This is a genomic window from Bowdeniella nasicola (assembly GCF_900107735.1).
GTDB classification, from domain to species: domain Bacteria; phylum Actinomycetota; class Actinomycetes; order Actinomycetales; family Actinomycetaceae; genus Bowdeniella; species Bowdeniella massiliensis.
Map to the genome: position 1 here is coordinate 55,587 of NZ_FNQV01000011.1, position 43,963 is coordinate 99,549.

The 43,963-nt window shown below is 66.4% G+C and carries 46 protein-coding genes and 5 tRNA genes (1 of these 51 running past the window's edge); 18 read left to right on the forward strand and 33 right to left on the reverse strand.

The window, feature by feature from the left end; genetic code table 11:
- The 6 genes in view from BLU67_RS09050 to BLU67_RS09075 are tightly spaced (at most 10 nt apart) and all read right to left on the reverse strand, a layout consistent with a single transcriptional unit that may run on beyond the window.
- Positions 1-453, reverse strand: the 5' portion of a protein-coding gene (locus BLU67_RS09050; RefSeq protein ID WP_176780763.1) for a YceD family protein. It extends 135 nt beyond the left edge of the window; 453 of the gene's 588 nt are visible here — the first part of the coding sequence; its start codon is at positions 451-453; its stop codon lies beyond the left edge, outside the window.
- Positions 443-961 carry a hypothetical protein gene (locus tag BLU67_RS09055; RefSeq protein WP_092565186.1) on the reverse strand — a complete coding sequence of 173 codons (519 nt, stop codon included), beginning with the start codon at positions 959-961 and terminating at the stop codon, positions 443-445. Before BLU67_RS09055 ends, BLU67_RS09050 begins: the two co-directional genes overlap by 11 nt.
- The gene (coaD, locus tag BLU67_RS09060; protein WP_092565188.1) at positions 961-1,449 is read right to left on the reverse strand and encodes a pantetheine-phosphate adenylyltransferase; all 489 of its coding nucleotides are present in this window, start codon (positions 1,447-1,449) and stop codon (positions 961-963) included. Before coaD ends, BLU67_RS09055 begins: the two co-directional genes overlap by 1 nt.
- Positions 1,450-1,459: 10 nt before the next feature.
- Complete coding sequence (gene rsmD / locus BLU67_RS09065; protein ID WP_092565190.1) at positions 1,460-2,023, reverse strand: 16S rRNA (guanine(966)-N(2))-methyltransferase RsmD; 564 nt, start codon at positions 2,021-2,023, stop codon at positions 1,460-1,462.
- On the reverse strand, positions 2,020-4,224 hold the full coding sequence (locus tag BLU67_RS09070; RefSeq protein WP_092565192.1) for an ATP-dependent DNA helicase RecG: 2,205 nt from the start codon (positions 4,222-4,224) through the stop codon (positions 2,020-2,022). Before BLU67_RS09070 ends, rsmD begins: the two co-directional genes overlap by 4 nt.
- A complete protein-coding gene (locus BLU67_RS09075) occupies positions 4,217-5,707 on the reverse strand; it encodes a DAK2 domain-containing protein (protein ID WP_092565194.1) in 1,491 nt (496 codons plus the stop codon). Before BLU67_RS09075 ends, BLU67_RS09070 begins: the two co-directional genes overlap by 8 nt.
- A gap of 188 nt (positions 5,708-5,895) precedes the next feature.
- On the opposite strand from BLU67_RS09075, the gene rpmB reads away from it, so the two are divergent.
- Entirely contained in the window at positions 5,896-6,090 is a 195-nt protein-coding gene (rpmB, locus tag BLU67_RS09080) for a 50S ribosomal protein L28 (protein WP_092565196.1), read from the forward strand.
- 58 nt (positions 6,091-6,148) lie between these two features.
- Here rpmB and BLU67_RS09085 read toward each other — a convergent pair whose 3' ends face one another.
- The 3 genes from BLU67_RS09085 to thiL form a co-directional block, all read right to left on the reverse strand.
- Positions 6,149-6,571: a VOC family protein gene (locus BLU67_RS09085; protein WP_092565198.1), complete on the reverse strand. Its 423-nt coding sequence runs from the start codon at positions 6,569-6,571 to the stop codon at positions 6,149-6,151.
- A complete protein-coding gene (locus tag BLU67_RS09090) occupies positions 6,568-6,999 on the reverse strand; it encodes a VOC family protein (RefSeq protein ID WP_092565200.1) in 432 nt (143 codons plus the stop codon). Before BLU67_RS09090 ends, BLU67_RS09085 begins: the two co-directional genes overlap by 4 nt.
- A gap of 84 nt (positions 7,000-7,083) precedes the next feature.
- Positions 7,084-8,127 carry a thiamine-phosphate kinase gene (gene thiL, locus BLU67_RS09095; protein ID WP_092565202.1) on the reverse strand — a complete coding sequence of 348 codons (1,044 nt, stop codon included), beginning with the start codon at positions 8,125-8,127 and terminating at the stop codon, positions 7,084-7,086.
- 22 nt (positions 8,128-8,149) lie between these two features.
- On the opposite strand from thiL, the gene BLU67_RS09100 reads away from it, so the two are divergent.
- Positions 8,150-8,707 (forward strand): DUF3515 family protein, encoded by a 558-nt coding sequence (locus BLU67_RS09100; RefSeq protein WP_176780764.1) that lies wholly within the window; start codon positions 8,150-8,152, stop codon positions 8,705-8,707.
- Here the strand turns inward: BLU67_RS09100 and BLU67_RS09105 are convergent.
- Positions 8,704-9,810 carry a D-alanine--D-alanine ligase family protein gene (locus BLU67_RS09105; RefSeq protein WP_092565204.1) on the reverse strand — a complete coding sequence of 369 codons (1,107 nt, stop codon included), beginning with the start codon at positions 9,808-9,810 and terminating at the stop codon, positions 8,704-8,706. The two genes, BLU67_RS09100 and BLU67_RS09105, sit on opposite strands and share 4 nt — an antisense overlap.
- A gap of 95 nt (positions 9,811-9,905) precedes the next feature.
- On the opposite strand from BLU67_RS09105, the gene BLU67_RS09110 reads away from it, so the two are divergent.
- The gene (locus BLU67_RS09110; protein WP_092565206.1) at positions 9,906-10,454 is read left to right on the forward strand and encodes a hypothetical protein; all 549 of its coding nucleotides are present in this window, start codon (positions 9,906-9,908) and stop codon (positions 10,452-10,454) included.
- Here the strand turns inward: BLU67_RS09110 and BLU67_RS09115 are convergent, their stop codons facing one another.
- The 5 genes from BLU67_RS09115 to leuC all read right to left on the reverse strand — a co-directional run bounded on the left by BLU67_RS09115 (position 10,455) and on the right by leuC (position 15,663).
- Complete coding sequence (locus BLU67_RS09115) at positions 10,455-11,480, reverse strand: NAD(P)H-dependent glycerol-3-phosphate dehydrogenase (protein ID WP_092565208.1); 1,026 nt, start codon at positions 11,478-11,480, stop codon at positions 10,455-10,457.
- Positions 11,481-11,484: 4 nt separating this feature from the next.
- On the reverse strand, positions 11,485-12,234 hold the full coding sequence (locus tag BLU67_RS09120; protein WP_092565210.1) for a lysophospholipid acyltransferase family protein: 750 nt from the start codon (positions 12,232-12,234) through the stop codon (positions 11,485-11,487).
- Positions 12,231-13,556, reverse strand: a complete 1,326-nt coding sequence (gene murA, locus BLU67_RS09125) for a UDP-N-acetylglucosamine 1-carboxyvinyltransferase (protein WP_092565212.1) — start codon at positions 13,554-13,556, stop codon at positions 12,231-12,233. The genes BLU67_RS09120 and murA overlap by 4 nt, the downstream gene beginning before the upstream one ends.
- Positions 13,557-13,631: 75 nt before the next feature.
- On the reverse strand, positions 13,632-14,252 hold the full coding sequence (leuD, locus tag BLU67_RS09130) for a 3-isopropylmalate dehydratase small subunit (RefSeq protein ID WP_092565214.1): 621 nt from the start codon (positions 14,250-14,252) through the stop codon (positions 13,632-13,634).
- 4 nt (positions 14,253-14,256) lie between these two features.
- Positions 14,257-15,663: a 3-isopropylmalate dehydratase large subunit gene (gene leuC / locus BLU67_RS09135; RefSeq protein WP_092565216.1), complete on the reverse strand. Its 1,407-nt coding sequence runs from the start codon at positions 15,661-15,663 to the stop codon at positions 14,257-14,259.
- Positions 15,664-15,734: 71 nt separating this feature from the next.
- On the opposite strand from leuC, the gene BLU67_RS09140 reads away from it, so the two are divergent.
- Entirely contained in the window at positions 15,735-16,454 is a 720-nt protein-coding gene (locus tag BLU67_RS09140; RefSeq protein ID WP_092565218.1) for an IclR family transcriptional regulator, read from the forward strand.
- On the opposite strand, the gene BLU67_RS09145 is transcribed toward BLU67_RS09140, so the two are convergent.
- Positions 16,451-17,554, reverse strand: a complete 1,104-nt coding sequence (locus BLU67_RS09145; protein WP_092565220.1) for a glycosyltransferase family 4 protein — start codon at positions 17,552-17,554, stop codon at positions 16,451-16,453. The genes BLU67_RS09140 and BLU67_RS09145 overlap by 4 nt on opposite strands.
- 120 nt (positions 17,555-17,674) lie before the next feature.
- Here BLU67_RS09145 and BLU67_RS12645 point away from each other — a divergent pair, with 120 nt between their 5' ends.
- The 4 genes from BLU67_RS12645 to BLU67_RS09160 are packed head-to-tail and all read left to right on the forward strand — an operon-like array spanning position 17,675 to position 19,587.
- Positions 17,675-17,986, forward strand: a complete 312-nt coding sequence (locus BLU67_RS12645; protein WP_315971785.1) for an ATP-binding cassette domain-containing protein — start codon at positions 17,675-17,677, stop codon at positions 17,984-17,986.
- Positions 17,913-18,533 (forward strand): ABC transporter ATP-binding protein, encoded by a 621-nt coding sequence (locus BLU67_RS09150; protein ID WP_315971786.1) that lies wholly within the window; start codon positions 17,913-17,915, stop codon positions 18,531-18,533. The genes BLU67_RS12645 and BLU67_RS09150 overlap by 74 nt, the downstream gene beginning before the upstream one ends.
- Complete coding sequence (locus BLU67_RS09155) at positions 18,530-19,366, forward strand: ABC transporter permease (RefSeq protein ID WP_092565222.1); 837 nt, start codon at positions 18,530-18,532, stop codon at positions 19,364-19,366. Before BLU67_RS09150 ends, BLU67_RS09155 begins: the two co-directional genes overlap by 4 nt.
- Complete coding sequence (locus BLU67_RS09160) at positions 19,363-19,587, forward strand: helix-turn-helix transcriptional regulator (protein ID WP_092565224.1); 225 nt, start codon at positions 19,363-19,365, stop codon at positions 19,585-19,587. Before BLU67_RS09155 ends, BLU67_RS09160 begins: the two co-directional genes overlap by 4 nt.
- 39 nt (positions 19,588-19,626) lie before the next feature.
- Here the strand turns inward: BLU67_RS09160 and BLU67_RS09165 are convergent.
- The 5 genes from BLU67_RS09165 to BLU67_RS09185 form a co-directional block, all read right to left on the reverse strand.
- Positions 19,627-19,702: transfer RNA gene (locus BLU67_RS09165), tRNA-Glu, on the reverse strand.
- 16 nt (positions 19,703-19,718) lie between these two features.
- Positions 19,719-19,794: transfer RNA gene (locus BLU67_RS09170), tRNA-Glu, on the reverse strand.
- A gap of 22 nt (positions 19,795-19,816) precedes the next feature.
- Positions 19,817-19,888, reverse strand: a tRNA-Gln gene (locus BLU67_RS09175).
- Between the two features lie 116 nt (positions 19,889-20,004).
- A complete protein-coding gene (gene gltX, locus BLU67_RS09180) occupies positions 20,005-21,516 on the reverse strand; it encodes a glutamate--tRNA ligase (protein ID WP_092565226.1) in 1,512 nt (503 codons plus the stop codon).
- A 12-nt stretch (positions 21,517-21,528) separates the two neighbouring features.
- Positions 21,529-24,021, reverse strand: coding sequence for an ATP-dependent helicase C-terminal domain-containing protein (locus tag BLU67_RS09185; protein WP_143027392.1), 2,493 nt, complete (start codon positions 24,019-24,021; stop codon positions 21,529-21,531).
- Between the two features lie 49 nt (positions 24,022-24,070).
- Here BLU67_RS09185 and BLU67_RS09190 point away from each other — a divergent pair, with 49 nt between their 5' ends.
- On the forward strand, positions 24,071-25,243 hold the full coding sequence (locus tag BLU67_RS09190) for a MalY/PatB family protein (RefSeq protein ID WP_222842446.1): 1,173 nt from the start codon (positions 24,071-24,073) through the stop codon (positions 25,241-25,243).
- Here BLU67_RS09190 and BLU67_RS09195 read toward each other — a convergent pair.
- On the reverse strand, positions 25,230-26,009 hold the full coding sequence (locus BLU67_RS09195) for a fumarylacetoacetate hydrolase family protein (protein WP_092565230.1): 780 nt from the start codon (positions 26,007-26,009) through the stop codon (positions 25,230-25,232). The two genes, BLU67_RS09190 and BLU67_RS09195, sit on opposite strands and share 14 nt — an antisense overlap.
- A gap of 35 nt (positions 26,010-26,044) precedes the next feature.
- Between BLU67_RS09195 and BLU67_RS09200 the strand changes: the two genes are divergently transcribed.
- Positions 26,045-28,684, forward strand: a complete 2,640-nt coding sequence (locus tag BLU67_RS09200) for a DEAD/DEAH box helicase (RefSeq protein WP_092565232.1) — start codon at positions 26,045-26,047, stop codon at positions 28,682-28,684.
- On the opposite strand, the gene BLU67_RS09205 is transcribed toward BLU67_RS09200, so the two are convergent.
- Entirely contained in the window at positions 28,681-29,325 is a 645-nt protein-coding gene (locus BLU67_RS09205; RefSeq protein ID WP_092565234.1) for a hypothetical protein, read from the reverse strand. The genes BLU67_RS09200 and BLU67_RS09205 overlap by 4 nt on opposite strands.
- A 104-nt stretch (positions 29,326-29,429) precedes the next feature.
- Between BLU67_RS09205 and BLU67_RS09210 the strand changes: the two genes are divergently transcribed.
- From BLU67_RS09210 to BLU67_RS09220, 3 genes are all read left to right on the forward strand, one after another.
- A tRNA-Lys gene (locus BLU67_RS09210) sits at positions 29,430-29,502 on the forward strand.
- A gap of 215 nt (positions 29,503-29,717) precedes the next feature.
- On the forward strand, positions 29,718-30,359 hold the full coding sequence (locus tag BLU67_RS09215; RefSeq protein ID WP_143027393.1) for a hypothetical protein: 642 nt from the start codon (positions 29,718-29,720) through the stop codon (positions 30,357-30,359).
- Positions 30,359-30,895 (forward strand): OmpA family protein, encoded by a 537-nt coding sequence (locus tag BLU67_RS09220; RefSeq protein ID WP_092565238.1) that lies wholly within the window; start codon positions 30,359-30,361, stop codon positions 30,893-30,895. Before BLU67_RS09215 ends, BLU67_RS09220 begins: the two co-directional genes overlap by 1 nt.
- A gap of 9 nt (positions 30,896-30,904) precedes the next feature.
- Here the strand turns inward: BLU67_RS09220 and BLU67_RS09225 are convergent, their stop codons facing one another.
- Both BLU67_RS09225 and BLU67_RS09230 read right to left on the reverse strand, forming a co-directional pair.
- Complete coding sequence (locus tag BLU67_RS09225) at positions 30,905-32,200, reverse strand: NAD(P)/FAD-dependent oxidoreductase (RefSeq protein ID WP_092565240.1); 1,296 nt, start codon at positions 32,198-32,200, stop codon at positions 30,905-30,907.
- 82 nt (positions 32,201-32,282) lie between these two features.
- The gene (locus BLU67_RS09230; RefSeq protein ID WP_176780765.1) at positions 32,283-33,020 is read right to left on the reverse strand and encodes a YggS family pyridoxal phosphate-dependent enzyme; all 738 of its coding nucleotides are present in this window, start codon (positions 33,018-33,020) and stop codon (positions 32,283-32,285) included.
- Positions 33,021-33,135: 115 nt separating this feature from the next.
- On the opposite strand from BLU67_RS09230, the gene BLU67_RS09235 reads away from it, so the two are divergent.
- The 4 genes from BLU67_RS09235 to BLU67_RS09250 all read left to right on the forward strand — a co-directional run bounded on the left by BLU67_RS09235 (position 33,136) and on the right by BLU67_RS09250 (position 34,835).
- Positions 33,136-33,612 (forward strand): peroxiredoxin, encoded by a 477-nt coding sequence (locus BLU67_RS09235; protein ID WP_092565244.1) that lies wholly within the window; start codon positions 33,136-33,138, stop codon positions 33,610-33,612.
- A gap of 55 nt (positions 33,613-33,667) precedes the next feature.
- Positions 33,668-33,752: transfer RNA gene (locus BLU67_RS09240), tRNA-Leu, on the forward strand.
- 39 nt (positions 33,753-33,791) lie between these two features.
- Complete coding sequence (locus tag BLU67_RS09245; RefSeq protein ID WP_092565246.1) at positions 33,792-34,334, forward strand: DUF4916 domain-containing protein; 543 nt, start codon at positions 33,792-33,794, stop codon at positions 34,332-34,334.
- A 9-nt stretch (positions 34,335-34,343) separates the two neighbouring features.
- Positions 34,344-34,835 (forward strand): DUF3054 domain-containing protein, encoded by a 492-nt coding sequence (locus BLU67_RS09250; RefSeq protein ID WP_092565248.1) that lies wholly within the window; start codon positions 34,344-34,346, stop codon positions 34,833-34,835.
- Here the strand turns inward: BLU67_RS09250 and rdgB are convergent.
- From rdgB to clpS, 7 genes are read right to left on the reverse strand one after another with little or no spacing between them, the layout of a single operon-like run.
- Positions 34,788-35,459 carry an RdgB/HAM1 family non-canonical purine NTP pyrophosphatase gene (rdgB, locus tag BLU67_RS09255; protein ID WP_092565281.1) on the reverse strand — a complete coding sequence of 224 codons (672 nt, stop codon included), beginning with the start codon at positions 35,457-35,459 and terminating at the stop codon, positions 34,788-34,790. The two genes, BLU67_RS09250 and rdgB, sit on opposite strands and share 48 nt — an antisense overlap.
- A 32-nt stretch (positions 35,460-35,491) precedes the next feature.
- On the reverse strand, positions 35,492-36,232 hold the full coding sequence (rph, locus tag BLU67_RS09260) for a ribonuclease PH (protein WP_092565250.1): 741 nt from the start codon (positions 36,230-36,232) through the stop codon (positions 35,492-35,494).
- 9 nt (positions 36,233-36,241) lie between these two features.
- A complete protein-coding gene (locus BLU67_RS09265; RefSeq protein WP_092565253.1) occupies positions 36,242-38,866 on the reverse strand; it encodes a phosphoenolpyruvate carboxylase in 2,625 nt (874 codons plus the stop codon).
- A 13-nt stretch (positions 38,867-38,879) separates the two neighbouring features.
- Positions 38,880-39,662 (reverse strand): MBL fold metallo-hydrolase, encoded by a 783-nt coding sequence (locus tag BLU67_RS09270; RefSeq protein ID WP_092565255.1) that lies wholly within the window; start codon positions 39,660-39,662, stop codon positions 38,880-38,882.
- Positions 39,659-40,465 (reverse strand): glutamate racemase, encoded by an 807-nt coding sequence (gene murI, locus BLU67_RS09275; protein WP_092565257.1) that lies wholly within the window; start codon positions 40,463-40,465, stop codon positions 39,659-39,661. Before murI ends, BLU67_RS09270 begins: the two co-directional genes overlap by 4 nt.
- A 10-nt stretch (positions 40,466-40,475) precedes the next feature.
- Positions 40,476-41,063 carry a DUF2017 family protein gene (locus tag BLU67_RS09280; RefSeq protein ID WP_143027394.1) on the reverse strand — a complete coding sequence of 196 codons (588 nt, stop codon included), beginning with the start codon at positions 41,061-41,063 and terminating at the stop codon, positions 40,476-40,478.
- Complete coding sequence (gene clpS / locus BLU67_RS09285) at positions 41,060-41,365, reverse strand: ATP-dependent Clp protease adapter ClpS (RefSeq protein ID WP_092565261.1); 306 nt, start codon at positions 41,363-41,365, stop codon at positions 41,060-41,062. Before clpS ends, BLU67_RS09280 begins: the two co-directional genes overlap by 4 nt.
- A 71-nt stretch (positions 41,366-41,436) precedes the next feature.
- Here clpS and BLU67_RS09290 point away from each other — a divergent pair, with 71 nt between their 5' ends.
- Positions 41,437-42,774 carry a nicotinate phosphoribosyltransferase gene (locus BLU67_RS09290; RefSeq protein ID WP_092565263.1) on the forward strand — a complete coding sequence of 446 codons (1,338 nt, stop codon included), beginning with the start codon at positions 41,437-41,439 and terminating at the stop codon, positions 42,772-42,774.
- 79 nt (positions 42,775-42,853) lie between these two features.
- Here BLU67_RS09290 and BLU67_RS09295 read toward each other — a convergent pair.
- The coding region (locus BLU67_RS09295; protein ID WP_143027395.1) for an HNH endonuclease signature motif containing protein at positions 42,854-43,963 on the reverse strand (1,110 nt) is incomplete at its 5' end.

A 43,963-nucleotide genomic window follows, 5' to 3' on the forward strand; every position in this document is an offset into this window, starting at 1 on the left:
CTCACGGCACAGCGGTGAGAACGGCAGGTCACCGAGGATCGCGTCGCGCACGACCTGTTCGATATCGATGTAGTTATCGCTGACGCGCGGAAGTTCTTCGGCTTCCTCATCGCCGTCATCCTTGGCCCGAGTCACGGCTTCGGTGTAGAGGAACAGCTCATCGATGCGGGTATCGACGGGGATGGTGACGGCATCGAGGCAGCGTACGCATTCGGCTTCGACCTGGGCGCGCGCGGCTGCCGAGAGGAAGACGCCGTCGAGCACCGAGTCGAGGGTGCCGGTCAGGCTCACGTGGCGCCCGGCCTCGATGCGCGCGACGTCGCTGCCCCAATTCTCGGCGAGGGTGACGTCGAGATCGATAGGGCGTTCGCTTCCCGGTGAGCGGGGCAGGTCGGCAAGGTCGAGGACCCAATCGCTCGAGGGGTCAAGGTGCGGAGTTTTCTTAGGATTCATCGCTCGGGTGATCTTCCTCGTTGTAGGCGGCCAGTTGTTCTCCCAGGACGCGCCGGCCACCGGAGACCTCGCGCAGCGCACGGTTGAGGTTGACTTCCAGCTGGGCGAGGGTTCGGTCGCAGTAGTCCTGCGCATCGCGAGTGAGTTTCGCGGCGCGAGCCTCGGCTTCTGCCTCAATGGTCTGGGCGTGCTTGGTGGCGGCTTCGACGACCTCTTGGTCGGCGAGGATCGCTTCGGCTTCTTTGCGGGCCTGCGCGCGGATGCGGTCCGCCTGCTCGCGGGCGGAGGCGATCGTGACGTCGGCGCCGCGCAGCGTCGCATCGGCGCGCGCGATCTCCGTCGGCACGAGTTCGCGCGCCGTATCGATCATCTCCAGGAGTTCTGCTCGCGAGACGATAACCGAGGCACTCATGGGCATGGCACGCGCACCGCGCACGTAGTCGGCAAGCGTGTCGAGGATTTCGGTAAGAGAGTCGCCGCGGGAGTTATTCTCCGATGACGTCGCCACTAGTCCCTCCGGCCGAAGATACCCGACAGGGCTCGCTCAACGGCGGGCGCAACGAAACCGGAGACATCGCCACCGTGGCGGGCAACGTCCTTCACGATCGAGGAGGCGATGTGGTTGAGGCCGGGCGCTCCCATGATGAAGACGGTCTCGACGCCGGACAGCTCGCGGTTCATGAGACTCATGGCGAGTTCAGCGTCGAAATCGGCCGAGCCGCGCAGGCCCTTAATGATGGCCGTGGCTTTTTGTTCGCGGCAGAAGTCCGCGAGCAGGCCTGGCACCGGCAGCACCTCGACGTTGTCGATGTGCTGACAGGAGGCGCGTGCCAGCTCGACCCGCATATCCAGGTCGAACAGTGAGTTCTTGGAGGCGTTGTAGGCGACGGCAACGATGATCTTGTCAAACATCGTGCGCGCGCGCTCGATCACATCGACGTGTCCGAGCGTCATCGGGTCATAGGAGCCGGGGCAAACAGCAATGGAGGAAGTCATACCCTCTAGCCTACTGCGCTAGTTCCAGATACGTGAGGCGAGTTTCGCCGTAGGCTTTCTCGCGCCACACCTGCCAACCGGCTGGTGGATCCAGCTCGCTGCGGGTGGCAGATTCGGCGATGACGAGGCCGTCGGCAACGAGCAACTGGCGATCCTCGATCGTCACCAGGCACTGGTCGATGAGTTCAGGCGCGATGTCGTAGGGCGGATCGATGAAGACGAGGTCGTAGGCGACGGTCGTCGCCTCGTCGGCGACAAACGTCCGAGCGTCGCGCGCATGGACCGCGATCCGGGTACTGGCCAGGTTCAAGCCGGCGATGTTCTTCTTAATGATCGCCGCGCTCTTGTGGTGGGACTCGACGAGGTCTGCGAACTGCGCACCGCGCGAGAGCGCCTCGATGCCGAGCGCTCCCGAACCCGCGCACAGGTCGAGGACCCGCGCACCGTCAAGCAGGCCGGTTGTTTCGAGGGAGGAAAACAGCGCCTCTCTCACCCGATCGGAGGTCGGGCGGGTGCCGGAACTTGGGACCGCGAGGCGCTGACCGGCGAGATCGCCCGCGATAATCCTCGTCATGTCCGCTCCAGGTATTCGCCTTCGTCGGCCAGGTTCATGACGGCCCACAACAGGGCACGATGCTCACTCAGGTCGGGATCGCCTGCCAGGGTGTGGGCTGCCGCGTCGCGAGCGTCCTCGATAATCCGCCGGTCCTTGATCGCCGACAGGACGCGCAGTCCGCTACGGCCGCCGGTCTGGATCCGGCCGAGGACGTCTCCCTCGCGCCGGGTAGCGAGGTCGATTTCGGCCAGAGCGAAGCCGTCGGTGGTGGCGGTGAATTCGCTGAGCCGGTCGATCCCTTGGCCTTCGCGGGCCTGGTCGACGATGAAGCAGACACCGGGTTTGCTGCCGCGTCCGATGCGGCCGCGCAACTGGTGGAGCTGGGCGAGGCCAAAGCGGTCAGCATCGAGAATGATCATGACCGTCGCATCGGGAACGTCGACGCCGACCTCGATGACCGTTGTTGACACGAGTAGCGGGGTCCGGCCAGAGGCAAAGTCTGCCATGGCCCGGTCCTTGTCCTCCGCCGACATCCGGCCGTGCAGCTGCCCAATTCCAATCCCCTGCAGGGCCGGATCCTCGGCGAGCTGCGTAGCTACCTTTGTCACGGCAGCCAATGCGCGCGGCGCCTCGTCGTCGTCGCTGGCGATCTCGGCGCCGTCTTCGCCCGCTGCGCCGTCATCATCGATCCGGGGACACACGACGTAGACGCGCCCACCCGCGGCGATTTCTTCGGCGGCGCGCTGCCACATCCGGCGCACCCAGCGCTCGTTATCGGAGGGGATCCGATAGGTTTCGACCGCCGCCCGTCCGGCCGGTAGTTCGTCCAAGGTCGAGGTCTCCAGATCACCGAAGACGGTCAGCGCGATCGTGCGCGGGATCGGAGTGGCCGTCATATGCAGCACGTGGATGGGGCCTGATGGGCCCTGGCGGAGCCGATCGCGCTGTTCGACTCCGAAGCGATGCTGTTCATCAACGACGACGAATCCCAGATTTGCGAACTGCACGTCATCGGAAAACAGTGCGTGCGTCCCAACGACAATGCCCGCTGCACCACTTGCGACCTCGGCGCGCGAGGTTCGTCGTTCGGCGGCCTTCTGGCTTCCGGTCACGAGCGCGACTCCGACGCGGTCCTCCCCGCCGAGGAGCCCGCTGCCGCTGAGCTCGCCGAGCAGGTCGAGGATGGTGCGGTAGTGCTGATAGGCCAGCACCTCCGTTGGGGCGAGCAGCGCGGCCTGGCCCCCGCCCTCAACCACCTGGAGCATCGCGCGCAGCGCCACGATGGTCTTACCGGAGCCGACATCACCCTGGAGCAGGCGCATCATCGGCGCGGTGCCGTTCAGCGCGTGCGAAATCTCCTCACCGATGCGCTGCTGCCCGGCCGTCAAGGCGAACGGGAGTCGCTCATCAAAGCGCGCCAGAATGCCGTCCTCGCTCGGCGGCCAGGCGCGCGTCGTCGAGCGTTGCGCGATGAATCGGCGCCGCTGCAATAACACCTGCAGGACGAAGGCCTCGGTGAATTTCAGCTCCGCGAGCGCACGTTTGTAGTCAGCGTTTTCGGCCACCAGGTGGGCATGGCGGAGAGCGTCCACGAGATGGCCCATGCCGCGTTGGGCGCGCACCATATCCGGCACGATGTCCGGGATATCACGCTGATCGGCGGCTCCGAGCACCGTCTGGATCGCTTTGCCGATGGCGCGAGAACTGATGGCCGAGCTCGCGTGGTAGACCGGCTGAATCCTGGTGGCTTCCTGCCCGAGCGCATCGACGTCGCTGAACTCGTCATAGAAGTCGGCCTTGGGTTGGGTCAGTGAGAGCTCCCCGCGATACTCACGCACCTTGCCCGAGAAAAAGGCTCGGACGCCGGGACGAAACTTTGAGCGATAGAAGGACTCCATCCGCCGGGAACGGATGAAGTAAGGCAGTTCAATGAGGCGCGAGCCATCGGTTGCCATGACCTTCATCAACGTCATCCCCGGACGACCGGTCGTGCGCGTGGTGACGTCAACGACTTCCAGATTGAGCACGACCTGGGCACCGGGTGTCAAGCCGGAGATCGGGGTGAGGTCGCCCGGATCCTGGAGCCGGAACGGGACGTACCACAGGAGGTCCTCGACGGTGTGGAGCCCGAGTTTGGCGAGTTTCTTCGCGCTCGTCGTACCCAGGTGACGGGCGAGGTCCTGCGACAGATAGGGCAGCCGGCCGGCGATGTCAGCCATGGTTGAGCACCCACACGTCGGGCCGCGGCTGACCGGCCGCACATTCGTAGACCTCGATGCCGAGTGCGGCGAGGGCTCGTGCCATCGAGCGAGCCAGTCGCGATGCGGCGATGGATTCGCCAACGAAGAGCGTGACGACTTCTCCCTCGGCACTGGAAAAGGTTTGGAGTGCGCGCTGGACTAGGCGTTCCGGATCCGCGCTGGCTGAGGCCGTGATCTCGTGGATTTCGACTTCGGCGTCGCAGGCTTGGGCGAGATCAAGCGGATGCACGTCACTATTCATGAGGCGCGCGATCCCCCATTCGGTACACACGGCGAACACGAGCGGATCGCAATCCGTGGGGGCGACCGAGACCTCGATTCCTTCGGAGCTCACTTCCGGGTCGGTGGCGACTAGGCGCGCAAGCTCGGCGAGCTGTTCGGAAGCGGGCAGGATCGTGACGTCAGTGGCACCCGTATCGATGACGGCCTTGATAAGGGCTGCCCTGGACGGGTTGAGTGCCGTGACTGCCCCGCATCGCGCTAACTCATCGAGCAGGCCAACGCCCGTCGTCGTGGCGACGAGGCCAAAGCGCGTCGCCGGTGCCTGCAGGTGGCGAACCAGGACCTGCTCGACGGGAGAGGTGGGGAGAGCCTGGGTTGGTTCATCGAGGTGGACGTGGACGTGCCAATAATCGTCCTGCCCTGCCACTACCGCGACCGAGTATCCGACGGCTCGGAGTTTGGACCGCAGTTCTTGCGCGTAGCGGCGATCGGTCTTCGTCACGTACATGACTTCAAACTCGCCCTCGCCGGCTGGCGCCTCGTGCGGCGCGCTCGCATCATCGGCAAGGTTCCACGGAATCGGATCGCGATCGCTCGCGCCGAGGGCCTCGGCGAGCGTGTCGAGCAGAACGACGTAGGAGGCGGCGCCGGCGTCAATGGAGACCGCGGTGCCGATTTCCTTTCCGAGCAGTTGCCCCGTTCGGGACAGCGAGTCGATACCTGCAGCATGGGCCGTCGCGGCGACATCGCGCAGCGTGGCGTCAATAGGCAGGTTCACGACAGCTTCGGCTACGTCGCGGGCGACGGTAATGATCGTGCCTTCCACGGGGTCAGCGACAGCGTCGTGGGCGGCAATGGCGATCGCATCCAGGGCCCGGATGAGGTCGGTCGGGCCGGCTGTGCTCAGGCCGGCAAAAGTCCTGGCCAGGGCCTGGAAGGCCTGCGAAAGGATGATCCCGGAGTTGCCGCGAGCGCCCCACAGCGCTCCCTTCGCCATGGCGGTGGTCAGAGTCGACAGATCAGCGTCGTCACCAACTCGTTGCGCGGCACGAGCCCCCGCCGTCACGGTGAGGACCACGTTGGTGCCCGTGTCGGCATCGGGGACTGGAAAGACATTGAGCGCATCAACTTTGGTTCGGACAGCAGCCAGCGCGCGCAGGGCTTCAGCGAGCCAGGCACGGGCGTGGTCGGCGTCCAGGGTGAGCGGTGCGGTGTCCATGTGATAGGCAGGTTACCGCCGATGGCCGACACAATCACATCTGTGTCCTACGGCACCAGCGACAAAGTTTGGGTTTTGAGCCCAAACCTGTGTATTCTTGACCGGTTGCCCCATGTCGGTCACTCCGATAAGGGCGCCTAAAAGACCACCCGCGATGCGGGAACTCAAGTGATCCGAGGAGAAGAACCGTGGCTGCCACCTGCGACGTCTGCGGCAAGGGCCCCAGCTTCGGCAAGAGCGTCTCGCACTCGCACGTGCGCACCTCGCGCCGTTGGAATCCGAACATCCAGCGCGTGCGCGCCCTCGTCGACGGCACCCCCAAGCGCCTGAACGTGTGCACCTCCTGCCTGAAGGCTGGAAAGGTCGCGCGCAACGCTAAGTAAGCGCACCTGCGCAAAAAAAAGAGGACGGATTTCCGTCCTCTTTTTTGTTGCCCTGCTGCTAGCTGGCCGGCAGATTGACCATCCAGGTATTGCCGTACTTGTCGGTTGCGCAACCAAAGAGGTCACCCCATGGCTGTACCGAGACCGGGCAGACCATCGTGCCCTCGGCTGCAATGGCCTCGATGACACCGGTGAGGTGGTCGACGGAGCCGTGATCATCGCTCACGAGGGCGACATCAGTGCGCGAGGATCCGATGTTTTCATCGCTCCCGCCGGTCATGCAGTCGTCGGAGGCATAGATCGTGACGCCGCACTCGCTGGTGAGAACAGCGTGCGCGACAAGGTCTGGAGCGGCACTCGTGGGGTCGAGGTCCTTCAGGTACGTAAAGGACACCTCCCCACCCAGAATCGTGGCGTAGTAGGTCATCGCTTCTTTCGCGTTCGTCGTGAACGCAAGCTGAGGGATCGCGGTGATGGTCATGAGGTTTCTCCCGTGGGTGTGCAGTTGATGTTCCAGGTGTTGCCATATTTGTCGGTGACGGCACCGAAGTTGTCTCCCCAGGGTTGTGCCCCGTACTCGCAGATGACCTCGCCCTCGGTGCTAAGCGCCGCAAAGAATGCCATCAGGTATGCCTCGTCCTCGGCGCGGCCTGCCAGTGTGATCGAGGTTCGCGACTCCCCTTGGTTGCCACTCTTTCCGCCAGTCATGCAGTCGTCGCAGGCTTCGAAGGCGATGCCGCGGGAGTTGCGCAGGACGCTGCGTGCGACGAGATCAGGCCGCGTCGCTTGTGGGAAGACGTCCCCCATTCGCGTCACGATAAGTTCCCCGCCGAGCAGCGAGTGATAGTAATCCATGGCCTCGCCGGCATTCGTGGAAAACGCCAATTGCGGAAGAGTCGTGATCGCCATCTGCACCTCCTCGAGAGTCAGTGGCTCAACTCTAGGTCCGCCGCCTCATCGTGACTTGTCCGAAGTTGCGCACCTCAACGCGCGCTAGGAGAAGTGATCCCAGCCGGGTGCTTCCTCACCCAGGTGGTCAGGTGTCGTGACCTCGCCACCTGCGCCGGTGACCTGCCCAATGCGGGAAAACCCCTGGGGCAAATCCACGTGTGGCGGGAACGTTGCTACAAGGGCGTGGTCCTCTCCGCCGGTCAGCCACCAGGCTGCCGCTCGCGATGCGGCATCCTCGTCCTTACCGAGCAGCGACGCGATCAACTCCAGGTTCGACAGGTCGGGAAGCGAATCGAGCACGATTCCAACGTCGCTGGTCCGTGCCAGCCGGCCGAGGTCACGTAGGAGGCCATCGGAGATGTCCATGGCTGTGCTGGCCCCGGCGAGGCCGGCGCGGCGGCCCGCGGCGAGCGGCGGCTGGGGCCGGCGGTAGATGTGCCAGGCGTACTTCGCCAGCTCTGCGGCATCACCCTCTGCGTCGGCGAGATCCTGCCAGTGATCCGAAAGCCGATCTGGAATGCGCTGCGCCTGCCCAAGCGCCAATCCGGCGGCCGAATAGCCAAGCGTCCCGGCGACAGCGACGATGTCTCCGTCACGAGCCCCGGCCCGGGTTAGCGGTTCGCGACCCTCTAAATCTCCCAGCGCCGTGATACTGGCCATGATCATCTCGCCGCCAGATAGATCGCCTCCCGCGACGCCCACGGGCTTCATCCACTGCGATACCGCGTGTTCGCAGGCCTGCGCAATTCCGCGCGCGAAATCATCGATCCACGCCACCGGGGTCTGGGCCGGTAACACGAGACCAATGAGCATCTGTGTTCCGACCGCCCCCATCGCCGAGACATCAGAGAGATTTTGCATCGCGACGCGCCACCCGACATCTGATCCCGTGGACCATTCGCGACGAAAATGCCGATCCTCGACAATCACGTCCGTGCAAGCGACGATGCGGCCATTGCGAGCTGGGAGTACCGCCGCATCATCGCCGTTATCGATCACGCTCTCGCCCGCCGGCATGAGCGGAATGATGCGCGAAAGGAGCTCATCCTCGCCAAGATCGGCGAGCGAAGGTTTCAGATCTGCCACGATTCGACCGTACAGTGGAAGGGTGATCCCTTCCCGCTCCCTCGCCCGCCTGGGCGCAATCAGCGTGGCCGCTGCGGCCGCGTTATCGGGCTGCGCTGCCCCGGTTCACCTCTCCCCCGCGCCCTACGCGCCGGACCCGGTATGCGCGCGAGTCTTTCAGAAGATGCCGCGCACGATCGCGGGCATGAAACAGATCTCGACCGACGCGCAGGCCTCCATGGCCTATGGGGATCCCCAGGCCCCGGTCACGATCCGGTGCGGACTCAATCCGCCCCCGCCAACGACCGATCGCTGCCTATCGGTCAGCGCTTCGACCGCCAAGGACACCGCGGCAGAGGGTATCGATTGGATCAATCCGGAATACGGCTCCCCGCTCATCCCCGCGCACGCCCCGGACTCCGCATGGACCTTCATCACCTACGGCCGCGCCCCGGCGATCGAGGTCGTCGTGCCGGCAGAAACGGGACTAGAACAGCCCACCGCAGTGCTGTTAGCGATGACGAAGGCCGTTGAGGAAGTTGAGGCGACGACGCACTGCGTCGGTGCGACCGACGTCGTTGGAGATCGGCCCTCGAACTAGCGCAGGCCGACCGGCCGCGCGAGCGCGAGCTCGATGAGCTCGGTGACGAGCTCCCGGTAGGAAAGCCCGGCCTGCTGCCACATGTAGGGGTACATGGAATACGGCGTCATTCCGGGCATCGTGTTGATCTCGTTGACGAGGATCTCGCCGGAATCGGTGTAGAAGAAGTCCACCCGGGCGAGCCCTTCGCATTCCAGTGCTTCAAAGGTTGCGGCCGCGTAATCGGCGATGCGCTGGGCGACATCCTCCGGTAGCTGCGCCGGGGCCTGCATGCTGACGGCGTCGTGCGAGAAGTACTTGGTTTCCCAGTCGTAGAATTCATCGGGTGCCAGGTCCATGACGACTTCACCGACGGGAGCAACGCGCGGGCGACCATCACGGCCGGCAAGGACCGCGACCTCAATCTCGCGCGCCGTCACCCCCTCTTCGACGATGACTTTCGGATCGTGCTCGTGGGCGGCCTGGATCGCGGCCGCGAGCTCGGCGACGTCATCGACCTTGGTGATGCCGAGCGAGGAACCGGCGCGCGCGGGTTTGACGAACAACGGACTGGCGAGCGCCGCGCACTGTGCGAGGACGCCCTCGCGATCGCGCTGCCATGCGGCGGGAGTGACCGCGACGTAGTTTCCGACCGGTAGCCCGGCTTGCTGCAAGACCACCTTCGTCATGTGCTTATCCATACCGGCAGCCGAGGCGAGCACGCCGGAGCCGACATATCGCACGCCCAGCATCTCGAACATCCCTTGGACCGTGCCGTCCTCACCAAAGGGCCCATGCAGCAGCGGCAGAACGACGTCGACGACACCAAAATCAGCGTGGGTGCCGTTGGTTCCGATGAGCCGCACCTCGTTGGCGCCATCCTTCACGAGAGTGACGCCGGGCGCGTCGGCGGGAACCTCGGCGTGGCCGCCTTCGAGCGCCTCGGGTTCGGCGGGCACAAGCACCCAGTGGCCCGAGCGCGTGATCCCAATGACGAGCACATCAAAGCGCTCCAGATCGATATTGCGCAGGACTCCCGCGGCGGTGAGGCACGAAATCGAATGTTCACCGCTCACGCCGCCAATGAGCAGCGCAACCCGCGGTTTTCTCCCGGTGGTTTTCATCTCATCCAGAATAACCCCTGGCGCCCGCGCGAAAGCGCTGACCCGGCCAGGTGTAGCGTGGTGAGCGTAAAACAGCCTCGTGCCTAGGAGCTCACATGCGTCGCTCGATCATTGCTGCCGCTGCCCTTGCGGCCCTCGCCGTTGCTGGCTGCACCGCATCGGTCTCCCCATCTGGCACTTCGACGCCGAGCGCCCCAACGACGACGACGCCCGCGGCGAGCGCCTCCCCGAGCGAAAGCGCCTCCCCGAGCGAAAGCGCCTCCCCGAGCGAGAGCGCCAGCCCGACCGCGACGACGACGGCCACTGGCGGCGAGGTGAGCGCTAGTGAGAGCGCCGGCAAGGTCCTGCTCACGCTCGAGCAGGGTCCGCAGGATGCGTCCACGCTGCACGGCAAGATCGTCGTCGGCCAGGGCGGCTGTATCGCGTTCGTCCCCGTGCCGGGGGGCGGCCGCCCGGTCCCGATCCTGGCGCCCGCCTCGGCGAGCTACGACGGCGCCGATGCCGTGACGATCGGCTCGGCCACCTATCGCTTCGGCCAGCTCGTGGACCTGGAAGGCATCGAATACGATGCGAGCGCGGAACTTGATGCCGCAACGGCCCAGCGCTGCGGCGGCAGCCAGGTCATCTGGCTGGCGGGCAACTAACTAGCGGCGTTCGTCCTTGTGCGGGCGTGAGAGCAGCGCTCGCATCATCGTGTGTAGGTCCATCCCGTCGTAACATGCGGCCACGACGGCATCCGTCAGCGGCATCTCGACGCCGAGCTGGCGCGCCAGGTGCTGGACCGAGCGCGAGGATTTCACGCCCTCGACGGTGCCGCCGGTCGCCGCAATCGCCTCCGACACGCTCATGCCGCGCCCCAGATGGGCGCCGAAGGTGTGGTTGCGCGAGAGCGGGGACGCGCAGGTCGCGACGAGGTCGCCCATTCCGGCCAGGCCCGCCATCGTCTTCGGATCCGCGCCCAGTTTGAGCGCAAGACGCGTAATCTCGGCCAGCCCGCGCGTAATGAGCGTGGCCTTCGTGTTATCGCCGAACCCGGCGCCGGTTGCCATACCGACGGCGATCGCGATGACGTTCTTGACCGCACCCCCGAGCTCCACGCCGATGACGTCGGTATTCGTGTAGGGGCGGAAATAGTCGGTCACGGTCAGCGCCGCGACCCGCGCGGCACGCTCGGCATCGGCGCACGCCATGACGGTGGCCGTCGGCTGGCAGGCCGCGATTTCCTTAGCCAGGTTCGGACCGGAGACGACGACGATGCGCTCGCGCTCGGCGCCCGTCACCTCCGCGATGACCTCACTCATTCGCTGATCGGTCGTGAGCTCGACGCCCTTCATGAGCGAGACCCACGTCGTATCCGGCCCGGCATTCTCAATCGTGGCCAGCACATCACGCGCGGACTGCGCCGGCACCGCGACGACGATGACATCGGCCCCTTCCGTCGCCTCGTTGATGTCAGTCGTGGCGCGCACCCTCGGCGGCAGCGGGAAGCCCGGTAGCCGCGCAGAGTTGTGATGGTGGTCGTTGATTTCGGCGACGCAAGCCGCATTGCGTCCCCACATGAGGGACTCGTGGCCGGCATCGGCGAGCACCTTCGAGAAGGCGGTTCCCCAGGCGCCGGTCCCGAGGACGGCGATTCGCGGCGAGGCGGCAGCAAGATCTGGCAGGTGCATGCCCCTAGCTAGCCTTCCCCTTTTTCGGCCGCGGGTCGCCATCGATGGCGATATCCCACACGTGACTTGGCGGCTCTTCGCCGCGCAGCTCCGCGACGCCGCGCGTCAGGTCGGCCATGATGCGGACGGTCGCCTCGCGCGCGACCTGCGCCGTCAGCGGCTCCTGCCGCAGGTCGGCCAAGTCCACGGCCGGCATCGCCATGACCTGCACGGGGTGCTTGATCCCGAGCTTCGGTTTGACGCCATAGCGCTCGATCACGTCCTGGGTGCCCCACTGCGCGACGGGGATGACGGGCACGCCCGTCTCCAGCGCGAGCCTGGCCGCCCCCGTCTTCGCCTTCATCGGCCACATATCCGGATCGCGCGTGAGGGTGCCCTCGGGGAAAATCCCGACGCACTCGCCCGCCCGCAGCGCCCGACGCGCCTGCGATAGCGCGGCCTGCGCATCGCGCGTGCCTCGCTTGACCTCGATCTGGTGCGCCGCGCCGATCATCGAGCCGAGCACGGGGACCTGAAAGAGTTCGGACTTCGCGAGGAACTTCACCGGAATATCGTGCCCGACCATGAAGTGCGCGAACGTCAGTGCGTCGATGTTCGTCACGTGGTTAGAGACCGCGACGAAGCCGCCCGTGCGCGGGAGGTTCTCGCCGCCGGACCACTCGGCCTTGGTGTACAGCGCCATCGCGGGGCGCGCAATCGCCTCAATAAAGCGGTACATCGGCGGATAGGTCCGCCCGGCCACCGTGCGCGTCACGGCTCGACCATCTCGACATCCGCGCCGAGCGCCTCGAGCTTGCCAAGGAAGTTCTCGTAGCCGCGGTTAATGATCTTGATCCCCTGGACGTTGGACGTGCCCTGGGCGGTCAGCGCCGCGATGAGGTGGGAAAAGCCGCCGCGTAGGTCGGGCACGGCGATATCGGCCGCGGTCAGCGGCGTCGGGCCGGAGATCGCCGCCGAGTGGTAGAAGTTGCGCTGGCCGAAGCGGCACGGCGTACCGCCGAGGCACTCGCGATACACCTGAATGTGGGCGCCCATTTTGCGCAGCGCCGAGGTGAATCCGAAGCGATTTTCGTAAACGGTCTCGTGCACGATCGACAGGCCTTCGGCCTGGGTCAGGGCGACGACGAGCGGCTGCTGCCAGTCGGTCATGAAGCCGGGGTGGACGTCGGTTTCCAGCACGATCGAGCGCAGCTTGCCGCCCGGATGCACGAAGCGGATGCCGTCATCGGTGATGTCGAAGTCGCCGCCGACCTTGCGGAAGGTATTGAGGAAGGTCATCATCTCGGGCTGCGTCGCACCGCGCACCATGACCTCGCCCCCGGTCGCGAGCGCCGCCGCGCCCCAGGAGGCGGACTCGATGCGATCCGAAAGCGCGGTGTGGTTAAAGCCCTGCAGCTGCTCGACGCCCTCGATGCGGATGACGCGATCGGTGTCGACGGAAATCAGCGCACCCATCTTCTGCAGCACCGCGATGAGGTCCATGATCTCTGGCTCGATCGCCGCATTGCGCAGCTCGGTCTTGCCCTCGGCGAGCACCGCCGTCAGCAGCAGCTGTTCGGTGGCCCCGACCGACGGGTAGTTCAGCTCATACTTCGTCCCGACAAGCCCATTGGGGGCGCTAAGCTGGATGCCGCGGTCGGTGTACTTTTCGACCTCCGCGCCAAACTTGCGCAAGATATCGAGGTGGTAGTTGATCGGACGATCTCCGATCCGGCAGCCGCCGAGGTCCGGGATATAGGCCTCCCCCAGGCGGTGCAGCAGCGGGCCGCACAGCAGGATCGGAATGCGCGAGGAACCGGCATGAGCCTCGATTTCGCCGGCGCCCGCCAGGTCGACGTTCGTGGGGTCCATCGACAGCACGCCAGCGGCCTGATCCCAGGAGACGGCCACGCCGTGCAGCTGAAGGAGACCAGCGACGATCTGGACGTCGTTAATCTCTGGGACGTTGCGCATGACCGATGGGCTCGTCCCTAGCAGGGATGCCACCATGGCCTTCGATACGAAGTTTTTCGCACCGCGTACGGTAATCTCACCGACGAGCGGCTGGCCGCCGTTAACTCGGAGCACCGATTTCATGTCGTCCTCACTGCCCGGCAGCTCGGGGCTGAATCGAATAGCTGCCTGGCCCCACCTTAAGGCGGGCCGCCCCTATTATGCCTGGTGAACACCGGGTGACGTTCGCGGCGGTAGAGTTGCCGGTTTGAACGACGGACGATGCTGTTCAAACTCGGTGATGTCTGCCTCGTGACGTAGCGTCAGCGCAATGTCATCCAGGCCCTCCATGAGGCGCCAGCGGGTGTAGTCATCGATGGTAAATCGGCAGACGAAGACGCCACACGTCACGGTGCGCTGCTGCAGGTCGACGCTGACGGTCGTTCCCGGCTCCGTCTCCAAAATCTTGAACAGCTGGTCGGCATCGGCCTGGCTAATGACACCCGCGACGAGCCCCTGCTTGCCGGCGTTTCCGCGGAAAATATCCGCAAACTTGGGCGACAAGACCACCTTGAAGCCATAGTCGCGCAGCGCCCACACCGCATGCTCGCGAGAGGAGCCGGTGCCAAAATCGGGGCCGGCGACAAGGACCGAGCCGCCGGAGTACTCCGCGCGGTTAAGAATGAAGTCTGGATCTGAGCGCCACCCCGCAAACAGGGCGTCCTCAAAGCCGGTCTTCGTCACTCGCTTGAGATAGCGCGCGGGGATGATCTGATCGGTATCGACATTGGAGCGGCGCAGCGGCACCCCGATGCCGCTATGAGTGATGAACTTCTCCACGACGTTACTCCTTCACATCTGCGGGCGAGGACAGGGTGCCGCGAATGGCGGTGGCGGCGGCCACGAGCGGCGAGACGAGATGGGTGCGGCCCCCCTTGCCCTGCCGGCCCTCAAAATTCCGGTTCGACGTCGACGCGCAGCGCTCGCCGGGCGCGAGCTGATCGGGATTCATTCCCAGGCACATCGAACAACCGGCGAAGCGGAAATCCGCCCCGAAGTCGGTAAAGACCTGGTCGAGTCCCTCGGCCTGGGCCTGCAGGCGCACACGGGCAGATCCCGGCACGACGAGCACCCGTACATCGGGATGCTTCGTGCGTCCCCGCATGATCTCGGCGGCGGCGCGCAGGTCCTCGATCCGGCCGTTGGTGCACGAACCGATGAAGACCGCGTCCACCGCGATGTCACGCAGCTTCGTGCCGGGCGCGAGATCCATATAGGCCAGCGCCTGCTCGACGGCCTCGCGTTCGGCGGCCTCGGCCACGTCCTTGGGATCCGGCACCGAGCCGGACAGCGGCAGCCCCTGGCCAGGGTTGGTCCCCCAGGTCACGAACGGTTCGAGGTCCGCGGCATTCAGCGTGACCTCCGCGTCGAAGGTCGCACCCTCGTCGGTCTTCAGCGTCTTCCAATAGGCGACGGCAGCATCCCAGTCCGCGCCCGTGGGAGCGTGGGGGCGACCCTTGAGGTATTCGAACGTTGTCTCATCGGGCGCGATCATGCCGGCGCGCGCCCCGGCCTCGATCGACATATTGCAGATCGTCATACGCGCTTCCATCGACAGCTGCTCGATGGCCTTGCCCCGGTATTCCAGGACGTAGCCCTGGCCACCGCCGGTCCCGATCTTCGCAATGACCGCCAGAATAATGTCCTTCGCGGTGCTGCCCTCAGGCAGATCGCCCTCAATCGTGATCGCCATGGTCTTAAACGGCGTCAGGGGCAGCGTCTGCGTGGCGAGCACGTGCTCGACTTCGGAGGTGCCGATACCAAAAGCAAGCGCGCCAAAGGCGCCGTGCGTGGAGGTGTGGGAGTCGCCGCACACGACGGTCATGCCCGGCTGGGTCAGGCCCAGTTGGGGACCGACGACGTGCACGATGCCCTGCTCGTCATCGCCGAGCGGGTGCAACCGGATACCGAACTCCTCGCAGTTCTTGCGCAAGGTCTCGATCTGGACGCGCGAGACGGGATCCTTGATGGGCGCGAAAATGTCCTCGGTGGGCGTGTTGTGGTCCTCGGTCGCGATCGTGAGATCGGGCCGACGGACGGGCCGGTTTGCAAGTCGTAGGCCGTCAAAGGCTTGCGGTGAGGTCACCTCGTGGACGAGGTGAAGGTCGATGTATAGGAGGTCAGGCGCGCCTGCTTCTCCGCGACGCACCACGTGATCTCGCCACACTTTTTCTGCCAATGTGCCTAGCATGGTGGCTAATCTCCCTATTAATGAGCCGGAACGCACTTGCGTCTCATGCTCTGAGATGAAAGTATTAGGCTATGGACAACTCGAGTGGTGTTGGCGTTCTCGACAAGGCAGCGCTAGTGCTGGGGGCCCTGGAGTCCGGACCGGCAACGCTGGCCCAACTGGTCAGCGCAACAAAACTTGCCCGCCCAACCGCGCATCGCCTAGCGGTCGCCCTGGAATATCATCGCTTCGTCGCGCGCGATATCCAGGGACGTTTCGTCCTAGGGCCGCGCCTTGGCGAATTGGCATCCTCCGCTGGCGAGGATCGCCTCCTGGCTGCCGCCTCCCCCATTTTGAAGGTGCTGCGTGATCACACCGGGGAATCGGCCCAGCTCTACCGCCGCCAGGGCGACCACCGTATTTGTGTGGCCGCCGCCGAGCGCCCGATGGGCCTGCGCGATTCCATTCCCGTTGGCGCCACGCTCTCGATGCTCGCCGGTTCTGCCGCCCAGATCCTGCTCGCTTGGGAGGAGCCCGACCGCCTCCACCGCGGCCTGCATGGCGCCTCATTTACGGCGACGGTGCTATCGGCGGTGCGGCGTCGCGGCTTTTCTCAGTCCGTCGGCGAGCGCGAACCCGGCGTTGCTTCCGTCTCCGCCCCGGTGCGCGGCCCCTCCGGTCGCGTCATCGCAGCCGTCTCGGTTTCTGGCCCGATCGAGCGCATGGGCCGCCAACCCGCCCGCTTGCATGCCCAAGCCGTTGTCGCGGCTGCGAACCGGCTCTCACAGGTCATGCAGCGCACCGAACACTAGCGCTGCACGCTGCGGTAGGCGGCGACGAACTGGTCGAGCCCTTCTTGCCAGGTGTGCGTAACTGGCGTCGCGAGTGTGTGCTCGCGCAGCGCCGCAAGCTGCTGCGGGATGCTCGCTAACATGGCGAGCGCCGCGGACATTTCCTCATCGCTTTCCACCCGCAGCCCCGCAACGCCGTGCTCAATGAACTCCTCAATCCCCGAGCCCGCACGGTAGATCACGGGTAATCCCGCAGCGCGCGCTTCGAGCGCCGCGATGCCGAACGCTTCTTTCACGACGGGCGAGACGAACACGCCTGCCTGGCGATAGGCAGCGGCGAGTTCCGCCGGCCCGACGCGCCCCCGAAGCGTGACCGGCGCCCCCAGTCGGATGAGGCGTTCCACCTCTGTGCGCTGTGGCCCGTCGCCGAAAATATCGAGCGTCATCGGCGCCCTCTGGGCTGCTTGCCCCACGAGCCGCGCCAGTGGCACCACCCGCTTGCGCGCCGCGAGCCGTGTCGCCGTCACTAGCCGCAGCCCGCGCCCGCCGCCCGCGCTCGGATGGTCCCCCCGCCGGATAGCGTCCCACGGTTCGCGCTCAATGAGGTTCGGCAGAACCCCAACCGCCACCCGCCCCTGAGCCGCCCGCTCAATCGCGTCGGCCGCGGCGCGCGAAACCGCGGTAAGAACCATCCCCGCCTCGTGCCATTGCTGCAACGGGTTGACATAGCGATACCACGCGCGGGCATCGCCCAGGTGACAATGCCAGGTGATCACCGCTCGCCTGCCGATCTGCAGGCACGCCGTCGTTGCCAGGCGAGCAAATGGCGAGACGATACCGGTGTGAATATGGACCGCGTCAAATGCGGCAAGCAGCTCGATTAGCCGCGGCCTGGCCCACGGGTTCACGGGAAGCTCCGCAGGTAACCGCGCCGTCAGCCGCGTCACCCGCACACCATCGACAACCTCCGTGTGCTCACCGCGCTCGGGGCCAGCCGGCGTCGCCGTGATGACAGTGACGTCATGACCGTCCGCGACGAGTGCCCGCGCGAGCGAACTCACCTGGGTCTCAATCCCCCCAAGGCGGGGCGGGTAGCAGTCCGAAACAAGCGCGATTCGCATTTCTCTATTGTGCCGCGCTTCGCCGACACCGCTGCCCTGACCCGACAGACTATTGCACGTCTCCGATAAAATGTAGCATAAGTACTACATCCGGTAGTTGAACAACGTAGAGGAGTAAGAATGACAGCCTCAGTAATGATCGAGGCCCAGGGGGTGGACTTCTCCTACGGGAAAACCCAGGTCTTGCACGACGTCACCATGCAGGTCAATCGCGGCGAGATCGTCGCACTCCTCGGCCCCAATGGCGTCGGCAAGACCACCCTGGTGGAAAACCTTGTCGGCACCCTGTCCCCGACGGCAGGCACGGTCAGGATTCTGGGCGAAGACCAAGAAGGCCGGCGCCGATTTCCTTACCCGGATCGGGCTCGTCCTCCAGCACTGGGCCGACCACCCAAAGTGGCAGGTTCGAGAGCAGCGCCGATGGATCGCTGACGCCAATCAGGCATCCGGCAGGTCGGTGCGCGACATCGACGAAATCGTGGCCGCCGTCGGACTGACCGAGAAGGTCGATGACCGACTGAACGCCCTGTCCGGTGGCCAGCGCCGACGAGTGGACTTAGCGGCCGCTCTCCTCACCTCACCCCAGATCCTGCTGCTCGATGAACCGACGACCGGTCTGGATCCTGTCGGCAAATCCCAGATTCACGAGCTGCTCGGCGCCGCCGTCGATGACGGCGTCACGGTTTTCCTTACGACCCACGATCTGAATGAGGCGGAGAAAGTAGCCACCCGCATCATCGTGCTCAAGGAGGGCCGGATCATCGCCGAAGCCGCCCCGTGGCAGCTGCGGGAGCAACTTGTCGGCAAGGCGCAAATCACGTGGCAGTGCGACGGACGCACCCACGTTCACGCCACCGACGCTGTCGAGTCGTTCGTCGCCACTCTCCCGCTCGAGGAGATCAGCAACTTGACGATCACACGCCCGACCCTGGAAGACGCGTATCTCTCCCTCATGAACACCGAAGGATCCGCCGCATGAAACTCTCTGACGCACTCCGCGCCATTGGCATCAACGTGTGGGCCGATCTTCGCCCACAACTCCTCGGAGGCGGCGTCGTCGCCTTCATCTTCGTGCCCGCCGTCTACCTTGCCCTGGCCTCCTTCATGACCAAAGGCTCGGAGGGCATGTATACCCCGGGCACCTACATGATCGCGGGAATCATCGGAGCGAACGGCGCCTTCGTAGCGGTCCAAGTCATGTCGGAGATGTACTCCGAGCGAGTGTCCGGAACGCTGCTACGCGTACGCATCGTCCCCTATGGCCCGCTGTTGTGGGCGATCGCGAAAACAACAAACGCGACCATTGTGACGTTGGTGTACCAGGTCATCATCATTGGGGGCGCTGTCTTGTTCCTCGACGATCTTCCACTCAGCGCAGCGAAACTGGTCACGGCGATCGGGTTGTCCCTGTTCATCGTCGCCGCGTGTAGCCCGATCGGCTTCATCCTCGGAGCACTGGTGCGTGGCTCGTATTCAATGATGTTTGCCTATCTGGCTTTTCTCATCATCTTTTGCACCTCCGGGGTGTTCTTTCCGCTCGCGTTGCTCCCCACCTGGGCCCAGCTCATCCAACAGGTCTTCCCGCTGTACTGGTCGGGCCACCTTGCGCGCCACCTGTTCTTGAATGGCGACGCCACCTTTGAGCCCTCCGGTACGTTCATGCCGTACCTCGCGATCGGAATCCTCCTGGCGTGGGCCGTCATTGGCTATGGTCTTGTCGTGTTTGTCATTCGACGCTCGTTCCGTTCCGAGACGATCTCATCCCTCACGACGCTGCAGCAGAAGCTCCGCTCCCGGGTGGGGATCTCGTGAGCGAGGATCTCGTCCATAACCGGATCGCCGTGTTGCGAGCGGACCGCAAGGTCTCGCGCCGGCAGCTCGCCGATGCGCTCGGCGTCCACTATCAGACGGTGGGCTACCTGGAACGCGGGGAGTACTCCCCCTCACTCGTGTTGGCGCTGCGAATCGCCAGATTCTTCGACGTGCCCGTCGAGTCGGTGTTTTCCTTGGAAGATTTCCCCCCACTGAGCTAAGACGCGAAAAGGCCCGCCTTACCGGCGGGCCTTTTCTGATGGTACCCCCAGCGGGATTCGAACCCGCGTTACCGCCGTGAGAGGGCGGCGTCCTAGGCCACTAGACGATGGGGGCCTAGCTCTTCAGTTGTTGGTACCCCCAGCGGGATTCGAACCCGCGTTACCGCCGTGAGAGGGCGGCGTCCTAGGCCACTAGACGATGGGGGCAAGGACAATGGTGACGTTGTCGCTGGGGTACCAGGACTCGAACCTAGACTAACTGAACCAGAATCAGTCGTGCTGCCGATTACACCATACCCCAAGGGTGATTGGCCTACGGATTACGGCGAAGTGTCACCGAAGGCCAACCGAAGGATTAATTTACCTGAGCGCGTCTCGTTCCCCAAATCATCTGAGGGTGAGAGACCTCACCTGGACTCAGGACAGGCGCTCGGCGAGCGCGCGCAGCCGGGACAGGGACTCCTCCTTGCCCAGGATTTCCATCGATTCGAACAGCGGCGGGGAGACCTGGCGGCCAGTGACGGCGACCCGCAGCGGCCCGAAGGCAAAGCGCGGCTTGATGCCCATGCCCTCGACGATGGCTTCCCGCAGCGCCGCCTCGAGCGCCGGAGTCGTGAACTCGGTCTCCTCGATCGCCTCGATCGCGCGCGCGAGCACGTCGCCCGCTTCCGGCCGCAGCTTAGCTAGGGCCTTCTCGTCGTAGGTAAGGGAGTCCAGGTCCGTGAACAAGAAGCCCATCATCGCCGGGACCTCGCCAAGGAGTTGGACGCGCGTCTGGACGAGGGGGGCGGCGGCCGTGAGAATCTCGCGCTCGCGCTCACTCAGCTGCTCGTAGCTTTCAGCGCCGACGAGGCCCGCGGCCTTCAGGTAGGGCACGCAGCGGCGCGCGAAATCGTCCTCGTCGAGCAAGCGGATGTGGTCGGCGTTGATCGCCGTGCACTTCTTGATATCGAACCGTGCGGGATTCGGATTGACGTCGTGAATATCGAAGGCAGCGACCATTTCTTCAGCCGTGAAGATGTCGTTATCCGGGGAGATCGACCACCCGAGCAGCGCGAGGTAGTTCAGCAGCCCCTCGGGGATCATGCCGTGCTCGCGGTGGAGCAACAGGTTGGACTCCGGATCGCGCTTGGACAGCTTCTTGTTGCCCTCCCCCATGACGTAGGGCAGGTGGCCAAAGGCCGGCGTGTACTTCGCGACGCCGATCGCTTCCAGCGCGCGGTAGAGCACAACCTGGCGGGGCGTGGAGGACAGCAGATCCTCGCCGCGCAGGACGTGGGTGATCTCCATGAGGGCGTCGTCGACGGGGTTGACGAGCGTGTAGAGGGGATCGCCGTTGCCGCGCACGATGACGTAATCGGGGATGGAGCCGGCCTTGAACGTCACATCGCCCCGGACGAGGTCCGTGAAGGTGATGTCCTCTTCAGGCATGCGCATGCGGATGACGGGTTCGCGACCCTCGGCGCGGAAGGCGACCTTCTGCTCCTCGGTGAGCTCCCGATCGTAGTTGTCGTAGCCGAGCTTGGGATTGCGGCCGGCGGCGCGGTGGCGCTCCTCAACCTCCTCCGGGGTGGAAAAGGACTCGTAGGCGAAGCCGGACTCCACCAGGCGCGCGGCGACGTCGCGGTAGATATCCATGCGCTGGGACTGCCGGTAGGGCTCATGCGGGCCGCCGACGCCAACCCCCTCATCCCAGGTCAGACCAAGCCAGGTGAGCGAGTCGATGATCTGGTCGAAGGATTCCTCCGAGTCACGTTTAGCGTCGGTGTCCTCAATCCGGAAGACGAAGGTGCCGCCGGTGTGCCGGGCGTAGGCCCAGTTAAACAGCGCGGTACGCACCATTCCGACGTGGGGCGTGCCCGTCGGGGAAGGGCAGAAGCGGACGCGCACGGGCGCGTCGGGGGCAGAAGTAACAGCAGTGGTGTCCATGGTGCTTCCAGTTTAGCCACGCTTGCGAAGGGCGCGGTTGGTGGCGCGGGTGGGCTCGGCGCTGAGGGGATCCTCGGGCCACGGGTGCTTCGGGTAGCGGCCGCGCATCTCGGCGCGCACGCTCGGATAGGCGGAGGTCCAAAAGGAGGCGAGATCCGCCGTCGTGGCGAGCGTTTGGCCGCCGGGCGCGAGCAGTTCGAGGATGACAGGGCGAGCAAGGATCGCCGGGGAGGCGGTGGCGGAGAAGAACTCCTGGAGCTTGGCGGCAAGGCGCGGGCCGTCGGGGGTGTAGGACACGGTGGCGCTCCGGCCCGAGGGCAGGGTGAGGCGCTCGGGGACGAGATCATCGAGGTGGGCGGCCTCCGGCCAGGGCAGGGCGGCCTGGATATCGGTGCGCAGATCCTCGCGGCGCGCGCTGCGGCCGGCAGCCAGGCGCGCCGCGCAGGAGGCGAGGAGCTCGGGACGGGCGGCGATGGCGGCGGGTGAGAAGTCCGGCCAGGGCTCGCCGCGCTCCCTTCTCAGGTAGGCGAGACGCGCGAGCAGGCTAGTGAGGGCATCACCGGGATCGGCGACGATCGCGGTGCCGTGATCGGCAATGAGGTCACGCGCCAGCGCGGCCGCCACGGCCGGATTGGGGGCGGTGCCTTCGCGGTGCAGCGGGATCTTGCCGAGGCTCGCGACGCGCGTGGCGCGGATGCGGCGATCCTCGATGTGGTGCTCGAGCGTGGTCGTCATGAGGTGGGCGCCCGCTAGCTCCAGGAGAGCTGCGGGCAGCGGCGCCGCCGTTCGCACGAGGTAGGTATCGGCTATCCGCTGGACCTCGCCCACCGCGAGCCACGACGCGCCGATGAGGGGCGAATCAGCGGCGAGTTCGACGCCGAGCCCGCCCGCGGTGAGGTAGCGCCGGTCCTGGCCCTCTCGCCGCTGGGCGATAAAGGTGGGGTGCGCGCGGGCAATGAGCAGCGCGACGGCCGCGTCGTTATCGAGCTCCGGCCTGCTGGGCGGCTGGCTAGATTCACCGCCCAGGGCACGCAGCAGGCGATCGCGAGCGCAGGCATCCTCGCGAGGGCGCAGCAGCAGGCGGGCATCACCGCCGGGGGCGCGACGCCCCGAGTCCAGCGCTGCGGTCAGGGCTGCGGCTCGGCGCGCACCAAGGAGGTCGGCTCCCGCGAGGAGCGCCGCCCCGAGGCGCGGATCAAGGGGCAAGGTCGCTAGACGCCGGCCGAGGTCGGTGAGGCGGCCGGCGCTATCGCGAGCACCAAGCGCCCGCAGGTTGTTCTGCGCCTGGGCGAGCGCGGCAGGTGGGAGCGGGTCGAGCAGGCGCGATGCCGAGCCATCCCCATCGCCCCAGGCCGCGAGCGTCAGGGCGGCGCCGGTGAGATCCGCCGTCGCACTTTCGGGTGGATCGGCCGGGCGCAGTGCGGCGTACTCGCCGGGCGCGATAAGCCTGCGAGCAAATCCCTCCTGGGTACGTCCGGCGCGGCCCGCTCGCTGCGTCATCGACGCCTTGGAAGCTCGCACCGTCACGAGCCGGGCGGCGTCACGGGCGGCGTCATAGCGCGGCTGCCGCGATAGTGCTGCGTCGATCACTCCGACGACGCCCGCCACCGTCAGCCCCGTCTCCGCGACGGCGGTCGTCACGACGATGCGCGGCTCGTTGCTCTGGGCGATCGCGCGATCCTGCTCAGCTGCCGGTAGCTGGCCGTGCAGCGGCAGTACGTGCGCGCGCGTGCGCCCGCGCGCGAGAGAGACGACGACGTCGACGTCCCGCGCCGAGGGCACAAAGACGAGCAGCGTTCCGGCTTCACCGCGGCCTGCCACCTCATTCATGGCCGCCACCGCCTGATCGGCGACATAAGCCTGGTACTCCCGCGTCATGCCGCGCTCATCCAGCGCGCGCAGCCTGGTCGGCGGAGCAATGAGCTCAGTATCGACGTCGAAGAGTCGGCCCTGCGCACTCACGACGGGGACCGGCCGCTCGCCTTCGGACATGAGCTCGGCGAGCGCCCCCGCATCCGTCGTCGCCGACATTGCCCACACATCTAGGTCCTGCCGCAGATCGGCGATATCCAGCGCGAAGGCGAGCGCGAGGTCGGTATCCAAGCTCCGCTCGTGAACCTCATCGAGGATCACCGCACCCACGCCCGCCAGGTCCGGTTCGTGCACCATCCGCGCCACCAGCAACCCCGTCGTGACAAACTCGATCACCGTCTCGTGGGATCGCCGGGAATCGCCGCGCACCGAATACCCGATCCGACCCCCGACGCGCTCCCCCGCGAGCCCTGCCAGATGACGGGCCGCGGCCCGCACGGCGATGCGTCGCGGTTCGGCCACGACGATGCGGCTGCGGCCGCCCGCGCGGATAGCCGCCATGACCGGCACCAGGGTAGTCTTACCAGAGCCAGGCGGAGCCGTGATGACAGCTCGCGAAAGTGCGCTCAGCTCATTCGCGAGCGAGGCCGCGGGCAGGGCGGAGCCGTCAAGTATGTCCTGCAAGGTGCGCATGCTTGTACGGTAGACCAGGAACACCAGCAACGACGCCGAAGGGGCAACAGTGACGAGCTCCACCTACTTTGACGATTTTTCCGCCTACACCGCCACGAACATGGCGCAGCGAGGCTCGTTGAAGTGGACGGCCTTCCCCGGCACGATCGGTGCGTGGATCGCCGAGATGGACTTCGGCATCTCCCCCGCGATCGCCGAAACGATCCGCGCAGAGGTCGATAAGGGCGCGTTTGGCTACCTGCCCACCTGCGCGCGCGATGACGCGAAGGCCGCCACCGCCCGCTGGCATCAGCGCCGCTACGGCTGGGACATCACCCCCGAGCAGGTCTGCCTGTTTCCCGACGTCCTGACCGTGCTGGAAGCAACGATCCTGCACTTCCTTGAGCCCGGCCAGCCCGTCGTCGTCCCGACCCCGAGCTACATGCCCTTCCTCACCCAGCCCAAGCTCTTCAAGCGTGAAATCATCGAAGTTCCGGGCCTGCGCAATGAGGCCGGACGCTACACGCTGGACCTCGACGGAATCGATGCGGCCCTTGCCACCAGCGGCGGCCTGCTGATTTTGTGCAACCCGTGGAATCCCGTCGGGCGCGTCCTTACGCGGGAGGAACTGCACGCGGTCGAGGCGATCGTCGATAAGCACGGCGCGCGCGTATTCGCCGACGAAATCCACGGCCCCGTCGTCCTTGATTCCGAGCGGCGCCACATCCCCTACGCCTCCCTCTCCCCCACTGCGGCGTCACACACGATTACGGCGACGTCGAACTCCAAGGGCTGGAACATTCCCGGCCTGAAGTGTGCCCAGATGATCGTCTCGAACGATCGCGACGCCGCCGAGCTCGATGAGTGGATCCAGCACTACGAGCACCTCGCAAGCCCGCTGGGCGTCAAGTGCGCCGTCGCCGCTTACGACGCCTCCGATGACTGGCTGGCCGAGGTCACCGGCGTGTTGCGCGCGAACCGCGACCTATTCGCCGCGCGCCTCGCCGAAGCCCTCCCCGATGCCGTGCACGCCCCCGCGGAGGGCACCTACCTCGCGTGGGTCGATCTGCGGCCCTATGGCTGCGAGCACCCCGGAACCTATCTACGGGAGCAGGCCAAGGTCGCGATCAACGACGGCGAGGACTGCGGAGCGCCCGGCCACGCGCGCATCAACCTCGCGATGGCGCCCGATAACTGCGTGGCGGTCGTTGACCGCATGGCAGGCGCGCTTACCGGCGAATAACGGGGTTCGTCAGCTCGCCAATTCCCGCCACCTCGCACGCCACGCGCTCGCCGTGCCGGATTTCGCCGACCCCGGCCGGAGTGCCCGTGAGGATGACGTCGCCCGGCAGCAGCGAGCACACGCTCGTAACATAGGAAATCAGCTCGGGGATCGAGAAGATCATGTCCGAGGTGTTCGCCTCCTGACGGACCTCGCCATCGACGAGGCAGCGCACGTCCGCATGAGCGGGATCGAATTCCTCGGCGGACTCGGGGATGACGAGCACGGGCCCGAGCGGGCACGAGGTATCAAAGCCCTTGGCACGCGCCCACGTGGTATCGCTGCGCTGGGCGGTGCGCGCGGAAACATCGTTTGCCACGGTGTAACCAAAAATGACCTCGTGCGCCCGCTGAACCGGCACGTCCTTGCACGGCCGGGAGATCACGACGGCGAGCTCGGCCTCGTGGTGAATGACGTCATCCCAAGGCGGCAGCACGATCGGATCATCGGGCCCGATGACGGCCGTATTCGGGATGAAGAACATCAGCGGTTCGCTCGGCACCTGCGAGTTCATCTCCGCCGCGTGATCGGCATAATTCTTGCCAATCCCGACGACCTTCGAGCGCGGAATGACGGGCGAGAGCAACCGCACATCGTCGAGGCGCACCCGCCGGCCCGTCGTCTCAAAGCCCGCAAACAGCGGATCGGAGCGCAGGACGACGAGCTCCTCGCCGTCAAGAACGCCGTAAGCAATGTCATCGTGATGGGTGAACCGAGCGATCTTCATGCGGCAAGCCTACGTCGATTTGGGATGATGGGGGCATGTCTGCGCTGAACCCTGCCCTCAACGTTGTGCTCGACGACCTGGAAGACGCGGGGCTCGCCACCGATCCCGACGCCATCGCGAGTGCCTTTGCCGACTGGGCCGAGCGCAGCGGCCGCCCGCTGTACGACCACCAGGCCGAGGCAGTGCTCGCCATCGTTTCCGGCGCGCATACGATCGCCGCCACCCCGACGGGCTCCGGCAAGTCGATGATCGCCCTCGCCGCCCACCTCAATTCGCTGGCGGCCGGCGGCCGCACCTATTACACCGCGCCGCTGAAGGCCCTCGTCTCGGAGAAGTTCTTCGACCTCATCCACCTCTTCGGCTCCGCCAACGTCGGTATGATCACGGGCGACGCGGCCGTCAACCCGGGCGCTCCGATCATTTGCTGCACCGCGGAGATCCTCGCCATGCAGGCCCTGCGCGAGGGCGAGAACCTCGACGTTCACAGCGTCGTGATGGACGAATTCCATTTCTATTCCGACCCGCAGCGTGGCTGGGCCTGGCAAGTGCCGCTGCTCGAGATCCCGCACGCCCAGTTCATCCTCATGTCGGCGACGCTCGGCGACACGGCATTTTTCGAACGCGACCTGACCGATCGCACCGGCCGCGAGGTCATCACCGTCACGAGCGCCACCCGTCCCGTGCCGCTGAACTTCTCCTACTCGATCGAGCCCATCCACGAACTCCTCGACGAGCTCGTCCACACCCACCGCGCGCCCGTCTATGTCGTGCATTTTTCCCAGCGCGACGCAGTCGAACGCGCGAGTGCCCTGCTCAGCGTCACCCTGATCGACAAGGACCGGCAGGCAAGAATCGCCGCGGTCCTCGGCGATTTTCGCTTCGGGCCGGGCTTTGGCCAGACGCTGTCCAAGCTCGTGCGCCGCGGCATCGGCGTGCACCACGCGGGCATGCTCCCGCGCTACCGCCGCCTCGTGGAGCGCCTAGCCCAATCGGGCCTGCTCGCCGTCGTGTGCGGCACCGATACCCTCGGCGTTGGCATAAACGTGCCGATCCGCACCGTCGTGCTGACCAAACTCACCAAGTTCGACGGGGTGCGCGAACGCCACCTCAGCGCGCGCGAATTCCACCAGATCGCCGGGCGCGCCGGCCGCGCGGGCTTTGACACAATGGGCGACGTCGTCGTCCAGGCCCCCGAACACGTCATTGAGAACGCCGCCGCGCTGAAAAAGGCCGACGGCGACCCCAAGAAGGTCAAGAAGATCACGCGCAAGAAGGCGCCCGTCGGCGTCGTGAACTGGACGGAATCGACCTTCGAGCGCCTCGTGGCCGCCGATCCCGAGCCGCTCACGAGCCACATGGAGGTCACGCACGCACTCGTGCTTTCCGTGCTGGCGCGCCCGGGCGATCCCGTCGCCCACCTCTACCACCTGCTGAGCGCCACCCACGAGCAGGTCGGCGAGTCGAACCACCTGCTGCGCGAGGCCGTCCACGTCATCCGCTCGCTGCGCCAGGCGGGCGTCATCGAACACGTCTCCAGCGAGCAGGCTAGGCGCGAGGGCACGCCGCGCCTGCGGCTCACGGCTGACCTGCCCGAGGATTTCGCGCTCAACCAGCCGCTCTCCCCGTTCGCGCTCGCCGCCATCGAACTGCTCGAACCCGAATCCGAAACCTATCCGCTCGACGTCGTCTCGGTCATCGAGGCCGTCTGCGAGAGCCCCATGCCGCTGCTGCACGCGCAGCGCAACGCGGCCCGCGGCGAGGCGATTGCGGCGATGAAGGCCGAGGGACTCGACTACGACGAGCGCATGGCCCTGCTGGAAGAGGTGACCTGGCCCGAGCCGCTGAAAGACCTGCTCGAGCCGGCATTCGCCACCTATTCGCGTACCAACCCGTGGGTCCTTGGCCGCGAGCTGCAGCCCAAGTCCGTCGTGCGCGAAATGATCGAGAACGCCATGACGTTTTCGGACCTCATCTCCCGCTACGACGTCGGGCGCAGCGAGGGCGTCGTTCTGCGCTACCTCACCGACGTCTACCGCTCGCTGCGTCAGATCCTGCCCGAGGCCGCGCGCACCGAGGCGATGGCGGGCATCATCGAGTGGCTCGCCGCCCTCATCCGCGCCGTCGATTCCTCCCTGCTCGACGAATGGGAACAGCTCGCGGACCCCGATACCGATCGCCGCGTCGATCCCGACGCGACCGACGGCGCCGAACGTGCCTTTGGCGCCGACGAGTCCGGTCGCGTCGCATTCAGCGCCAACCCGCATGCGCTGCGCACCGCGATCCGCAGCGAGCTCATGGACGTCCTCCAGCTGCTCGATCGCGAACGCTACGACGAGCTCGCCGAGCGCTTTACCGCGCGCGATTTTTCCGCCGACGACTGGGCCGATGCGATCGACCCGTACTTCGAGGAATACGAATGGATCGGAACCGGCCCGCAGGCGCGCGGCTCCTCCTACCTGACCTTCGCACCCGATCCCGACGCCGCCGACCTGCAGCTCCTCGGCTTCGATGAGTCCTACGCCGATACCGAGCGACTGCTCGCCATCACCCAGATCTTGCAGGACCCGCACGACGATCACGCCTGGTCGCTGCGCGTCCTTGTCGATCTGGCTGCCTCCGATGAGCAGCGCCGCCCTGTGCTGCTCGCCGGTCGCGTAGCCGAGGTCGGCGCCTAGACCAGCAGCACCCAGCCGCCCACGACGCCGACGAGCAGCGCTAACGCCACCGAGCCGAGTGCCACGGGATAGGAAAAGACCCAATCCTCACGCTCGCGCCCGGGGTGGACGAAGGCCCCGATGAGGATCGTCGCGGCGAGCACGACCCACCCGGCAAGGATCGCGCCCGCGATCGCGGGCCCCATCACCTGCGCCGCAGCCACGTCCGTCGCGACGCTCGCCTGGGAGGTGAACCAGCGCGTGAAGTAGGTCGGGATCCGCACGAGCTCTCCGCCCTGGACCCACCAATCCTGCACCGCGCGCACCGTGGCGATCACGACGGGCATGAGCACGAGCACGACGATCGCCACCGGCACAAAGCGCGCCGCGGCGCCCCACCCGGTACGACGCCGCACAAACCACAGGGCAAAGGCCCCAAGCGGCGCGAGCGCAAAGATCGCCACCGCCGCCGCAAAGGCCCCGATCGCTGCCCAGCTCGGCGCCCCCGGCGAGCGCAGCTGCTCGCCCAGCGCCGCCGCGTCAATACTCTCGGCAACGAACCCCAGCACCGGGCGTGCCATCGCGATCAGCAGCGCAAGGACCGCGAGCGCCACGGAGGTGGGGATCGCTATCCCCCGCAACCACCCGAAACGCTCGACCATATCGCCAGCTTAGGTGAGCTTACGCACAGCGGCCCGATATCGGGGGTTTCCGAGTTGTCTTTTCAGCAAAGCGCGCGGTAATGTTTCTGAGGTCGAAAGACGCCGCGCCAATAGCTCAACTGGCAGAGCAGCTGACTCTTAATCAGCGGGTTCGGGGTTCGAGTCCCTGTTGGCGCACACGAAAGCCCTCGGCAACACGCCGGGGGCATCGTCATATCTGTGGCACATTCAACGGGCGTAACCCGCTAGCTTCTTTCGTTTCGCGTTGTGGACGGCACTCGGCCACGCCGACGTTACCAATATTAAGACCTCTCGCTGTTCCACAACTGATGGACAACGTGACACATCCACCATAGTTGCGTCGATGGAGCGTTAACGTCACAGATGTGGTCATGCGAAAATTGACGACCGCAGCAGCCGCAAGCTTGCTCGCCGCCACGCTGGCCCTCGCCGCCTGCACCTCCAACAGCGATAACGCCAAGGAATCGCCGACGACGCAGCCCACGCCAACGAGCGAGGAGAGCGCCACCACCGAGACGACCGCCCCCGATTCCGAGACCACCTCAGATTCCGAATCGGCCGCGCCCAAGGGGGCGGATGCCCCGGCCGCCAGCCGCGAGTTTTCGTTCAAGGAGGGCGCCTTCAAGGTCGATATCCTTCCCATTCGCGACGACGGCACCCTCGCCACCGTCAATGTCGTCGTGACCAACACGAGGAGCGCCGCGGTCCCCCTCGTCGGCATGTTTTCCAACGGCGATATCTCGATCCCCAACAGCGACAAGCAGGACAGCACCCTGCAAAACTCCACCCGCGGCATCGCTGTGACCGACGACAAGAACAAGAAGATCCACCGCGCTGCCTTCGATACCTCGGACAGGTGCCTGTGCTCGCGCACCGACGAAGGCAACCTGCAGGCGGGTGGCTCGACGACGCTGCACACCCAGGTCGCTTCCCTGCCCGAGGACGTCACGGAGGTCACCGTGACGCTGCCGGGCATCGGTGGCGTCCACAACGTGCCGGTGGTGCGTGACTAATGGCGACGTGGGCGGCCCCCGCAGCCATCGCCCTTGCCGCGTCCATCGGTCTGGCTCCGGCCGCGCCCGACGACACCGTCTATGACATCGTCGCGCCGATTGAGGACATCGTCGCCGTCTACGAGGAGATCGACAACGCCGCGACGACAGCCACCGCGGCCGACGGCCAGGAGATCCGGCTCGCGGCCGACGTCAACTTCGATAAGGACTCGGCGGCGCTCACGGCCCGCGCCGGTGAGATCCTGTCGGCGGCGACGAGCCAGTGGAAAGAGCGCACCATCGAGACGATTAGCGTCGTCGGCCACACCGACTCCGTGCAGGGCGCCGTCGACAATCAGCAGCTCAGCAACGATCGCGCCGCGGCCGTCGCGGCAGCGCTGAAGGATGCGCTCGGCGAGGTCACGATCACCGCCGCCGGCAAGGGCGCGACGGTGCCGATCGCCAAGGAATGCGGCAGCGCGGAGGAGGTCGAGGCCGCCCGCGCGCTCAACCGCCGCGTCGACATCCTCGTCACCTTCGCCGACGAGGCGCCCTAGCGAGCGCCGCTAGGACAGCAACCGCGCGAGGCGGGACGGCGAGAATTTCTCCACCTCGACGTCCCGCCCCGCGATCTCGACGTCCGTGCCGGCCAGCAGGTGCGCGACGACCTTGCCCGTGACCGGCCCGAGGCTCAGCCCGTGCATGTTATGGCCGGTGGCGAGCGTGACGCGCGGCAGCTTAGCGTGCTGCCCGATGATCGGCAGGCCGTCGGCGGTCATCGGCCGCGGCCCCACCCACTCATGACTCGTGTCATGCCAGCGAATCCCGCGCACCAGCGGCGCCGTTACCCGCTTGATCATCGTGATGCGATCGGGGTGGAAGGCCTCATAGGTGCCGTCGATCTCCATCGCCCCGACGACGCGCAGCGCGCCGGAAATCGGGACGAGCACGGTGCGCGCATCGGAGAGGTGAATGAGGTGGCGCGGCAGCTCGTCGGCGGCGACGGTAAAGGAATAGCCCTTTCCGGGAACGACGCCGAGGTGGACGCCATAGGGCTTGACCAGCTCGCTGGACCACGCGCCCGCGGCGACGACGACGTGATCGGCCGCGAGGTTGATCCGCGTCCCCTGGTGCAGGTAGTCGATGCTCGGGTGATCGCCCGCGTGCAGCCCCGTGACGCGGGCGCCTTCCAGGAATTCGACGCCGTCGGCCTTCACGACCTCACCGAGGCTTTCGACGAAGCGGCCCGGATCAATCCACCGCGCGCCGTAGTCGATGAAACCCGCGCTGCACGCGCGCGAGAGCGTCGGCTCGGTCTGCCAGAGCTCCTCGCCCGTGAGCAGCGGCCCCGGCGCATCCGCGACGCCGGATCTGGAGCGCTGCGTCAGCACCTCGTGAAAGGCCCGCACGTGGGCCTCGTCCTCGGCGGTGTACAGGAAGCCCGTGCCGCCGCCGCTGACCTCAACGCCCGCCGCGGCGAGTTCGTCGAAGGCGGCCAACGCGCCGGCGCCAAGCTGCACCATCGCCGCCACGCCGAGGCTCGTATACGTCGGCAGCGAGGACTTCATGAAGCCGAATCCGAACGTCATGAGGCGCGCGGCGCGTAGTGGCGTCAACGTGAGCGGCCCGGAGCGGGAGACGAGCCCCTTAAAGACTTCGCCGATCATGCCCGGGCCCGCCAGCGGCACGGCCGTCAGCGGCGTAATCTCGCCCGCATTGCCGCGCGAGGCGCCCGAGCCGATCTGATCGCGCTCCACGACGGTGACGTCATAGCCCGCCCGTCGCAGATAAAACGCGGTGCTCAGGCCGACGAGGCCCGCTCCTATAACAATGACCTTGGACCCCGGGGCAGCTAACGCCACAGTTGCCTCACCTTCACTCGCGCTCGACCATGAGCTGGCTCACAGGATGATGAGGTCTATCTTGGCACAGATTTCGCGCCAGTCAGGACCGCTCCCCGAAGACGGCCCGCCCGACGCGCACCAGCGTCGCGCCCTCGGCGATCGCCTCCGGCAGGTCGTTCGTCATCCCCATCGACAGCTGGGTACATTCGCCGGTGCCGGGAGCGCCGCTGGCGCGAATCTGCTCGGCTAGCTCCCGCAGCTGGCGGTAGGCGCCGCGGATCGCGCTCGCATCTGCCGTGTTCGGCCCGATCGTCATGAGGCCGGTGAGCGCAAGGTTTACCCGGGCGCCGATCTGCGTGGCGAGCTCGAGCGCCTCGGCCGGCTCGCAGCCGTTCTTGGACTCCTCACCCGAGACGTTGACCTGGAGCATGACGTCCAGGGCCGTGCGCCCCCGTCGCGCAATCTCGGACTCGCCACCGAGGCGCTCAAGGGAGTCGGCGACGCGCTCGATGAGCTCGGCGCGATCCAGCGTCTGGATGCCCGTCGCCCAACGCAGCGCGTGATTGACCTTATTGCGCTGCAGCGGCCCGATCATGTGCAACTCGACATCGAGCCCGTGGGCGCGCAGGTCCTTGCCCGTCGCGACGAGTTCTTGCACCCGGTTGTGCCCGAGCACCCGCGCGCCACATCCGATCACCGCGCGAATCGCCTCGGCGGATTGCGTCTTGACCGCACACATCACCGCCACGCTTTCCGCCTCGCGCCCAGCCTGCTCCGCCAGGCCCGCCACGTCGGCCCTCACCTGCGCAAAATTGCGACAAATCTCGGTTTCATTCACGCCCTTACCATACGCCAGCGCACCCTCGCGATCATCGTCGCCCATTGGTTTTAGCCAGCTGGGCGATTGGTGATAGTTTCATGGCTAGTAGCGAGACGTTCAGGGAAGGTCAGCGATGAGCAAGCGATTGGACACCGGCGATATTGCGCCCGAGTTCACTCTTCCGACCGTAGAGGGGTCGGTGTCACTCGATGGGTTACTGGAGCAAGCTGAGGCCGGCGTCATCGTGTACTTCTACCCGCGCGCCGCGACGCCCGGCTGCACCACCGAGGCCTGCGATTTCCGCGACAATCACTCCGCACTGAAGGACGCCGGCTACCGCCTCGTCGGGATTTCGCCCGACCCGATCAGCAAGCTCGCCGCCTTTGCCGAGGCCGAGGGCCTGAACTTCCCGCTCGCCTCCGATGAGGACAAGTCGATCATGAGCGCCTACGGCGCCTGGGGCGAGAAGAACTACGGCAAGACGGTCACCGGCGTCATCCGCTCAACGATCGTCGTCGCCAAGGACGGCACCGTCGCGCACGCGCTGTATAACGTCAAGGCCACCGGGCATGTGGCGCGCGTGGCAAAACTGCTTGGCGTCGGGAACTAATTTTCGCCTCCGGGCGCTTGTCCATTACAGTAAAGACGCCCGGTTTTTCGGGCGCGCGCGAGTGGCGAAATTGGTATACGCGCTGGATTTAGGTTCCAGTGTCTTCGGACGTGCGGGTTCAAGTCCCGCCTCGCGCACCATGCTGGCACACTCTCGCACCATGCTGGCACAATCGAGACATGTCTGGTGTGGCGTCCTCTGACCGCGGCCCGTGGCTCGATCCCGAGCGGCTCGAACTCATCCGAGCCTCCGTTCCCCTGCTCTACGTCGAAGCGATTCCCGTGCGCCTTGCCGACGATGGAGCGATCACGCACGTCGGGCTGTTGCTCGGGGCGCCCCGCTCCGATCGCATCGAGCGGGCGCTCGTCTCCGGCCGCGTGCTCTACCTTGAGACGATCCGGCAGGCGCTGCAGCGCAACCTCGATAAGGACCTCGGTCCGATGGCACTGCCCCAGCTGCCCACCTCGCTCGTGCCGTTCACCGTGCGGCAGTACTTCCCGCACACCCTCGATGGCGAGGGCGGGCAGGTCTCCTACGATCCGCGCCAGCACGCGGTCTCGCTCGTCTACGTCGTACCGATCGCGGGCGATGTGCAGGTCGACGGCGATTGCCTCGGCTTTGACTGGTACCCGATCGCGGACGCCAGCAGCGCTTCCCTCGCAACGGAGCTCGCGAGCGGGCACGCCGAGATCATCGCCCAGCTCGCCGCGTCCTGCCGATAGGCTGGTGCCATGGCCCACCCAGACTCGATGGATGACGCTCACCTGCCCGATTCCGATCCGGATCGGCTGATCGACGCGAGCAACGTCGATGAGCCGGACGACGGCCCGCGCCCGCTCGGGGCCTCATCGGACCCGACGCTGCTGTATGCGCTCCTGTTCGACACGCTCGCCGTCGTGGCGCTCGCCGTGATCGGCCGGGCCTCACACAGCGAATCGCTCGGGCTTGGGGACATCCTTTCCACCGCGATGCCGTTCCTCGCCGGAACCTATATGACGCACCTGCTCGTGGTGCGCTATTTCCACCCGATGGCGGTCGCGAGCTCGGGCATTGCCGTCGCCGCAGGGACGTGGCTCGTGGGCATGCTCGGGCGGCTGTTCCTGGGGCAGACGAACGCTCCGGCCTTCATGGCCGTCTCCGGCGCGTTCCTCGCGGTGACGATTATTGGCTGGCGGCTAGCGCGCGCCCTGCTGCGCAAGCGCGGCGACGATTCGCGGCACTAGCGCACGAAACGCCTGGCCGCGGTGGCTCATCGCGTTCTTTTCCGCTGCACTCATCTGCGCCAGGGAGCGCGCGTGCCCGTTGGGCTGCAGGATGGGATCGTAGCCGAAGCCGCCATCGCCGACCGGCGAGGTGAGCAAGCGGCCCTTGAGCTCGCCATGCTCGACGTGTTCCTCCCCCTGCGGCGTGACGATGGCCGCCGCGCACACGAACTTCGCATCGCGGTCATGCTCCTTCAGGTCCTGCATCTGGGCGAGCAGCAGCTCGTTGTTGGCCTCATCGTCGCCGTGTTTGCCGGCCCAGCGCGCGGAGAAAATCCCGGGGGCTGCGCCCATGAGCTCTACGACGAGCCCCGAATCATCGGCGATCGCGATAAGCCCCGTCGCGCGTGCCATGGCGCGGGCCTTCAGCAGCGCATTTTCGGCGAACGTATCGCCGTCCTCCACGGGCTCGGGAGTGGCGACGTCGGCGGCGGAGATCAGCGCCTCCTCGGCGAGATCAGGGATCGCCTCGGCAAGGATCGTGCGCAACTCGCCGACCTTGTGCTCATTGCGCGTCGCGAGGATGAGGCGGGCGCCGTCGGGCACCTGCGCGGAGGTCAGATCGACGCCGGGGGCCTGGGCCATCTGGCCGCCCGGGACGCCGTCGGTGGGAACGGTCATGAAAGCTCCTGTGCTAGGGCCGCCTGCTGCAGCCGGGTGAGTTCGCTCGTGCCAACGACGGCGAGATCGAGCAGCGCATTGAGTTCCTCGCGAGTGAAGGCGACGCCCTCGGCCGTGCCCTGGACCTCGACGAAGTTCCCGCTGCCGGTCACGACGACGTTCATGTCCGTATCGGCGGCGACGTCCTCGACGTAGGGCAGATCCAGGCACGGCGTGCCGTTGACGATGCCGACGGAGACGGCCGCCACGGAGTCCGTCAGGACCCGCAGCTGCTCGCGGATGTGGCCGTTGGCCTTGCCCCAGGCGATCGCGTCGGCGAGGGCGACGTAGGCGCCGGTGATCGCGGCGGTGCGCGTGCCGCCGTCGGCCTGCAACACGTCGCAGTCCAGCGTGATCGAGTTTTCGCCGAGCGCATCCAGGCTCACGACGGCGCGCAGGCTGCGGCCGATGAGGCGCGAGATCTCGTGGGTGCGGCCGCCGATCTTGCCGCGCACGGATTCGCGCGCGGAGCGGGTGGAGGTGGCGCGCGGCAGCATCGCGTACTCGGCCGTCACCCAGCCGCTGCCCGAGCCCACCTTCCAGCGCGGCACGCCGGGCGAGAAGGAGGCGGCACACAGCACGCGGGTGCCGCCAAATTCCACGAGGCAGGAACCTTCGGCGGCATCCAGCCAGCCACGGCTAAAGGAGATGGGACGCAGTTCGTCGACGGCGCGGCCGTCAGCGCGAGACAATGCCATGTCTCAAGGTTAGCCCGTGTTTTGCAAGCCTGCCGCCACACCTTTGATCGTGATTTTCAGCAGCCGGCGATCGAGCTCGTCGTCGCGCCCCTCGCGCACCGCACCAAGCGCGCGCAGCTGCAGCAGCGAGAGCGCGTCGACATACGGGTTACGCATGTGCACCGCTTGGGACAGGATGCGGTGGCCGCCCAGGAGCTCATCGCGCTCAAGCACCGCCATGACGAGTTCGCGCGTGAGGCGGTATTCGTCCATGACGCGCGTTGCCAAAGCGTCGTCGTCGCCGAGCGCCAGGTACTTGTGCGCGATGCGCGGATCGGCCTTGGCGAGCGACATTTCGGCATTGTCGATGAGGGTGGCGAACAGCGGCCAGCGCTTATAAGCCTCGCGCAGCAGCTCGAGGTTATCGAGCGCCGCGAGCGCGGAGCCGAGGCCATACCAGCCCGTGAGGTTGATCCGCGCCTGCGTCCAGGCGAACACCCACGGGATCGCGCGCAGGTCCTCTAGCGATGTCACCGACAGGCCACGCTTGGCGGGGCGCGAGCCGAGCGCAAGCCAGCCCACTTCCTCCTGCGGCGTGACGGTGGCGAACCACGCCGGGAAACCCTCGGTGTGGATGAGCGCGGCGAAGGCCTGACGGCTGACGCGATCGAGCGTGGTGGCAAGCTCGCGATAGCGTTCGGCGGCCTCGTTCAGCAGGCGTTCGTGGGAGGGCAGCGAGGACAGCAGGCTCGCGGCGGCCACCTGATCGACGTGGCGCGTCGCGATCTCCTTGACGCCATAGCGCGCCTGGATGACTTCGCCCTGCTCGGTGACCTTGAAACGCGTCGCAACGGAATGCGGCGGCTGGGCCATGATCGCGCGGTGGGCGGGGCCGCCGCCGCGGCCTAGCGCGCCGCCCCGGCCATGAAAGAGCGTGAGCTGGATGCCGGATGCATGTGCCCATTCGGCGATGCGCGTTTGGGCTTCATACAGCGCGAGCGTGGCGGCAACGGGGCCGACGTCCTTGGCCGAATCCGAATAGCCGAGCATCACTTCGAGGCGATGGCCGTTAGCGGCTAGCCGCTCTGCCACCTGCGGCAGTTCGATCATCTCCGCGAGGATGTCCGGGGCGGCCGTAAGATCCGCGAACGTCTCAAACAGCGGCACGACGTCGAGCGTCGCCACCTGGCTGCCGGCGGCGGCGTGCGCGGCGAGCCGGTAGACGTTGGCGATATCGTCGGCCGATTGCGTGAAGGAGACGATGTAGCGCCCCGCCGCGCGCGGGCCGTATTTGCGCTGGATCGAGGAGATGGCACGAAAGACGTCGAGGACCTCCTCCGGCTCAACCGCGCAGGCGATGTCCTCGCCTGCCAGGTGGGCAAGGACCTGGCGGTGGACGGCGGAGTGCTGACGAACTTCCAGCTCGGTGAAGTGGAAGCCGATCGCGTCCAGGTGACGCGCGAGATCGCGCACGGGACCACTCGCCGCGGCCGTTGCCCCCTGGGCGGCGAGCGATTCCATCACGAGGCGCACGTCGCGGGCCGCTTCCTCGCTCGTGTCGTAGCCAAGGTCCGCGTTTCGCGCGGCCGTCGCGAGCAGCCGCTGGCGAATCATGAGGATCGCCTGGCGGTGCGGCTCGCCCGGCGCATCGCGCTCGATGAGCGCAAAGGCCTCCGGATCACGCTCGCGCACATCGGACAGCAGCGCCGCGAGTTCGGAGCTTGCCGGCGTGTAACGATCATCGTGCGTGAGGGCCTTGCCGGCAGTTTCGGCATCGGCGGCGAGCAGCGCGATCGCCGCCTCGTGCGCCATCGCCGCGGCCTGGCGCGTGATCGTCGCGGTCACGAACGGATTCCCGTCGCGATCGCCGCCAATCCAGCTTCCCAGGCGCATGAAGGGCGCGAGTTCGGGCGCCGGCATCTCCCACGCCGCGAGCGAGTCGGCAAAGCGGTGCAGCGATTCGGTAATGACGGGATACATCGTCGCGCGCGCCGCGGACAGCGCCGTCGCGACCTCATCTAGCGGCTCCGGTTTGGTGGGCCGCAGCTGCGCCGTCAGCCACAGCGTTTCCACATGCCGCTCGATCTCGCGGTCGATCTCGCGCAGCCGCCGCACCGAGGCGGTCGCATGCCGGTCGTTGACGAGGGCGACGAGCGCGCGAATTGGCGCGGTGATGGCCCGACGACGAGCCTCCGTCGGGTGGGCCGTGAGCACCGGGTGAAAGCGCAGGCTCGCGAGCAGGCCCGTGGCCTCGCTCTCGCCCACTTCGGCGACGGCAGCGCGGTAGGCCGTCGCGAGCGAATGGCCGGCCGGGGCCTCAGCTTCGGCCGCCGGATCGTCGCGCGCGATGAGGATCCGCACCCGGTAGGCCTCTTCGCACAGGTTGACGAGATGGAAATAGACGCCGAAGGCGCGGGCCACCTCGATAGCGCGGCCGGGGCTAAAGTCCGCGACGATCTGTTCGGCGTCCGCGAGTGAGGCATCGGGTTCCTCGACGGCGGCAAGGACGGCGCTGCGCAACTGCTCCACGTCGTCGAGCAGCTCGGACCCGCCGTAGCGCGTCAGGGCCCGGCCGAGCGCATCGCCAAGAAGGCGGACGTCGCTGCGAAGATCATCGGGCAGGCTGCGGCGGGCGGCAACACGTGAATTCGGCATGCGCCCAGGGTACCTAAATTGTGAAGGTCGCTCCGGCCTGGGCGATCGCGGTGGACCCCTGCCACTCGTCGAGGCACTCCGCAAGAACATCGTGCGGTTTCGTCCACGGCTGGATGTGGGTCAGCACGAGTGTTGCCGGCTTTGCCGCCTTGGCGACCTTGCCTGCCCGGCGGCCCGTGAGGTGGATGCCGCGCACGGTGTCCATCCCCTCGCGAAATGCCGCCTCGCACAGGAACAGGTCCGTCCCGCGCGCGGCCTCGATCACGCCGTCGCAGTAGTCGGTATCACCCGAATACGACAGCGTCACGGAGCCCTCCCGCTCGCACGACGGCCCGGTGATGCGCACCGCATACGTCGGGACGGGATGCCAGACGGGAAACGATTCGACGGTGAAGGGCCCCATGGTTCGCACGGCTTGCGGATCGTGCTCGATGAAGTCGAATTCGGCCGCGTAGTCTTCCTCGGGGCCATCGCCGCCGACGCCGCGGACGCGATCCACGGCCCCCGCCGGCGCGAGCACGGGAATCGGCCCGAGCGGCCCGTCGGGATGCCACCGCCGAAAGACGTGCATCCCGATCATGTCGACCATGTGATCGGCGTGCATGTGCGACAAAACGATGCCATCGAGGTCTGCCGGTGAGCAGTGCTGCCACAGCGCGCCGAGCGCCCCGGAGCCCATATCGAGCGCGATGGACCAGCGACGGCCAGCCGCATCGTCGGCCTGCACGAGATAGCAACTCGAAGCCGAGCACGGTCCGGACATCGAGCCCGAGCATCCTACGACGGTGATTTTCATGTCACGGCCTCCTCGACCGCGGTGACCTCCGGGCCTAGGAAGCGCGAGGCGAGTTGCTGGAAGGCGCGCGCATCACCCGTCGCACGGAACTGGTGGCGCGGGATGCTATCGGCCGGCGCGAGCATTCCCGTCGCGGTCAGGCGACGGTAGACGTCCTTCGCGGTTTCCTCAGCCGAGCTCACAAGCGTGACGTCCTCCCCCATGACGTAGGAGATGACGCCGGTCAGCAGCGGGTAGTGGGTGCAGCCGAGCACGAGCGTGTCTACCCCGGCGTCGCGGATCGGCGCGAGGTAGTCCTCGGCGATCGCGAGCAGTTCGTCGCCCGTCGTGATGCCGGCCTCGACGAACTCGACGAAGCGCGGGCAGGCCGCGGCGGTGATTGTCAGGCCAGGCGCGACGGAGAACGCATCCTGGTACGCCCCGGAGGTGATCGTCGCTTCCGTGCCAATCACCCCGACGCGGCCATTGCGGCTCGCGGCCACGGCGCGGCGCACCGCAGGGTGGATGACCTCGATGACGGGGATGCCCTTGCCACGCGTGTAGCGCTCGCGGGCGTCGTGAGCCGCGGCCGATGACGCCGAGTTACAGGCGATGACGAGGGCCTTGACGCCCTGGTCTACGAGCTCGTCCATGATGTCGAGCGCGAGGGAACGCACCTGCGCGATCGGCCGGGGGCCGTAGGGGCAGTGGGCGGTATCGCCGATGTAGTGCACGCTTTCACGCGGCAGCTGATCGATGACGGCGCGCGCCACCGTCAGGCCTCCGACGCCTGAGTCGAACATGCCGATGGGTGCAGCGCTCATAGAAGGGAGCCTACGGTGAAGGCTCCGCAGCGCCCATAGCTTGCAAGAGTGAATCCTGCCACCACGTGAGGAATGCGTAGACCTCCGCGAGCACCGTCGTCGCACGATCTCCCGCCTCGTGGGCATCGCGCAGCCGGTCGATGTCATCCGCGTCACGGATCTGCAGCCGCTCGGCTATGAGCAGTCGCACATCGGTGAGTGCGGACAGCACCTCGTGCTCGCTGCCATAGGGCACGAGCACTCGGTCATCGTCGGATAGCAGAATGTCGTGCAGCAGCCGAAGCTGGCGAGCCTTGGCGTTGCGGATCCGTCGCTGCGTATCAAGGCGCAGCTCGTCGGCGAGGTCGGCGTCCTCAAGGCTCATCGCCGGCAGCAGCCGCGCGAGCGCGGGATCGTCCCCCGCGTCTTCCTGCGTATCGGCAATGTCGAAATCGAGCGCGGCAAGCACGGCGTCATCGGAGCCCGCATCGGGCACGGCCTCCAGCGGCCGGTTAAGAATGTCGCCAAGATCCTCCACCGCGCGCGCGACCATGAGCCGCACGGAGGCATCGGGACTCGAGGCGTAGCCGCGCGCTACCCGCATGAAACGTTCGATCATGGTGCCTTCGTCATCGTCGCCCACAGCCCATAGATGTGCAGCGCTTCGCAGTGGCGCGCCATCATCTCCCGGGCACCGGAGGCGACGACGGCCTTGCCCTCGCGGTGGACTTGCCACATGAGCGATTCCGCGCGCGCGCGGGTATATCCAAAGTGACGCTGGAAGACGTAGGTGACGTAGCTCGTGAGATTGACGGGATCGTCCCAGACGATTGTTTGCCATGGGCGATCGCTGAGCGTTTCGGCATGCTCAATTCGCTCGGCGATAGGTGCCGAGCCGGCGGACACGAGTGCGCTGGACATCACCCACATTGTGACACCCGAAGTCGCGATGCAACGCGGTTATCGCACGATACGCGGGTAGCCTTAAGCCCATGACCGAGACCCGCACCACGGCGCTGTTAACGGATAAGTACGAGCTGACCATGATCGACGCGGCGATCGCCTCCGGGCACGCCGATCGGCTCAGTGTCTTCGAGCTTTTTGGCCGGCGACTGCCCGCCACCCGGCGCTACGGAGTCGTCGCCGGAATCGCCCGCGTGCTGGATGCCGTCGAAGATTTCCGTTTCACCCCCGACGAGATTGCCTATCTGCGGGACTCAACGACGCTGAGCGATGAGACGCTGGACTTCCTCGCCGATTACCGCTTTTCGGGCGATATCTCGGGCTACGCCGAGGGCGAGTGCTACCTGCCGGGCTCTCCCCTGCTCTCCGTCACCGGCACCTTTGCCGAAGCCGTGCTGCTGGAGACGGTGCTGCTGGCGATTCTTAACCACGACTGCGCCGTCGCCGCCGCAGCCTCCCGCATGACGAGCGCGGCCCACGGCCGGCCATGTCTGGAGATGGGAGCGCGCCGCACTCACGAGGAGGCCGCCGTTGCCGCAGCGCGCGCGGCCGTCGTAGCCGGCTTTGCGGGCAGCTCCATTTTGGAGGCCGGACGCTCCTACGGAATCGAGACGATCGGCACCGCGGCGCATTCCTTCACGCTGCTCTACGACTCTGAAGAGGAAGCCTTCGACGCCCAGATCGCTGCCCTTGGCCCAGGCACGACGCTGCTCGTCGATACCTACGACGTGACAACGGGGGTGGAGCGCGCTGTAGCCGCAGCCCGCCGCGCCGGAGGCGAGCTCGGGGCCGTCCGACTCGACTCGGGCGACCTCATCGCCCAGGCCTTCACCGTGCGCCAGCAGCTCGACGATCTCGGCGCGCACGACACCAAGATCACCGTCACCTCGGACCTCGATGAGTACGCCATCGCGGCGCTCGGCGCCGCCCCCGTCGACTCGTATGGCGTCGGCACCAAGGTCGTGACAGGTTCTGGCCATCCCACCGCAGAGCTCGTGTACAAGCTCGTGGCACGTCAGGATGACAGCGGCCAGTGGACGCCGGTGGCGAAGAAATCCAGCTCCAAGCAGTCAATCGGAGGTCGCAAGTATGCCGGCCGCGTCGTTGCCGAAGGGCATGCCGCCGTCGAGCTCGTCGTCGCCAGCGATGATCCGCAAGCAGCTCGCGACTACCTCGCCTCTCGCGGCGCACGCCCCCTTCAGGTGGACCTCGTCAGCGGCGGCGAGATCAACGAGGAGCATCGCGGCCCTGCAGCCCTGGACGCTGCCCGGAAGCGGCACGAATCCTCCCGCGCAGAACTCCCCTACCAGGCATGGCGCCTGTCCGAGGGTGAGCCTGCGATCCCAACCGTCATGGAAGTTCTCTAGGCTTTCGCTCAATTCACACGACTAGTCCCCTGCTACCGGTTTGGCGGCAGGGGGCTCGTCGTTGCTGCGCGGGTGTGCGTTAGAAGGGTGGTGGTCCGTTGAGGGCTTCGTCAAAGCGCCAGTCGTTGGCTAGGGTGAAGCCGCGCGGCTGCGCTGCCGCGTTTGTCTCGGCTGTCTCGGCTGCTGCGGTGGTGGTGAGGGGTTGATCGTCTGGGCCGGGTGGTGCGTTGCTTTCGGTGTTGCCTTTGGGGCGCGGGATATCGCATATCGGTGGCGTGAGCCGGGGATGGTAGATGGGCTGTTGGTCGGGGTCGATCCTTCTGGGTGGTTTTGCGGCTGGGATCCCGTTTTGGTCGATGATGATGGTCCAGCTGTTGGGGTCGTCGGGTGGTTTCTCGACTCGGGGATGATGCCGTGAACACACGAGTGCCAGGTTGGTGAGGTTGGTGGGTCCGCCACTTTCCCACGAAACAATATGGTGCGCTACGCATCCTTCGGGTGGGTCGGTGCACATCGGGAAGACACATCCCCCGTCCCGGAGGGCTAGGAGTTTCCGTAGCTTCTTGCTAGCGAGGCGGGTTTCTCGTCCCCGGTCTGCTTCGCGTGTGTCCCAAATGTGGCGGGAACGCTCCGGGAAGGAGACCGTGGGGTCCTCAACGATCGTCGGGGCGGGCGGTGCCGGCGTCAACACCATGGTTTCTGGTTCGGTTGTGCTGGTTGTCGGCTCCGTGGCGCTGGCGCTGGGACGTGAGGTGTCGCCATAGGTGAAGTCATCGTCGGACATGATGCGGTCGATAAGCGACTCGGCATCATCTTCAAAGGAGTCCGCTTCCGGGCCCTCCATATCGGCTCCATGACTTCCATTGCCACCAGGGTTATTCGGGAGCGGGCTTCCGCCACCACCATTGTTGCCTGACGGGCCGTCCTCACCTGAGGGGTCGTCGTCACCGGAGGGGTCGTCGTCACCGGAGGGGTCGTCGTTGCCGTAGGGGCCGGGGCCATCAAACGGATCCTGCCCATCGAACGGATCCTGCCCATCGAACGGATCCTGACCATCAGATGGGTCTTCGCCGTTGAAGAGATCTTCGGAAGGATCCTGATCTGTCGGGTCCTGGCCGCCCGGGGTGTCGTTTCCGGTGAGGTGGGTGAGGTCGTCTGCTTCGGGTGGGTAGTGCCCGGTCATGGTGGT

What these genes read in the sequence shown, in the direction of transcription:
- coaD (WP_092565188.1), bottom strand. Translation starts at nt 1,449, where the DNA reads ATGACTTCCTCCATTGCTGTTTGCCCCGGCTCCTATGACCCGATGACG.
- rsmD (WP_092565190.1), bottom strand. Translation starts at nt 2,023, where the DNA reads ATGACGAGGATTATCGCGGGCGATCTCGCCGGTCAGCGCCTCGCGGTC.
- BLU67_RS09070 (WP_092565192.1), bottom strand. Translation starts at nt 4,224, where the DNA reads ATGGCTGACATCGCCGGCCGGCTGCCCTATCTGTCGCAGGACCTCGCC.
- BLU67_RS09075 (WP_092565194.1), bottom strand. Translation starts at nt 5,707, where the DNA reads ATGGACACCGCACCGCTCACCCTGGACGCCGACCACGCCCGTGCCTGG.
- BLU67_RS09085 (WP_092565198.1), bottom strand. Translation starts at nt 6,571, where the DNA reads ATGACCATCACCGCGATCCCTCAGCTTGCGTTCACGACGAACGCGAAA.
- BLU67_RS09090 (WP_092565200.1), bottom strand. Translation starts at nt 6,999, where the DNA reads ATGGCGATCACGACTCTTCCGCAATTGGCGTTTTCCACGAATGCCGGC.
- BLU67_RS09105 (WP_092565204.1), bottom strand. Translation starts at nt 9,810, where the DNA reads ATGAAAACCACCGGGAGAAAACCGCGGGTTGCGCTGCTCATTGGCGGC.
- BLU67_RS09110 (WP_092565206.1), top strand. Translation starts at nt 9,906, where the DNA reads ATGCGTCGCTCGATCATTGCTGCCGCTGCCCTTGCGGCCCTCGCCGTT.
- BLU67_RS09115 (WP_092565208.1), bottom strand. Translation starts at nt 11,480, where the DNA reads ATGCACCTGCCAGATCTTGCTGCCGCCTCGCCGCGAATCGCCGTCCTC.
- murA (WP_092565212.1), bottom strand. Translation starts at nt 13,556, where the DNA reads ATGAAATCGGTGCTCCGAGTTAACGGCGGCCAGCCGCTCGTCGGTGAG.
- leuC (WP_092565216.1), bottom strand. Translation starts at nt 15,663, where the DNA reads ATGCTAGGCACATTGGCAGAAAAAGTGTGGCGAGATCACGTGGTGCGT.
- BLU67_RS09140 (WP_092565218.1), top strand. Translation starts at nt 15,735, where the DNA reads ATGGACAACTCGAGTGGTGTTGGCGTTCTCGACAAGGCAGCGCTAGTG.
- BLU67_RS09145 (WP_092565220.1), bottom strand. Translation starts at nt 17,554, where the DNA reads ATGCGAATCGCGCTTGTTTCGGACTGCTACCCGCCCCGCCTTGGGGGG.
- BLU67_RS12645 (WP_315971785.1), top strand. Translation starts at nt 17,675, where the DNA reads ATGACAGCCTCAGTAATGATCGAGGCCCAGGGGGTGGACTTCTCCTAC.
- BLU67_RS09155 (WP_092565222.1), top strand. Translation starts at nt 18,530, where the DNA reads ATGAAACTCTCTGACGCACTCCGCGCCATTGGCATCAACGTGTGGGCC.
- gltX (WP_092565226.1), bottom strand. Translation starts at nt 21,516, where the DNA reads ATGGACACCACTGCTGTTACTTCTGCCCCCGACGCGCCCGTGCGCGTC.
- BLU67_RS09185 (WP_143027392.1), bottom strand. Translation starts at nt 24,021, where the DNA reads ATGCGCACCTTGCAGGACATACTTGACGGCTCCGCCCTGCCCGCGGCC.
- BLU67_RS09195 (WP_092565230.1), bottom strand. Translation starts at nt 26,009, where the DNA reads ATGAAGATCGCTCGGTTCACCCATCACGATGACATTGCTTACGGCGTT.
- BLU67_RS09200 (WP_092565232.1), top strand. Translation starts at nt 26,045, where the DNA reads ATGTCTGCGCTGAACCCTGCCCTCAACGTTGTGCTCGACGACCTGGAA.
- BLU67_RS09205 (WP_092565234.1), bottom strand. Translation starts at nt 29,325, where the DNA reads ATGGTCGAGCGTTTCGGGTGGTTGCGGGGGATAGCGATCCCCACCTCC.
- BLU67_RS09215 (WP_143027393.1), top strand. Translation starts at nt 29,718, where the DNA reads ATGCGAAAATTGACGACCGCAGCAGCCGCAAGCTTGCTCGCCGCCACG.
- BLU67_RS09220 (WP_092565238.1), top strand. Translation starts at nt 30,359, where the DNA reads ATGGCGACGTGGGCGGCCCCCGCAGCCATCGCCCTTGCCGCGTCCATC.
- BLU67_RS09235 (WP_092565244.1), top strand. Translation starts at nt 33,136, where the DNA reads ATGAGCAAGCGATTGGACACCGGCGATATTGCGCCCGAGTTCACTCTT.
- BLU67_RS09245 (WP_092565246.1), top strand. Translation starts at nt 33,792, where the DNA reads ATGTCTGGTGTGGCGTCCTCTGACCGCGGCCCGTGGCTCGATCCCGAG.
- BLU67_RS09250 (WP_092565248.1), top strand. Translation starts at nt 34,344, where the DNA reads ATGGCCCACCCAGACTCGATGGATGACGCTCACCTGCCCGATTCCGAT.
- rdgB (WP_092565281.1), bottom strand. Translation starts at nt 35,459, where the DNA reads ATGGCCCAGGCCCCCGGCGTCGATCTGACCTCCGCGCAGGTGCCCGAC.
- rph (WP_092565250.1), bottom strand. Translation starts at nt 36,232, where the DNA reads ATGGCATTGTCTCGCGCTGACGGCCGCGCCGTCGACGAACTGCGTCCC.
- BLU67_RS09265 (WP_092565253.1), bottom strand. Translation starts at nt 38,866, where the DNA reads ATGCCGAATTCACGTGTTGCCGCCCGCCGCAGCCTGCCCGATGATCTT.
- BLU67_RS09270 (WP_092565255.1), bottom strand. Translation starts at nt 39,662, where the DNA reads ATGAAAATCACCGTCGTAGGATGCTCGGGCTCGATGTCCGGACCGTGC.
- murI (WP_092565257.1), bottom strand. Translation starts at nt 40,465, where the DNA reads ATGAGCGCTGCACCCATCGGCATGTTCGACTCAGGCGTCGGAGGCCTG.
- BLU67_RS09280 (WP_143027394.1), bottom strand. Translation starts at nt 41,063, where the DNA reads ATGATCGAACGTTTCATGCGGGTAGCGCGCGGCTACGCCTCGAGTCCC.
- clpS (WP_092565261.1), bottom strand. Translation starts at nt 41,365, where the DNA reads ATGTCCAGCGCACTCGTGTCCGCCGGCTCGGCACCTATCGCCGAGCGA.
- BLU67_RS09290 (WP_092565263.1), top strand. Translation starts at nt 41,437, where the DNA reads ATGACCGAGACCCGCACCACGGCGCTGTTAACGGATAAGTACGAGCTG.